The organism is Mycolicibacterium sp. XJ879, assembly GCF_053483935.1.
This window is the reverse complement of record NZ_JBEFTH010000006.1, coordinates 55,223-109,696: the sequence shown is the minus strand read 5'-3', so window position 1 is coordinate 109,696 and position 54,474 is coordinate 55,223. Positions and strand designations below refer to the sequence as shown.

57 protein-coding genes, 4 tRNA genes, 1 pseudogene and 1 riboswitch (1 of these 63 running past the window's edge) are annotated in these 54,474 nt (G+C 67.3%); of the genes and pseudogenes, 25 read left to right on the top strand and 37 right to left on the bottom strand.

Annotated features, from left to right (window positions below; all coding sequences use genetic code 11):
• Positions 1-738, bottom strand: the 5' portion of a protein-coding gene (locus ABQF13_RS15745) for an AurF N-oxygenase family protein (protein ID WP_448393697.1). 291 nt of this gene lie to the left of the window's left edge; 738 of the gene's 1,029 nt are visible here — the first part of the coding sequence; its start codon is at positions 736-738; its stop codon lies beyond the left edge, outside the window.
• A gap of 141 nt (positions 739-879) precedes the next feature.
• Positions 880-1,320, bottom strand: coding sequence for a CAP domain-containing protein (locus ABQF13_RS15740; RefSeq protein WP_448393696.1), 441 nt, complete (start codon positions 1,318-1,320; stop codon positions 880-882).
• A gap of 218 nt (positions 1,321-1,538) precedes the next feature.
• Between ABQF13_RS15740 and serC the strand changes: the two genes are divergently transcribed.
• Positions 1,539-2,651: a phosphoserine transaminase gene (gene serC / locus ABQF13_RS15735; protein WP_448393695.1), complete on the top strand. Its 1,113-nt coding sequence runs from the start codon at positions 1,539-1,541 to the stop codon at positions 2,649-2,651.
• 86 nt (positions 2,652-2,737) lie between these two features.
• Positions 2,738-3,541 carry a septation protein SepH gene (sepH, locus tag ABQF13_RS15730; RefSeq protein ID WP_448393694.1) on the top strand — a complete coding sequence of 268 codons (804 nt, stop codon included), beginning with the start codon at positions 2,738-2,740 and terminating at the stop codon, positions 3,539-3,541.
• A gap of 84 nt (positions 3,542-3,625) precedes the next feature.
• Here the strand turns inward: sepH and ABQF13_RS15725 are convergent, their stop codons facing one another.
• The gene (locus ABQF13_RS15725; protein WP_448393693.1) at positions 3,626-3,898 is read right to left on the bottom strand and encodes a DUF2537 domain-containing protein; all 273 of its coding nucleotides are present in this window, start codon (positions 3,896-3,898) and stop codon (positions 3,626-3,628) included.
• On the bottom strand, positions 3,895-4,743 hold the full coding sequence (locus ABQF13_RS15720; protein WP_448393832.1) for a TrmH family RNA methyltransferase: 849 nt from the start codon (positions 4,741-4,743) through the stop codon (positions 3,895-3,897). Before ABQF13_RS15720 ends, ABQF13_RS15725 begins: the two co-directional genes overlap by 4 nt.
• A gap of 30 nt (positions 4,744-4,773) precedes the next feature.
• On the opposite strand from ABQF13_RS15720, the gene ABQF13_RS15715 reads away from it, so the two are divergent.
• Positions 4,774-5,022, top strand: coding sequence for a DUF2530 domain-containing protein (locus tag ABQF13_RS15715; protein WP_448393692.1), 249 nt, complete (start codon positions 4,774-4,776; stop codon positions 5,020-5,022).
• A 27-nt stretch (positions 5,023-5,049) separates the two neighbouring features.
• A complete protein-coding gene (locus ABQF13_RS15710; protein ID WP_448393691.1) occupies positions 5,050-5,505 on the top strand; it encodes an SRPBCC family protein in 456 nt (151 codons plus the stop codon).
• Here the strand turns inward: ABQF13_RS15710 and ABQF13_RS15705 are convergent.
• Positions 5,502-6,272 (bottom strand): DUF3027 domain-containing protein, encoded by a 771-nt coding sequence (locus tag ABQF13_RS15705; protein ID WP_448393690.1) that lies wholly within the window; start codon positions 6,270-6,272, stop codon positions 5,502-5,504. The genes ABQF13_RS15710 and ABQF13_RS15705 overlap by 4 nt on opposite strands.
• Positions 6,273-6,360: 88 nt before the next feature.
• On the opposite strand from ABQF13_RS15705, the gene ABQF13_RS15700 reads away from it, so the two are divergent.
• Complete coding sequence (locus ABQF13_RS15700; RefSeq protein ID WP_448393689.1) at positions 6,361-8,034, top strand: MFS transporter; 1,674 nt, start codon at positions 6,361-6,363, stop codon at positions 8,032-8,034.
• Positions 8,031-8,513 (top strand): DUF2771 domain-containing protein, encoded by a 483-nt coding sequence (locus tag ABQF13_RS15695; RefSeq protein WP_448393688.1) that lies wholly within the window; start codon positions 8,031-8,033, stop codon positions 8,511-8,513. Before ABQF13_RS15700 ends, ABQF13_RS15695 begins: the two co-directional genes overlap by 4 nt.
• Before the next feature lie 5 nt (positions 8,514-8,518).
• Here ABQF13_RS15695 and ABQF13_RS15690 read toward each other — a convergent pair whose 3' ends face one another.
• Both ABQF13_RS15690 and ABQF13_RS15685 read right to left on the bottom strand, forming a co-directional pair.
• A complete protein-coding gene (locus ABQF13_RS15690) occupies positions 8,519-9,535 on the bottom strand; it encodes a glutathione S-transferase family protein (protein ID WP_448393687.1) in 1,017 nt (338 codons plus the stop codon).
• 84 nt (positions 9,536-9,619) lie between these two features.
• On the bottom strand, positions 9,620-10,030 hold the full coding sequence (locus ABQF13_RS15685; protein ID WP_448393831.1) for a cold-shock protein: 411 nt from the start codon (positions 10,028-10,030) through the stop codon (positions 9,620-9,622).
• 197 nt (positions 10,031-10,227) lie between these two features.
• On the opposite strand from ABQF13_RS15685, the gene ABQF13_RS15680 reads away from it, so the two are divergent.
• The 4 genes from ABQF13_RS15680 to ABQF13_RS15665 all read left to right on the top strand — a co-directional run bounded on the left by ABQF13_RS15680 (position 10,228) and on the right by ABQF13_RS15665 (position 13,724).
• The gene (locus ABQF13_RS15680; protein ID WP_448393686.1) at positions 10,228-10,641 is read left to right on the top strand and encodes a YccF domain-containing protein; all 414 of its coding nucleotides are present in this window, start codon (positions 10,228-10,230) and stop codon (positions 10,639-10,641) included.
• Complete coding sequence (gene moaA / locus ABQF13_RS15675) at positions 10,638-11,696, top strand: GTP 3',8-cyclase MoaA (RefSeq protein WP_448393685.1); 1,059 nt, start codon at positions 10,638-10,640, stop codon at positions 11,694-11,696. The genes ABQF13_RS15680 and moaA overlap by 4 nt, the downstream gene beginning before the upstream one ends.
• 4 nt (positions 11,697-11,700) lie before the next feature.
• A complete protein-coding gene (locus tag ABQF13_RS15670; protein WP_448393684.1) occupies positions 11,701-11,967 on the top strand; it encodes a MoaD/ThiS family protein in 267 nt (88 codons plus the stop codon).
• A gap of 240 nt (positions 11,968-12,207) precedes the next feature.
• Positions 12,208-12,398, top strand: a riboswitch (cyclic di-AMP (ydaO/yuaA leader).
• A gap of 9 nt (positions 12,399-12,407) precedes the next feature.
• Positions 12,408-13,724, top strand: a complete 1,317-nt coding sequence (locus ABQF13_RS15665) for a transglycosylase family protein (protein WP_448393683.1) — start codon at positions 12,408-12,410, stop codon at positions 13,722-13,724.
• A 14-nt stretch (positions 13,725-13,738) separates the two neighbouring features.
• Here the strand turns inward: ABQF13_RS15665 and ABQF13_RS15660 are convergent, their stop codons facing one another.
• The 4 genes from ABQF13_RS15660 to ABQF13_RS15645 form a co-directional block, all read right to left on the bottom strand.
• Positions 13,739-14,164, bottom strand: a complete 426-nt coding sequence (locus tag ABQF13_RS15660) for a molybdenum cofactor biosynthesis protein MoaE (protein WP_448393682.1) — start codon at positions 14,162-14,164, stop codon at positions 13,739-13,741.
• Positions 14,161-14,637: a MogA/MoaB family molybdenum cofactor biosynthesis protein gene (locus tag ABQF13_RS15655; RefSeq protein ID WP_448393681.1), complete on the bottom strand. Its 477-nt coding sequence runs from the start codon at positions 14,635-14,637 to the stop codon at positions 14,161-14,163. The genes ABQF13_RS15660 and ABQF13_RS15655 overlap by 4 nt, the downstream gene beginning before the upstream one ends.
• Positions 14,634-15,059, bottom strand: a complete 426-nt coding sequence (gene moaC, locus ABQF13_RS15650) for a cyclic pyranopterin monophosphate synthase MoaC (protein WP_448393830.1) — start codon at positions 15,057-15,059, stop codon at positions 14,634-14,636. Before moaC ends, ABQF13_RS15655 begins: the two co-directional genes overlap by 4 nt.
• 83 nt (positions 15,060-15,142) lie before the next feature.
• Entirely contained in the window at positions 15,143-15,337 is a 195-nt protein-coding gene (locus tag ABQF13_RS15645; protein WP_448393680.1) for a hypothetical protein, read from the bottom strand.
• A 65-nt stretch (positions 15,338-15,402) separates the two neighbouring features.
• Here ABQF13_RS15645 and ABQF13_RS15640 point away from each other — a divergent pair, with 65 nt between their 5' ends.
• Positions 15,403-17,649 (top strand): helicase-associated domain-containing protein, encoded by a 2,247-nt coding sequence (locus ABQF13_RS15640; protein ID WP_448393679.1) that lies wholly within the window; start codon positions 15,403-15,405, stop codon positions 17,647-17,649.
• A 143-nt stretch (positions 17,650-17,792) separates the two neighbouring features.
• The gene (locus ABQF13_RS15635) at positions 17,793-19,442 is read left to right on the top strand and encodes a DNA repair helicase XPB (RefSeq protein ID WP_448393678.1); all 1,650 of its coding nucleotides are present in this window, start codon (positions 17,793-17,795) and stop codon (positions 19,440-19,442) included.
• Between the two features lie 10 nt (positions 19,443-19,452).
• Here ABQF13_RS15635 and ABQF13_RS15630 read toward each other — a convergent pair whose 3' ends face one another.
• Entirely contained in the window at positions 19,453-19,797 is a 345-nt protein-coding gene (locus ABQF13_RS15630; RefSeq protein ID WP_448393677.1) for a cupin domain-containing protein, read from the bottom strand.
• 88 nt (positions 19,798-19,885) lie between these two features.
• Here ABQF13_RS15630 and ABQF13_RS15625 point away from each other — a divergent pair, with 88 nt between their 5' ends.
• Positions 19,886-20,908, top strand: a complete 1,023-nt coding sequence (locus ABQF13_RS15625; RefSeq protein WP_448393676.1) for a nitronate monooxygenase — start codon at positions 19,886-19,888, stop codon at positions 20,906-20,908.
• 9 nt (positions 20,909-20,917) lie between these two features.
• Here the strand turns inward: ABQF13_RS15625 and ABQF13_RS15620 are convergent, their stop codons facing one another.
• From ABQF13_RS15620 to ABQF13_RS15610, 3 genes are read right to left on the bottom strand one after another with little or no spacing between them, the layout of a single operon-like run.
• Positions 20,918-21,910 (bottom strand): LLM class F420-dependent oxidoreductase, encoded by a 993-nt coding sequence (locus tag ABQF13_RS15620; protein WP_448393675.1) that lies wholly within the window; start codon positions 21,908-21,910, stop codon positions 20,918-20,920.
• Between the two features lie 11 nt (positions 21,911-21,921).
• Entirely contained in the window at positions 21,922-22,560 is a 639-nt protein-coding gene (locus ABQF13_RS15615; RefSeq protein ID WP_448393829.1) for an amidase family protein, read from the bottom strand.
• Entirely contained in the window at positions 22,541-22,771 is a 231-nt protein-coding gene (locus ABQF13_RS15610) for an amidase family protein (protein ID WP_448393828.1), read from the bottom strand. The genes ABQF13_RS15615 and ABQF13_RS15610 overlap by 20 nt, the downstream gene beginning before the upstream one ends.
• Positions 22,772-22,965: 194 nt before the next feature.
• Here ABQF13_RS15610 and ABQF13_RS15605 point away from each other — a divergent pair, with 194 nt between their 5' ends.
• Together ABQF13_RS15605 and ABQF13_RS15600 are read left to right on the top strand one after the other, a co-directional pair.
• A complete protein-coding gene (locus ABQF13_RS15605; protein ID WP_448393674.1) occupies positions 22,966-23,163 on the top strand; it encodes a hypothetical protein in 198 nt (65 codons plus the stop codon).
• Positions 23,164-23,206: 43 nt separating this feature from the next.
• The gene (locus tag ABQF13_RS15600) at positions 23,207-23,632 is read left to right on the top strand and encodes a pyridoxamine 5'-phosphate oxidase family protein (protein ID WP_448393673.1); all 426 of its coding nucleotides are present in this window, start codon (positions 23,207-23,209) and stop codon (positions 23,630-23,632) included.
• Positions 23,633-23,638: 6 nt separating this feature from the next.
• On the opposite strand, the gene ABQF13_RS15595 is transcribed toward ABQF13_RS15600, so the two are convergent.
• From ABQF13_RS15595 to ABQF13_RS15585, 3 genes are all read right to left on the bottom strand, one after another.
• Positions 23,639-25,111, bottom strand: a complete 1,473-nt coding sequence (locus ABQF13_RS15595; RefSeq protein WP_448393672.1) for a class I adenylate-forming enzyme family protein — start codon at positions 25,109-25,111, stop codon at positions 23,639-23,641.
• Between the two features lie 61 nt (positions 25,112-25,172).
• Positions 25,173-27,341 carry a 3-hydroxyacyl-CoA dehydrogenase NAD-binding domain-containing protein gene (locus ABQF13_RS15590; RefSeq protein WP_448393671.1) on the bottom strand — a complete coding sequence of 723 codons (2,169 nt, stop codon included), beginning with the start codon at positions 27,339-27,341 and terminating at the stop codon, positions 25,173-25,175.
• A 5-nt stretch (positions 27,342-27,346) separates the two neighbouring features.
• Positions 27,347-28,558 (bottom strand): acetyl-CoA C-acetyltransferase, encoded by a 1,212-nt coding sequence (locus ABQF13_RS15585; RefSeq protein WP_448393670.1) that lies wholly within the window; start codon positions 28,556-28,558, stop codon positions 27,347-27,349.
• 209 nt (positions 28,559-28,767) lie between these two features.
• Here ABQF13_RS15585 and ABQF13_RS15580 point away from each other — a divergent pair, with 209 nt between their 5' ends.
• Positions 28,768-29,940 carry a pyridoxal phosphate-dependent aminotransferase gene (locus tag ABQF13_RS15580; protein ID WP_448393669.1) on the top strand — a complete coding sequence of 391 codons (1,173 nt, stop codon included), beginning with the start codon at positions 28,768-28,770 and terminating at the stop codon, positions 29,938-29,940.
• A gap of 33 nt (positions 29,941-29,973) precedes the next feature.
• On the opposite strand, the gene ABQF13_RS15575 is transcribed toward ABQF13_RS15580, so the two are convergent.
• Together ABQF13_RS15575 and ABQF13_RS15570 are read right to left on the bottom strand one after the other, a co-directional pair.
• Entirely contained in the window at positions 29,974-30,453 is a 480-nt protein-coding gene (locus ABQF13_RS15575) for an SRPBCC family protein (RefSeq protein WP_448393668.1), read from the bottom strand.
• Positions 30,454-30,511: 58 nt separating this feature from the next.
• Positions 30,512-31,591: a CaiB/BaiF CoA transferase family protein gene (locus tag ABQF13_RS15570; RefSeq protein ID WP_448393667.1), complete on the bottom strand. Its 1,080-nt coding sequence runs from the start codon at positions 31,589-31,591 to the stop codon at positions 30,512-30,514.
• 270 nt (positions 31,592-31,861) lie between these two features.
• Here ABQF13_RS15570 and ABQF13_RS15565 point away from each other — a divergent pair, with 270 nt between their 5' ends.
• On the top strand, positions 31,862-35,338 hold the full coding sequence (locus tag ABQF13_RS15565; protein ID WP_448393666.1) for a beta-propeller fold lactonase family protein: 3,477 nt from the start codon (positions 31,862-31,864) through the stop codon (positions 35,336-35,338).
• Here the strand turns inward: ABQF13_RS15565 and ABQF13_RS15560 are convergent.
• From ABQF13_RS15560 to ABQF13_RS15550, 3 genes are all read right to left on the bottom strand, one after another.
• Positions 35,335-35,796, bottom strand: coding sequence for a response regulator transcription factor (locus ABQF13_RS15560; protein ID WP_448393665.1), 462 nt, complete (start codon positions 35,794-35,796; stop codon positions 35,335-35,337). The genes ABQF13_RS15565 and ABQF13_RS15560 overlap by 4 nt on opposite strands.
• A 37-nt stretch (positions 35,797-35,833) precedes the next feature.
• Positions 35,834-37,951, bottom strand: a complete 2,118-nt coding sequence (locus ABQF13_RS15555; RefSeq protein ID WP_448393664.1) for an ATP-binding protein — start codon at positions 37,949-37,951, stop codon at positions 35,834-35,836.
• A gap of 65 nt (positions 37,952-38,016) precedes the next feature.
• Positions 38,017-38,460, bottom strand: a complete 444-nt coding sequence (locus tag ABQF13_RS15550) for an SRPBCC family protein (RefSeq protein WP_448393663.1) — start codon at positions 38,458-38,460, stop codon at positions 38,017-38,019.
• 32 nt (positions 38,461-38,492) lie between these two features.
• On the opposite strand from ABQF13_RS15550, the gene ABQF13_RS15545 reads away from it, so the two are divergent.
• Together ABQF13_RS15545 and ABQF13_RS15540 are read left to right on the top strand one after the other, a co-directional pair.
• Positions 38,493-38,936, top strand: a complete 444-nt coding sequence (locus tag ABQF13_RS15545) for a nuclear transport factor 2 family protein (RefSeq protein ID WP_448393662.1) — start codon at positions 38,493-38,495, stop codon at positions 38,934-38,936.
• A 138-nt stretch (positions 38,937-39,074) separates the two neighbouring features.
• Positions 39,075-39,239, top strand: a complete 165-nt coding sequence (locus ABQF13_RS15540) for a hypothetical protein (RefSeq protein ID WP_448393661.1) — start codon at positions 39,075-39,077, stop codon at positions 39,237-39,239.
• Here ABQF13_RS15540 and ABQF13_RS15535 read toward each other — a convergent pair.
• Genes ABQF13_RS15535 through ABQF13_RS15525 form a run of 3 tightly spaced genes read right to left on the bottom strand, consistent with a single transcriptional unit; the run spans position 39,236 to position 42,506 of the window.
• Positions 39,236-40,216 (bottom strand): NAD-dependent epimerase/dehydratase family protein, encoded by a 981-nt coding sequence (locus ABQF13_RS15535; RefSeq protein WP_448393660.1) that lies wholly within the window; start codon positions 40,214-40,216, stop codon positions 39,236-39,238. The two genes, ABQF13_RS15540 and ABQF13_RS15535, sit on opposite strands and share 4 nt — an antisense overlap.
• A 57-nt stretch (positions 40,217-40,273) precedes the next feature.
• On the bottom strand, positions 40,274-41,836 hold the full coding sequence (locus ABQF13_RS15530) for a phytoene desaturase family protein (RefSeq protein WP_448393659.1): 1,563 nt from the start codon (positions 41,834-41,836) through the stop codon (positions 40,274-40,276).
• Positions 41,837-41,891: 55 nt separating this feature from the next.
• On the bottom strand, positions 41,892-42,506 hold the full coding sequence (locus ABQF13_RS15525) for a TetR/AcrR family transcriptional regulator (RefSeq protein ID WP_448393658.1): 615 nt from the start codon (positions 42,504-42,506) through the stop codon (positions 41,892-41,894).
• Between the two features lie 72 nt (positions 42,507-42,578).
• Here ABQF13_RS15525 and ABQF13_RS15520 point away from each other — a divergent pair, with 72 nt between their 5' ends.
• The 3 genes from ABQF13_RS15520 to ABQF13_RS15510 are packed head-to-tail and all read left to right on the top strand — an operon-like array spanning position 42,579 to position 44,348.
• The gene (locus tag ABQF13_RS15520) at positions 42,579-43,067 is read left to right on the top strand and encodes a DUF2834 domain-containing protein (RefSeq protein WP_448393657.1); all 489 of its coding nucleotides are present in this window, start codon (positions 42,579-42,581) and stop codon (positions 43,065-43,067) included.
• Between the two features lie 28 nt (positions 43,068-43,095).
• On the top strand, positions 43,096-43,560 hold the full coding sequence (locus ABQF13_RS15515; protein ID WP_448393656.1) for an ester cyclase: 465 nt from the start codon (positions 43,096-43,098) through the stop codon (positions 43,558-43,560).
• Positions 43,557-44,348, top strand: coding sequence for an MBL fold metallo-hydrolase (locus ABQF13_RS15510; RefSeq protein WP_448393655.1), 792 nt, complete (start codon positions 43,557-43,559; stop codon positions 44,346-44,348). The genes ABQF13_RS15515 and ABQF13_RS15510 overlap by 4 nt, the downstream gene beginning before the upstream one ends.
• A gap of 4 nt (positions 44,349-44,352) precedes the next feature.
• On the opposite strand, the gene ABQF13_RS15505 is transcribed toward ABQF13_RS15510, so the two are convergent.
• The 5 genes from ABQF13_RS15505 to ABQF13_RS15485 all read right to left on the bottom strand — a co-directional run bounded on the left by ABQF13_RS15505 (position 44,353) and on the right by ABQF13_RS15485 (position 46,160).
• Positions 44,353-45,189 (bottom strand): SDR family NAD(P)-dependent oxidoreductase, encoded by an 837-nt coding sequence (locus ABQF13_RS15505; protein ID WP_448393654.1) that lies wholly within the window; start codon positions 45,187-45,189, stop codon positions 44,353-44,355.
• A gap of 72 nt (positions 45,190-45,261) precedes the next feature.
• Positions 45,262-45,855 (bottom strand): TetR/AcrR family transcriptional regulator, encoded by a 594-nt coding sequence (locus ABQF13_RS15500; protein ID WP_448393653.1) that lies wholly within the window; start codon positions 45,853-45,855, stop codon positions 45,262-45,264.
• 2 nt (positions 45,856-45,857) lie between these two features.
• Positions 45,858-45,934: transfer RNA gene (locus ABQF13_RS15495), tRNA-Phe, on the bottom strand.
• A gap of 41 nt (positions 45,935-45,975) precedes the next feature.
• Positions 45,976-46,052, bottom strand: a tRNA-Asp gene (locus tag ABQF13_RS15490).
• Between the two features lie 35 nt (positions 46,053-46,087).
• Positions 46,088-46,160: transfer RNA gene (locus ABQF13_RS15485), tRNA-Glu, on the bottom strand.
• Between the two features lie 143 nt (positions 46,161-46,303).
• On the opposite strand from ABQF13_RS15485, the gene ABQF13_RS15480 reads away from it, so the two are divergent.
• A complete protein-coding gene (locus ABQF13_RS15480; protein ID WP_448393652.1) occupies positions 46,304-47,737 on the top strand; it encodes an RNA-guided endonuclease InsQ/TnpB family protein in 1,434 nt (477 codons plus the stop codon).
• A 142-nt stretch (positions 47,738-47,879) separates the two neighbouring features.
• Positions 47,880-47,955: transfer RNA gene (locus ABQF13_RS15475), tRNA-Lys, on the top strand.
• 108 nt (positions 47,956-48,063) lie between these two features.
• Here ABQF13_RS15475 and nrdF read toward each other — a convergent pair.
• The 4 genes and pseudogenes from nrdF to ABQF13_RS15455 form a co-directional block, all read right to left on the bottom strand.
• Complete coding sequence (gene nrdF / locus ABQF13_RS15470; protein ID WP_448393651.1) at positions 48,064-49,032, bottom strand: class 1b ribonucleoside-diphosphate reductase subunit beta; 969 nt, start codon at positions 49,030-49,032, stop codon at positions 48,064-48,066.
• Positions 49,033-49,207: 175 nt separating this feature from the next.
• Positions 49,208-50,421: pseudogene (locus ABQF13_RS15465) on the bottom strand (RtcB family protein).
• 70 nt (positions 50,422-50,491) lie between these two features.
• Positions 50,492-51,694, bottom strand: a complete 1,203-nt coding sequence (locus tag ABQF13_RS15460) for a serine/threonine-protein kinase (protein ID WP_448393650.1) — start codon at positions 51,692-51,694, stop codon at positions 50,492-50,494.
• A gap of 46 nt (positions 51,695-51,740) precedes the next feature.
• Entirely contained in the window at positions 51,741-52,778 is a 1,038-nt protein-coding gene (locus tag ABQF13_RS15455; RefSeq protein ID WP_448393649.1) for an oxygenase MpaB family protein, read from the bottom strand.
• Between the two features lie 72 nt (positions 52,779-52,850).
• Between ABQF13_RS15455 and ABQF13_RS15450 the strand changes: the two genes are divergently transcribed.
• Positions 52,851-53,435, top strand: a complete 585-nt coding sequence (locus tag ABQF13_RS15450; protein ID WP_448393648.1) for a TetR/AcrR family transcriptional regulator — start codon at positions 52,851-52,853, stop codon at positions 53,433-53,435.
• Between the two features lie 3 nt (positions 53,436-53,438).
• On the opposite strand, the gene ABQF13_RS15445 is transcribed toward ABQF13_RS15450, so the two are convergent.
• Both ABQF13_RS15445 and ABQF13_RS15440 read right to left on the bottom strand, forming a co-directional pair.
• Positions 53,439-53,867, bottom strand: a complete 429-nt coding sequence (locus ABQF13_RS15445; RefSeq protein ID WP_448393647.1) for a PASTA domain-containing protein — start codon at positions 53,865-53,867, stop codon at positions 53,439-53,441.
• Between the two features lie 92 nt (positions 53,868-53,959).
• Positions 53,960-54,367 carry a hypothetical protein gene (locus ABQF13_RS15440; protein ID WP_448393646.1) on the bottom strand — a complete coding sequence of 136 codons (408 nt, stop codon included), beginning with the start codon at positions 54,365-54,367 and terminating at the stop codon, positions 53,960-53,962.
• Positions 54,368-54,474: the final 107 nt, after the last annotated feature.

The window sequence follows — 54,474 nt, the reverse complement described above, 5'->3', positions numbered from 1 at the left end:
GATCGACAACCCGAACCGCTTGCGGCGCGGCAGGTGCGGCAGCCGCTTGCGCAGGTACTCGTGCGCGAACGAGATGTGGCGAGCCTCCTCGGCGACGTGGATGGCCATCACCCGTTCCATGATGGGGTGCAGCTCGCGCCCTTCGCGCAGCACGTTTTTCTGCGTGTGGTCGATGGGCTCCTCGCCGGCAAGGATGCCGAACCAGAACGGGATCGGCAGCGGCCCGGCCACCAACGGGATCACCGGCTGGACCCACTTGAGCAGCCGCGGCATACCCGGCACGTCGGCGCCGGTGCGGTTCACCATCTCCTGAAACATCATGGTGTGGTTGCACTCTTCGACCGCCTCGTGCAGGCAGTAGCGGTATTCCGGCGAGCCGTTGGGCGTCCAGAACGCGTACTCCATCAGGCCGCGGATCAGGATCGACTCGAAGTGCAGGCCGACCTTGGCGACGTTGGCCTGCCGCCACATCCCGATCTCGATCTGCCGCTCGACTGGTTGCGCCTGATACCAGGGGTGCCGGCCGAACGGGTCGGTGCCCGGCAGAATCCAGCGCGGGTCGTTGTCGACGACTTCGAACTCCGGAGAGTCCCAGTCGATGTCGGTGTACGGGTTGAAATTGCGCCGTACCGAGCCCTCCGAGAGGGTGTTCAGCATTTCGGCGTAAGCCTTGTCTTCGGGGCTGTCGCCGATCTCCATGTTGCGACGCCAACGCCTGACCATGCGTGTCCGGGCCATTCGAAGCCTCCCATGAGGTTTACATCTACCGGGCAGATGTACACAGTACCGGAGGTATCGCATATTTGGTAGACCCGCTGGCCAGGATGTGGTCCAGCCACGCCAGCCCACGACTATGTGACGGGCGTCACAGAACGGAACCTACCGCTTCCCGAAGTCCCCTGCCGCCGACATCTTCATGCCGTTGCTCACCGTCGAGAAGCCGGCTTCGGTGAATCCGCAGTCGGTGATGATCGCGCGGTGGCCCGGGCTGTTCATCCACCACTTCACCGCGGCATCGGGGTTGCGGGCGGTGCCGGTGCCCCAGAAGACGACCTCGCCCACGGTGGCGTTGGGCCCATAGCCGGCGTCGCGCACCCGCTGCACGACCGACGATCCGTCCGTACCGACATGGCCCTGCGCGCCGTTGACCAGCACGTCGTGGGCGTGCCGCGCGGCGGCGGCCGCAAGCTGCGGGTTGGGCGCGACCGGGCCGCAGCCGTTGGCCGCACGGGTCGCGTTGATCAGGTTCAGCACTGCGCCGCCCTCGTCACCGCCGTTAGCCTGGGCCGGCGCGACAGCGAGCATCGACACGAAGAGCATCACGGCCGCCGTACAGGCCGGCGGGTAGGTCGAAACTTTCCCTCTAAACACGTGCCCCCCAGAACGGGCTCGATTTTTCGGTCCCCCGACCTGAGGCCAAGTATGACCGATCGGGCACCGATGGATAACGTTTCGGCCACATTTTCAGATTTTCCGGCGTTTCTGCCGGCCGACATCCCGGCCGTAGCTGCCCAACGGCGGTCATTACTCTTGGGTCCATGGCCGAACTGACGATTCCCGACGACCTCAAGCCCGGCGACGGACGGTTCGGCTGCGGGCCCTCCAAAGTTCGGCCCGCGCAACTGCGGGCGCTGGCCGACGCGGGCGATCTGTTCGGCACGTCGCACCGGCAGGCGCCGGTGAAGAACCTGGTCGGTCGCGTCCGCGACGGGTTGCGGACACTGTTCTCGCTGCCCGACGGCTACCAGGTGATCCTCGGCAACGGCGGCACCACCGCGTTCTGGGATGCCGCCGCGTTCGGCCTGATCGACAAGCGCTCGCTGCACCTGACCTACGGCGAGTTCAGCAGCAAGTTCGCCTCCGCGGTGGCCAAGAACCCGTTCGTCGGCGACCCCGTCGTCATCAAGGCCGACCCGGGCAGCGCCCCCGAACCCCAGGCCGACCCGTCCGTCGACCTGATCGGCTGGGCGCACAACGAAACCTCAACGGGCGTCGCGGTTCCCGTGCAGCGACCGGACGGTTCCGGGGACGCGTTGATCGCAATCGACGCCACCTCGGCGGCGGGCGGGCTGCCGGTGGATATCCGTGACGCCGACGCCTACTACTTCGCACCGCAGAAGAACTTCGCCAGCGACGGCGGCCTGTGGGTCGCGATCTTCTCGCCGGCCGCGCTGGCCCGCGTCGAGGCCATCGCCGCCTCGGGCCGCTGGGTGCCCGAGTTCTTGTCCCTACCGATAGCGATCGACAACAGCCTCAAGAACCAGACCTACAACACCCCGGCGATCGCCACCCTGGTCATGTTCGCCGAGCAGCTCGACTGGATGCTGGGCAACGGCGGACTGGACTGGGCGGTCAAACGCACCGCGGACTCGTCGCAGCGGCTGTACGGCTGGGCGGAGGCGTCGCAGTTCGCCACACCGTTCGTCACCGATCCGCAGCTGCGCTCGCAAGTGGTGGGCACCGTGGATCTCACCGACGACGTCGATGCGGCGGCCGTGGCCAAGACGCTTCGCGCCAACGGAATCGTCGACACCGAGCCGTACCGCAAACTCGGGCGCAACCAGCTGCGGATCGGGATGTTCCCGGCGATCGAACCCGACGACGTCAGCGCGCTGACCGCATGCGTCGACTGGGTGGTGGAACGGCTCTGAGGTCACCGCGTGTCTGCGCGGTAACGGGGAGATAACGCAGTAGGGTCCGGTTGATCGGGCTTGGCGCTAGCCCTGAGGAGGTCGGCATGCGAGAACTCAAGGTCGTTGGTCTTGACGTCGACGGCAAACACATCGTCTGCGAGGCCGACGGCTCTTCGGAGAAGTTCATTCTGCGCTCAGATGAGCGGTTGCGGGCGGCTGTGCGTGGCGACAGAAGCGGCTCGAGTCAAACACGAAGCGATGTCGAGGTCTCAAACGTGCTGCGTCCCAAAGAAATTCAAGCCCGGATCCGCGCGGGTGCGTCCGTCGAACAGGTTGCGTCCGCTGCAGGCGTCGACGTGGAACGCGTCGAACGCTTCGCCCACCCGGTGTTGCTGGAACGCTCACGCGCCGCAGAACTGGCGACCGCGGCGCATCCGGTGCTCGCCGACGGCCCGGCGGTGCTGACCCTGCTGGAGACGGTGACCACGGCCCTGATCGCGCGCGGCTTGAACCCCGACGCGACCACCTGGGACGCCTGGCGCAACGAGGACGGCCGCTGGACCGTGCAGCTGGCGTGGAAGGCTGGCAAGTCCGATCTGCAGGCGCACTTCCGGTTCACCCCCGGTGCCCACGGCGGCACGGTGACCGCGTTCGACGACGCGGCCTGCGAGCTGATCGACCCGAACTTCGCGCGGCCACTGCGGCCCGTCGCCCCGGTCGCCGATCTCGACGACGACGAACGGCCGATGCTGCCCGATACGGCACCGACCGCCCAGGCCGCAGCCGAGCCGGAACCCCGAACCGAGCCGCCCGCCGAGCCGAAGCCGGCGCGGGCCCGCAAAGGTAAGCCGCCGGTGCCGGCGTGGGAGGACGTGCTGCTGGGCGTGCGCTCCAGCGGCCAGCGCTAACTTTTCTACCGCCGAGCAGACGCGAACTCGCATCAGAACCGCGTGTTGCGTGCGAGTTTGCGTCTGCTCGGCGGTAGAACGCGGTCACCCGCCGACGGCGATGGCTGCCACCGCGATCCAGGCCCCGGCCACCCCGACGCCGGCCCCCAGCACGAACCACCGCCAGACCGGCAGCTGGCGCCAACCCCACACGGTCGGCGCCAGCCCGCCGACGGCAACGAGGTTGAGACCGAGCGCCAACAGCGGATGCACGCGCATCAGCCCGAGGCTGAGCACCACGATTGCCGCCGCGATGACAGCCGCGACGAACGCCGCGACCGTCAGACCCATGGCCCACGGCGTCGAGTCGTCGGTCACGAATCCAACCTAGTCCGTTCGTAGAACGCCAGCGCGGCAGCCGTCGCGACGTTGAGCGAGTCGGTAGCCCGCGACATCGGGATCCGCACCCGCAGATCGCTGGCTCGCATCACGCGTTCGGTGAGGCCGGGACCTTCGGCGCCGACGAGGATGGCGACCTTGCGGTCTGCGAGGGCAGGCATCACGTCGGCCAGCGTGTCCGCCGCGGGATCAGGGGTCATCGCCAGCAGCGTAAACCCGTTGTCGCGCAACACCTGCAGATCTTTGGGCCAGTCACTCGCCCACGCGTAGGGCACCAGCAGCGCATGACCCATCGACACCCGCACGGCGCGCCGGTAGAGCGGGTCGGCGCAGCCCGCGCCGAACACCACCGCGTCGACGTCGAGCCCCGCGGCGTTGCGGAAGATCGAGCCGAGGTTCTCATGGTCGTTGACACCCTCGAGCACCGCGACGGTACGGGCGCACCTGCCCGATGTCGCCGGCCCCCCGGCTCCGGCGAGCACCGCCGGGAGCGACAACTCTCCCGGACGCGACGCCGACGCCAGCACGCCGCGGTTGAGATGAAAACCGACCACCTCGGCCATCACGTCGGGCGCCACGCGGTAGTACGGCGCGTCGACCCCGTCGAGGTCCGCGGCCAACTCGGCGAGGCGGCGGTCGTTGCCCATCACCGCGCGCGGGGTGAACCGCGAGGCCAGCATCCGCTGGACCACCAGCACACCCTCGGCGATCACCAGGCCCTTGCCGCTGGGCAGGTCGGGACGGCGGTCCACGCTGTTGAGATCTCGAAAGTCGTCTAGCCGCGGGTCGGCGGGGTCAGCGACGTCAACGACGTTCACGTGCAGAAGGGTAGCGATCGGCTACGTTGATCAGCGATGTCAGCCAACGACCCGGTGCCCCCTTCGCTGCCGCCGGCGCTGCTCAACCCGTGGCCGGTTATTGTGGTGATCGTCGCAGGTTGGGTGGTCGCCGCGGTGCTGTCGTTCACCGTGTCGGGGTTGGCGGAGTGGAGGCCCTACACGGTGGCCGGACTCGGCGTCGGCGCCCTTGGCACGGTCATCTTCCTGTGGCAACGCTCCGCAGTGCGCCGCGGCGCCCGAGGCGCACAGAGCGGGCTGGACTGAATTCGGCGACCAGACAAGGGGATCACCATGGCAGCTCCGTTGCTGCAGGCACAGATCGATATCAACGCACCGGTCTCGAAAGTCTGGGAGCTGGTTTCGGATCTGCGCAAGATGCCGCAGTGGAGCCCGCAGTGCCGACGGATGATCCCGCTGGGCGGGCCACCGCGCCAAGGCAGCCGGACCATCAACATCAACCGTCGCAACATGCTGTTCTGGCCCACCACGAGCCGCATCACGGAGTTCGTTCCGGAAAAGAAGCTGGCGTTCCGGGTCAACGAGAACGGATCGGTGTGGACCTTCGAGCTCGAACCGACCGACACCGGCACCCGGTTGATGCAAGCCCGGCACGCCGAACACGGCGTCAAACCCATCTCCACCAAGCTCACGAACACGTTCTTCGGCGGCGTGGAGAGTTTCGAACATGAACTCGTCGACGGGATGAACCAGACGCTGGCCCGGATCAAGGCCGCCGCCGAAAACTAGTCGGTCGGCTCGGCCAGATCCAGCACGCTGTCGTCATACGGCGCGTATTGCGGGGATCCGCTGCCCGGCGGCTGCGGGGTATCCGAGTGCGCACCGCAGCCGTACTCGGAGTCCACGACGTGCCCGTCGGCGGAGAACTCGTTGGCGCACACCCCGAACATCACACCGAGGGATCCGGACAGCGGAACGTAGAAACCGCAATCACGACACACCCGTTTGGTCGAGCGGGCCATCGGCGAATGCGGACCGAAGTCACCGTCGTGCCAGCGTTGCGCGGCCCCGTCGCGCCCCCACGGCCCGAGCACCTGCCGCCGGCCCAGGCCGATATCGGCGGCGACCTCGTCGATCTGCGTGTCACCGCTGGCCATGTAGCCAGGCACCAGTCGGGGATCGTCGACCGGCGGGGCCAGCAGATCACCGGGGCTCAGGTCGCCCGGTTTGATGCGCTCCTCCCACGGCACCCACTTGGGCGCCAGCAACGCCGTCGGCCCCGGAACCAGGACGACCTCGCTGATCGTGGCCTGCTCGGCGCCCGGGCAGGCCGCGACGACGACGGCCCATTGCCAGCCGCGGTACCCGGGCATGTCCGCCAGGAACCGGTGGGTCGCCGCGGTGGGGTCCTCGAAGCTGGCGCCGAGGTACTCGCCGACAGTTTCCGCACCGCTGTGCTCGACGATCGCCGCGCGCGCTTCATCGACGGCGCTCATGAGCACCGTCTCCAAGTCCGGCGCTGCGCCTTGCTCGGCAGATTCGGTCATGCTGTCCATCGCCATTAATACTGCCCGACCGGCGCACTACTAGCCACACCGGTCGGCTACCCGCCCGCTGTCGCACCGATGGTGGAGAATCGACTTCGTGACCGGACCGCGGCGTGATCCTCGCTATTACCCGCCGCGTCCACCCGCGCAGTCCGACGGGGACGCTGCGGAACACCCCGGGATGGCCAATTACCCCAGCGACGGTGGCTACCGCCGGCCACGGCGCGACCCCGGGGGCGCCCCCAGCGCCAACCGGTGGCTGCCGCCGTTGGACGAATCAGCGCGCCAGTACCGCTACTCGACCCCGCCGCCGGGGGCGGGTGCCGCGGCCGGCGAGAAGGTCACGGTGACGCGGGCCGCCGCGCAGCGCAGCCGCGAGGTCGGGTCAAAGATGTACGGCCTGGTGCACCGCGCCGCGACGGCCGACGGCGCCGACAAGTCCGGGCTGACCGCGCTGACCTGGCCGGTGGTCGCGAACTTCGCCGTCGACGCCGCGATGGCCGTCGCGCTGGCCAACACCCTGTTCTTCGCCGCGGCCACCGCCGAGAGCAAGAGCAAGGTCGCGCTCTACCTTCTGATCACGATCGCGCCGTTCGCGGTCATCGCACCGCTGATCGGCCCGGCGCTCGACCGGTTGCAACACGGCCGCCGGATCGCGCTCGCGATGTCGTTTCTGCTGCGCACCGTGCTGGCCGTGCTGCTGATCGCGAACTACGACGGGGCGACGGGCAGCTTCCCGTCCTGGGTGCTCTACCCGTGCGCGCTGGGAATGATGGTGCTGTCCAAGTCATTCAGCGTGCTGCGCGGCGCCGTCGCACCCCGGGTGCTGCCCCCCACGATCGACCTGGTCCGGGTGAACTCGCGGCTGACCATCTTCGGCCTGCTCGGCGGAACCATGGCCGGCGGTGCGATCGCCGCGGGCGCCGAATATTTGTTCAACTTGTTCGAGGTGCCCGGCGCGCTGTACGTCGTGGTCGCGGCGACGGTGGCCGGTGCGGTGCTGGCGATGCGGATACCGAAGTGGGTCGAGGTGACCGCGGGCGAGGTGCCCGCGACGCTGAGCTACCACGGCGGCGACGACGAGCTGCGCCGCGGACCCGCGCAGCAGCCAGCCCGTGGTGTGGCGCGGCAACCGTTGGGCCGCAACACGATCACCGCGCTGTGGGGTAACTGCACGGTCAAGGTGATGGTCGGGTTCCTGTTCCTGTATCCGGCGTTCGTGGCCAAGTCGCACGACGCCAGCGGGTGGGAGCAGCTCAAGATTCTCGGCCTGATCGGGGCGGCCGCAGCGGTCGGCAACTTCGCGGGCAACTTCATCGCCGCGCGGCTCCAACTCGGCCACCCAGCACAGTTGGTGGTGCGCTGCGCGACCGCGGTCACCGTCGGCGCGCTGCTCACCGCGGTCAGCGGCGACCTGTTGGTGGCCGCGCTCGCGACGCTGATCACCTCCGGGGCCAGCGCCATCGCCAAGGCCTCGCTGGACGCGTCACTGCAAGACGACCTACCCGAGCGGTCGCGCGCGTCGGCGTTCGGCCGCTCGGAGTCGTTGCTGCAGTTGGCCTGGGTCGCCGGCGGAGCCATCGGCGTGCTGATCTACACCGAACTGTGGGCCGGGTTCACCGCGATCACCGCGTTGCTGATTCTCGGCCTGGCCCAGACGGTGGTCAGCTACCGCGGCGACTCGTTGATCCCGGGCTTCGGCGGCAACCGCCCTGTGCTCGCCGAGCAGGAAGGCGGCCGGGTCGATCCCGAGGCGGTGAAGCGTCGGTGAAACGCGTCGTCGGCTCCCTGGCGGCCGTGGCGCTCCTCGCCTCGATCGGCACCGGGGTGCTGATCTGGCGGCTGACCCAGGACCCGCCGCCCCGACATCCCCAGATCAGCGCATACACCGACGGCCAACTCGCCAGGGTGGACCCGTATCGGTACTGCCGGGTGCTCGACCCGACCGATTGCGAAACTCCGCGCGCCGCAGGTGAACTCCACGTCGACGCCGAGCACGCCGTGCAACTGTCGGTGCCGCCGGCCATCTCCCGCGCGCCGTGGGTACTGGTGCGCACCTATGAGGGTGACGACGTCGTCGAGGAGTTCCGGCCCGACGCCAGGAACGCGGTCACCATCCCCACCGTCGACGCGCACCGCGGCAAGCTGTTCGGCTTCGCCGTGCAACTCCCGACGCTGGTGCGCGACGAAGACGGCAACGAGTTCCCGGTGCCGCACGCCGAGTGGTCGGTGCGCACGGTCTGGCCGTAAACGCGCTAAGCCGCGCCGTGGCCCGGCAGCACCCGCTCACCCTCCACCGGCGGGCCCGGCGGTGTACCGTCGCCGAACGGCCTGCCACCCAACGCTTCTCGCTCGTGCGGGGTGAGCCAACTGGACAACTCGGGGCCCTTCGGAACGACCTGGGTCGGGTTGATGTCGGTGTGCACGATGTAGTAGTGCTGCTTGATCTGCGCGAAGTCGATGGTGTCGCCGAAACCGGGCGTCTGGAACAGGTCACGCGCGTACGCCCACAGCACCGGCAGCTCAGAAAGCTTCTGCCGGTTGCACTTGAAGTGCCCGTGATACACCGGATCGAAGCGGGCCAGCGTGGTGAACAGCCGCACGTCGGCCTCGGTGATGGTGTCGCCGACCAGATACCGCTGCTCGGCCAGCCGGTCCTCGAGCCAGTCGAGCGCGGCGAACAATCGGTCATAGGCCTTGTCGTAGGCCTGCTGTGAACCGGCGAACCCGCAGCGGTACACGCCGTTGTTGATCTCGGTGTAGATGCGCTGGGCGACTTCGTCGATCTCGTCGCGTAGTGGCTCGGGATACAGCTGCGGCGCGCCGTCGCGGTGATACTCGGTCCACTCGGTGGAGAAGTCCAGCGTCATCTGCGGGTAATCGTTGGTGACCACCTCGCCGCTGCGCACGTCGACGATCGCGGGCACCGTGATGCCCTTGGGGTAGTCGGGGAACCTCTTGAAATATGCCTCCTGCAGGCGTGGGATTTTGAGCACCGGGTCCACCCCGCCGGGGTCGAGGTCGAAGGTCCAGCTGCGTTCGTCGTGGGTGGGCCCGCAAAAACCAATGGACAGCGCGTCTTCCAGGCCCAGCAGCCTGCGGACGATGATGGTGCGGTTGGCCCACGGGCAGGCCCGCGCCACGATCAGCCGGTAGCGACCCGGCTGCACCGGGTACCCGTCGCGGCCGTCGGCCGTGATGCGGGTCGTGATGTAGTCGGTGTCACGGTTGAACTCGCCAGCTGACTTGGCCTTGTCGGCGACATAGCTCACGCTCTTGGTTCTACCCGAACTGCCGCCACCGTAAGCAGGATCAGTTCAGCCTCATCGTGCAACCGGGGACGGCGCGAAAAAGGCTCAGGCGTCCAGTTCTCGCGCGACGGCGCGCACCACCTCGGACACCCGGCGCGCGGTCTTGCGGTCCGGGTAGCGACCTTTGCGGAGGTCCGGCTGCACGGCGCTTTCCAGCAGCGTGATCATGTCCTCGATCATCCCGTGCAGTTCGTCCGGGCTGTGCTTGCGCTCGGCGGCGGCGGCCTCGCGGCGGGTACGGGTCAGGCTGGGCGGCGGGTCGAGGACCGTCACGCTCAGCGCCTGCGGCCCGCGACGTCCGGAGGCGATGCCGAACTCCACGCGCTGGCCGGCCTTGAGGGTCTCGACGCCCGCGGGCAATGCCGAGGACCGGACATACACGTCCTCGCCGTCCTCTTGCGACAAGAACCCGAAACCCTTCTCGGCGTCGTACCACTTCACCCGGCCGGTCGGCACTGGTCTCACCTACTGTCTTTGGAAGCTCTCACATGACGAACGCGTCCCGCTTGCGCCGGGACGCGATGGGCTGATCCTACTCGGCCACCACGGACGCCAGCATCCTGATTACCCAGGATTGTCCGACAGCGACCCGCCCCTATCGACGGCGACCGCACGCCCCACTGGGTAGGCTGAAACGACCGCTGGAGGTGAGAATGCGCCTGATCCTGAACGTCATTTGGTTGATCTTCGGTGGTCTGTGGCTGGCTCTGGGCTACCTGCTGGCCGCCCTCATCTGCTTCGTCCTGATCATCACGATCCCGTTCGGGTTCGCCGCGCTGCGCATCGCCTCCTATGCGCTGTGGCCGTTCGGCCGCACCATCGTGGAAAAACCGGGCACCCGGCCAGGCGCGCTGATCGGCAACGTCATCTGGGTGCTGTTGTGCGGAATCTGGTTGGCCATCGGCCACGTCGTCAGCGCGGTGGCGATGGCGGTGACGATCATCGGTATCCCGCTGGCGCTGGCCAACCTCAAGATGATCCCGGTGTCGCTGGTGCCACTCGGTAAGGAAATCGTGCCCGTGGACCGGGTGGGCCCGGCCTTCGACTCAACGCGAGCCGCCGCATGACCCTCGTCGACCTCGGTGTGCCGTCGCTGGGACCGGCTCGGCCCGCCCCGATGTCCGGTCCGCTGATCGACACCTTCGGCCGGATCGCCACCGACCTGCGGGTGTCGCTGACCGACAGGTGCAACCTGCGCTGTACCTACTGCATGCCCGCCGAGGGGATGGACTGGCTGGCCGATGACGCGCTGCTGCGCCACGACGAGCTGATCCGACTGCTGCGTATCGCCGTCACCCGGTTGGGCATCACCAGCGTGCGCTTCACCGGCGGTGAGCCGCTGGTGTCGCGACGTCTCGAGGACGTCGTCGCCGCGACGGCTGCGCTGCGGCCCCGCCCGGAAATCACGTTGACCACTAACGGAATCGGGCTCGCCAAGCGGGCGGCGAAGTTGGTGCAGGCCGGGCTGGACCGGATCAACGTGTCGCTGGACACCCTCGACGCCGCGCGCTTTGCCCGGATCACCCGGCGCGACCGCCTGCGCGACGTGCTGGCCGGCCTGGCGGCCGCCAAGGCCGCGGGGCTCGACCCGGTCAAGGTCAACGCGGTGCTCGACCCGGAAACCGGCCTCGACGACGCCGTCGCGCTGCTGCGCTACTGCCTTGAGCACGGCTACCAGCTGCGGATCATCGAGCAGATGCCGCTGGACGCCGGCCACGCATGGCAGCGCAACCGGACCATCAGCGCCGACGAAGTGCTGGACACGCTTGGTCACCATTTCCAGCTGGCCCCTGATACCGCGCCGCGCGGATCAGCGCCGGCCGAACTGTGGCAGGTCAGCGACGAGTCCGGTCTGGCCGGCAAGGTCGGTGTCATTGCCTCGGTGTCGCACGCGTTCTGTTCGGCGTGCGACCGCACCCGGCTCACCGCCGACGGCCAGGTCCGCAACTGCTTGTTCGCACGCGAAGAAAGCGACCTGCGCCGGCTGATCCGCACCGGCGCCGACGACGACGCGCTGGAGGCCGCGTGGCGGGCCGCGATGTGGACCAAGGCCGCCGGCCACGGCATCAACGATCCCGGGTTCGTCCAGCCGGACCGGCCGATGAGCGCGATCGGCGGATAGCCCGATGACGTCGACCACGACGGTGCAGGTGACCGTCCGCTATTTCGCCGCCGCGCGGGCGGCCGCCGGTAACGATGCGGAGACGATTCGGATCGAACCGGGCACGACGGTCGCCGATCTGGTCGATCAGCTCAGCGCTCGGGACGCGAAGCTGGCGAAAGTCCTGATGCGCTGCACTTTTCTGTGCGACAGCATCGCCGTGCGGGACACCGCCACGGTGTTGCGCCAAGGCCAAACCATCGATGTCCTGCCGCCCTTTGCCGGCGGTTAACCGTGATTTGCATCACATAACGAAATGGTCACGGGCTGGCTACAGCGCGATGTATCGCCGGACAGTCCTGCGAAAACGCGTTACTTTGCTGGGCCTTTAGAGCTCTTTTAGAATTTGCCGCGCGCCGAAACGCCGTTACTGGCAAAAGATGACGGGTCCCCGGAGAGCCGATACGGTTCTGCCAAGCCATCGACCTCTAATCGATCGGCCCGCCGTGCCCAGCCGCGCCGAGCTCCATCCGCTGACGCACGGCCCCACCAGAAACAATTTGGATGGAGGCGGGGGACCCAACCGGTCCGCCGAAAAGCTAGCGGACCCGGAGTCTTTGGATTCCTTGGGGTGAAGCTGTCATTGTCGCCGACGATGACGGCCGGGCAACCTCTCCAGCCCGAACCCGACAGCTGACCTCGCAGGCGCCGACGAGAGGACCTAGCGCACGCATGAGTGGACGACACCGTAAGAAGCCCACTACATCGGCCGTAAACGTCGCCAAGTTCGCCTTCACCGGCGCTGTCATCGGTGGCGGAAGCATCGTGTTGGCCGGGACCGCAAACGCCGCCACCGACCACGAATGGGATCAGGTCGCCAAGTGTGAATCCGGCGGCAACTGGGCGATCAACACCGGCAACGGGTATCAAGGCGGGCTGCAGTTCGCGCCGAGCACGTGGAGCGGACACGGCGGCAGTGAGTTCGCGCCCGCCGCGCATCTGGCCACCAAGGAAGAGCAGATCGCGGTCGCCGAGCGCGTGCTGGCAAGCCAGGGCAAGGGCGCCTGGCCGTCGTGTGGTGGTCCGCTTTCCGGTCACACCCCGCGCAATGTCGTCGACGAGCCACAGCCGCTCGACGCCCCGGCCGTCAACGGCGTGCTGCCGCCTCCGCCGCCGCTTGACCCGTTCGCTCCGCCTCCGCCGGTCGACGCGCTCGCCGCGCCGCTGCCCGAAGCACCTCCGCCGCCGCCACCGCCGGCCCCGCCTGCTCCGGGTCAGGTCGACATGCTTTCCGCGCCGCTACCCGAGGCTCCCCCGCCGCCGCCGCCACCACCTCCGGCGCCCCCCGCGCCGCCGCTTGACCCGTTCGCTCCGCCTCCGCCGGTCGACGCGCTGGCGGCACCACTGCCCGAAGCCCCCTTGCCGCCGCCACCTCCGGCGCCCCCGGCCCCACCCGCGCCGGCCCCCGTCGACGCGCTGGCGGCACCACTGCCCGAAGCCCCGCCCCCACCCGTCGACCCGTTCGCACCATCGCCACCCCCGGCACCGGCCCCGCCGATCGAGGAGACCGTCACGCAGTCCGTCGGGGACTGGGACGTCGCCGTCGACGGCGTGGTTCCTGGCGAGCAGCCGCAGCTGTGGTCGCTGAACGCCGGCGCACCGCTGCAACCGGCTCCCCCGGCCCCGCCCGCGCCGGCTCCGGTCGACCCGGCGGCTGCGCTGAACGCTGTGGACATCCCCATGCCCGCGATGAACGCGGCCAACCAGGTGGTCAGCGGCGAGATTCCGTTGCCGCCAGAGGGCGTGCCGCACCTGGCAAGCCCGCAGAACCTGCCGCCCGGCACGACGACCGATCGCTCCCAGGCTCCGACGCAGAGGCCGAATGTCGGCTACCTCAAGGAGATCTGGCACGCGATCCAGACCCAGGAGATCAGCGGCACCGATGCGCTGCTGGCGCTGACCCAGCGTCCGCTGACCACTCCGGACAACCCGGGCGGTCCGGCGCCCAACCTTCCGGTTGAGCCGGCGGCACCGCCGCCTCCGGCCTGACCGCACAGCAGGCGTTACGCCGAGCCGACCCACTCCTCGGAGCCGTCGGCGAAGAACTGGTGCTTCCAGACCGGCAGTCGCTCCTTGACGGTGTCGACGAGCCGCGCGCACGTCTCGAACGCCGCCGCGCGGTGGTCGGCTGAAACAGCGGCGACCAACGCCGCGTCGCCGATCCGCAGGGCGCCGATGCGATGGCTGACCGCTATCGCCCGCACCCCAGAACAGTCCGCGGCGATCTCAGCGGCCACCTCGGCTATGGTCTGCGCCGCGGTCGGGTGCGCGGAGTACTCGAGTCGCGTCACCGTGCGTCCGTCGTCGTGGTCCCGCACCACGCCGGCGAACCCGACGACCGCGCCGGCCGCCTCGTGGGCCACCAGCGCCTCGTGCTCGGCCAGCTCGATCACGTGCTCGCTCACGTCCGCGCGCAGTACCTCGGTCATCGTGGATGGTCTCCGCCCGCCAGTTGATCCAGGGCGTGCTCGAGGACGTCGCCGAGCACGCCGAGCCCGTCCTTCACCCCGCCGGGCGAGCCCGGCAGGTTCACGATCAAGGTGCGGCCCCGCACGCCGCACACCCCACGCGACAGAATCGCCGTCGGCACCTTCGGCAGACCGGAACGCCGGATCGCATCGGCCAGCCCGGGGATCTGGTAGTCGACGATGTCGGCGGTGGCGTCTGCGGTGCGGTCGGTGGGTGAGACACCGGTGCCGCCGGACGTGATCACCACGTCGGCGCGGTCGTCGACCGCGCCGAGCAGCGCGTCGGCGACCCCCGGCCCGTCGGCGACCACCACGGGCGGCGGGGTGACGATGCCGCGCGCGTTGAGCCAGTCGACGACGATCGGCCCGCAGCGGTCCTCGTACACGCCGGTGGCCGCCCGTGTCGAAGCGATCAAGACCCGCCCGGATCTCATCGGGACCACGTCCCGGTCTTGCCGCCTTCTTTGCGCAGCACCCGCACGTTCTCGATGCGGGCGGCGGGGTCGACGGCCTTGATCATGTCGTAGAGCGTCAGCGCGGAAAGGCTGACCGCGGTCAACGCCTCCATTTCGACGCCGGTGCGGTCGGTGCTGCGCACGGTGGCCGTGATGGCCACCTCGGCGTCGCCGACCTCGAAGTCGACGTCGACGCCGGTGAGGGACAACTGGTGGCAGAGCGGGATGAGGTCGCTGGTGCGTTTGGCGGCCTGGATCCCTGCGATACGCGCGGTGGCCAGCGCGTCACCTTTGGGCAGGCCACCCGATGCGATCAACGCGATGACGTCGGCCCTGGTGACCAGGGTGCCCGCCGCGACGGCGGTGCGCTTGGTGGCGTCCTTCGCGGTCACGTCCACCATGTGGGCCGCACCCGATTCGTCGACGTGGGACAGGCGACGCCGGGCCGAGCCGGACGGATCACCCTGCGCGCCGTTGGACACCGTTATCTGTTGACGACGGTGACCGGGTGTAGGTAGGGCAGGTCCTCGGAGGGGAGCGGAAACGCGAGGTCCCCGAAGGGCGACAGCGCGCCGGTGCGGTCCGCGGCGAGCTCGCTCACCGGGTGGTCGTCCTCACCGTCAACCGCCGGCCAGCCTGGGTCGACGTACTGCTTCTTCTGCCGCTTGTTGTCTGCCACGCCCACATTGTGGCAAATGCGGTGGCCAGAGGCGACACCGGCGTGCTGGCTTACCCTGGTCGACGATGTCCGAGAACCCTCCAGTCGTTCCACTGGGCGCCTGGCTGGCCGACCTTCCCGACGAGCGGCTCATCCGATTGCTGGAGGTGCGACCCGACCTCACCCAACCGCCGCCGGGCACGATCGCCGCCCTGGCCGCCCGCGCCCAGGCCCGCCAGTCGGTCAAAGCCGCCACCGATGACCTCGACTACCTGCAGTTGGCGGTGCTCGACGGCTTGCTGGTACTGCACGGCGACACCACAGCCGTACCGCTGACCAAACTGCTGGAGCTGTTCGGCGACCGGGCACCGCAAGTCACCGTCGTCGCCGCCGTCGACGCGCTGCGGGAGCGCGCGCTGGTGTGGGGTGACACCGCGCTGCGGGTGGTCGCCGAGGCCGCCGCCGGGCTGCCCTGGTTTCCCGGACAGGCCACGGTCGAAGACACCGACCCCACCGACCTGCCCGACCGGCTGGCCGCGCTGGACGAGGCGCAGAGCGAGCTGCTGCACAAGCTGCTGGAAGGCTCACCGGTGGGCCGTACCCGCGACGCCGCGCCGGGCACCCCGCCGGACCGCCCGGTGCAGCGGCTGCTGGCGGCCGGGTTGCTGCGCCAGCTGGATTCCGAGACGGTGATCCTGCCGCGGCTGGTCGGCCAGGTGCTGCGCGGCGACGTCCCCGGCCCGGTCACGCTGACCCCGCCCGACCCGGTGGTGTCGACAACCACCGCAGCCGACGTCAACGCGGTCGCCGCGGGAGCGGTGATCGACCTGCTGCGCGAGGTCGAGGTGGTGCTCGACACGCTCAGCGCAGCCCCGGTTCCCGAGCTGCGCAGCGGCGGGCTCGGGGTGCGCGACCTCAAGCGGCTGGCGAAGAGCACCGGCATCGAGGACGGCCGGCTGGGCCTGCTCCTCGAGGTGGCTGCGGCGGCCGGGCTGATCGCCGCCGGGATGCCCGAACCGGTGCCGCCCGACGACGCAGGCCCGTATTGGACGCCCACCGTGGCCGCTGACCGGTTCGTGGAATCGGCGACGGCGGCCAAGTGGCACCTGCTGGCGTCGACCTGGCTCGACCTACCGGCACGACCCGGCCTTGCCGGTAACCGCGGCCCGGACGGCAAACCCTATGCGGCACTTTCTGATTCGTTGTATTCGACCGCCGCACCGCTGGATCGGCGGCTGCTTCTCGAGATGCTGGCGGACCTGCCGGCCGGTGCGGGCGTCGCGGCGCAGGAGGCGTCGCAGGCGATGATCTGGCGCAGGCCACGCTGGGCGGTGCGGCTGCAGCCGGGACCGGTGGGCGACCTGCTGACCGAAGCGCACGCGCTCGGGGCGACCGGGCGCGGGGCGATCACCACACCGATGCGGGCATTGCTGGCCGGCGACGCCCCCGACGACGTCGTCAAGGCAATGAACAAGGTGCTGCCCAAGCCCATCGACCACTTTCTGCTGCAGGCCGACCTCACGGTCGTCGTCCCCGGTCCGCTGGAACGCAACCTGGCTGAGCAGTTGGCGACGGTGGCCGACGTCGAGTCGGCGGGGGCGGCGATGGTCTACCGCATCAGCGAAGCCTCGATCCGGCGCGCGCTCGACACCGGCCGCACCGCGAGCGAACTACACTCGCTGTTCGCCCATCACTCCAAAACCCCTGTACCGCAGGGGTTGACGTACCTCATCGACGATGTGGCCCGGCGGCACGGTCAGCTGCGGGTCGGCATGGCCGCTTCGTTCGTGCGGTGCGAGGACGCCGCCCTGCTGGCGCAGGCGGTTGCCGCACCGGCGACCGACGCGGTGGAACTGCGGTCACTGGCGCCGACGGTCGCAGTATCCCAGGCGCCGATCGCCGAGGTGCTCGCCGCGCTGCGGGCGGCCGGGTTCGCGCCCGCCGCCGAGGACTCCACCGGCGCGATCGTCGACATCCGGGTGCGCGGTGCCCGCGTGCCGGCGCCTCCCGGCCGACGGCGCGCCTACCGGCCGCCGACGCCTACCGCCCAGACGCTCGGTGCCATCGTCGCGGTGTTGCGCAAGGTCGCGGCCATGCCGTCGGCGTACCAGCGGCTCGACCCGGCCGTCGCGATCACTCAGTTGCAGGACGCGGCCCTCGCGCAGGAGTCGGTGGTGATCGGCTACGTCGACCCCGCGGGGGTGGCGACCCAGCGGGTGGTGGCGCCGGTCAACGTGCGCGGCGGCCAGCTGACCGCGTACGACCCCGCCACCGGGCGGATGCGCGAGTTCGCCATCCACCGGGTCACCTCGGTGGTCTCGGCCGCTGATTGAGGTTCCCCGCTGCGCGAGCGTGCGCGTTTGAGGGCGACACGCCGAGACAGAAGCGCAGTTCGCGCATGCTCGGCAGCGGGTGTCGGCGTCATCCGGATAATGGACGGAATGACCAGCCAGCGAGAAGCGAAGCGGGATCGCGCATGACCGACGGCCCCTTGATCGTGCAGTCCGACAAAACCGTGCTGCTCGAAGTCGACCACGCCCAGGCGGGTGAGGCGCGCGCGGCCATCGCGCCGTTCGCCGAGCTGGAACGCGCGCCCGAACACATCCACACCTACCGCATCACGCCGCTCGCGCTGTGGAACGCGCGCGCGGCCGGCCACGACGCCGAACAGGTGGTCGACGCGCTCGTGACCTTCTCGCGCTACGCGGTGCCGCAGCCGCTGCTCGTCGACATCGTCGACACCATGGCCCGCTACGGGCGGCTGCAGCTGGTCAAGCATCCCGCCCACGGGCTCACGCTGGTCAGCCTGGACCGCGCGGTGCTCGAGGAGGTGCTGCGCAACAAGAAGATCGCCCCGATGCTGGGCGCGCGCATCGACGACGACACCGTCGCCGTGCACAACAGTGAACGTGGCCGGGTCAAGCAGATGCTGCTCAAAATCGGCTGGCCGGCCGAGGATCTGGCCGGCTACGTCGACGGCGAGAAGCACCCGATCAGCCTGGCCCAGAACGGTTGGCATCTGCGTGACTACCAGGAGATGGCCACCGAGTCGTTCTGGGAGGGCGGCTCCGGTGTCGTGGTCCTGCCGTGCGGCGCGGGTAAGACGTTGGTGGGCGCGGCGGCGATGGCCAAGGCCGGCGCTACCACCCTGATCCTGGTGACCAACACCGTCGCGGGCCGCCAATGGAAGCGTGAGCTGATCAACCGCACGTCGCTCACCGAAGACGAGATCGGCGAGTACTCCGGTGAGCGCAAGGAGATCCGGCCGGTCACCATCGCCACCTACCAGGTCATCACCCGCCGCACCAAGGGCGAGTACCGCCACCTGGAGCTGTTCGACAGCCGCGACTGGGGGCTGATCATCTACGACGAGGTGCATCTGTTGCCCGCGCCGGTGTTCCGAATGACCGCCGACCTGCAGTCGCGGCGCCGGCTGGGTCTGACCGCGACGCTGATCCGCGAGGACGGCCGTGAGGGCGATGTGTTCAGCCTGATCGGCCCGAAGCGCTACGACGCGCCGTGGAAGGACATCGAGGCCCAGGGCTGGATCGCGCCGGCCGAATGCATCGAGGTGCGCGTGACGATGACCGACAACGAGCGCATGCTCTACGCGGTCGCCGAACCCGACGAGCGCTACAAGCTGTGCTCGACGGTGCACACCAAAATCGCGGTGGTGAAGTCGATTCTGGACAAACACCAGGGCGAACAGACGTTGGTGATCGGCGCCTACCTCGACCAGCTCGAAGAGCTCGGCGCGGAGTTGGATGCCCCGATAATCCAGGGCTCGACGAAGACCGCGGAGCGCGAGGCGCTGTTCGACGCGTTTCGTCGCGGTGAGATCAGCACGCTGGTGGTGTCGAAGGTGGCCAACTTTTCGATCGACCTACCCGAAGCCAGTGTGGCGGTTCAGGTTTCGGGAACCTTCGGATCGCGTCAAGAGGAGGCGCAGCGGCTGGGCCGGCTGCTGCGGCCCAAGGCCGACGGCGGCGGCGCGATCTTCTATTCGGTGGTGTCGCGTGACAGCCTCGACGCCGAATACGCCGCACACCGGCAACGCTTTCTCGCCGAGCAGGGCTACGGATATGTCATCAAGGACGCCGACGACCTCCTCGGCCCGGCGATTTGAGCCAGCAAAATCAGGTGTGCCGCCCAACGTCTTTCGCGACGGTCAGCAGCACCACCGAGTCCTCGATGGCATCCAGCCCGTGGCGGGTGCGCGGGATCACGATCTGATCGCCCGTGGAACCCTCCCAGTGGTTCTGCGGATCGGTCACCTTGACGCGGCCCTGAACCACATACAGCGTGGCTTCACCGGGGCTGTCGTGCTCGTCGAGGCGGACACCCGCCGTCAGCGCGATCAGCGTTTGACGCAGCGTGTGCTCATGACCGCCATAGACGGTGTGCGCGGCGCGCCCACTCTTGGCAGCACGCGCCTTGTCGAGCTGCTCGCGAGCGAGGGCGACGAGTGAGATCTTCTCCATAGCCTGAATCCTGCCACCTCGCATACCGGAAGTCCCGCCGGGTCGCTGATGGAAGTATTCGGCGCAGACGCCTTACGGAAGGGATGCTATGACATCACCGCTGAGTGGCCTTGGGCTGACCATCCCCGTTCTCGCTGCGCCGATGGCGGGCGGACCGACCACCGCGGCGATGGTCGTCGGCGCCACCCGTGCAGGCGGCCTGGGGTTCGTGGCGGCCGGTTACAAGACCCCGGATGCCGTCGCCGCCGAAATATCGGCAGTCCGCGCCGCGAGTGTTCCGTTCGGCGTCAACCTCTTTGCCCCCAACTCGATTCCGGTCGATGCCGACGCCTACCCGCGGTACGCGGATGCGTTGGCCCCGGTGGCGCACCGGTTCGGTATCACGCTGCCGCGCGAGCCGGTCGAGGACGACGATCAGTTCAGCGCGAAGATCGACCTCTTGCTCACCGAGCCGGTGCCCCTCGCCAGCTTCACGTTCGGAATTCCGGATGCGGGCGTCATACGGAAGCTGCAACGTGCGGGCACCGTCGTGCTGCAGACCGTCACGTCGGTGGAGGAGGCGTGCGCCGCTGCGGCTGCGGGAGTCGACATGCTGGTCGTCCAATCACATGCTGCCGGTGGTCATTCCGCGACCCTGAACCCCCAGCGGGCGACCGAAACGCTCGCCGTCGCCGACCTGGTGCGTGCGGTCACCGACGCCGTGGGCCTTCCGGTGGTCGCGGCGGGCGGGTTGTCGACGCGGGCTGACGTAGCGGGTGTCGTTGGTGCCGGGGCGACGGCGGCGATGGTGGGCACAGCTCTGTTGCTGGCCGAGGAAAGCGGGGCGTCGTCCACCCATCAGCGGGCGCTCACCGATCCGGCCCGCACCGAAACGGTCGTCACCCGTGCGTTCACCGGCCGGCCAGCCCGCGGCTTGCGCAACAACTTCATCGATACCTATGAAGCGCAGGCGCCGCTGGGTTACCCGGCGATCCATCATTTGACCAGCCCGTTGCGCAAGGCGGCGGCAGCGGCCGATGAGCCTGAGCTGCTTCATCTTTGGGCGGGCACCGGTTACCGCGATACGCGGCGAGCGTCGACCGAGCAGATCCTCACCAAGCTGACCCCGTAGTCGTTCGGGCTAGCTCAGCGCCGGGATGACCTCGCGTTCGAACATCTCGATGCCCGTGCGGTCGTAGGCGGCCTCGGGGAAGTAGAGGATCGCGTACTCGCAGCCGAGCTCACGCATGCGATCGAGCTTCTCGACGACCTGTTCCGGTGTGCCACTTGTGGATTCGGGTGAGGTTACCGAGCTCAGCATGGCGTCGACCGCTGCTTCGTCGGCCACGGCGACCTGCCGGGCGCGAAGCCGCTCGACCCGAGCCTTGACGTCGGCTTCCGAGTCGCCGATCACCGCGTTGAAGTTGGCCGACCGCACGATCGCGTCGTAGTCGGTGCCGACCGCGCGGCAATGCTCGGCCAGCACCTGCGACTTGTGCGTGAACCCCTCGGGTTCGGAGGTGAAGTTCGTGTACTGCGCATACTTGGCGGCGATGCGCAGCGTCACCTTTTCCCCGCCGCCGGCGATCCACAGCGGAATACCGCCTTGCTGGAGCGGCTTTGGCGCCACGATCGCACCGTCAACCTGATAGTGCTTACCGTGGAAGCTGACCTGCCCGTCGCGCCAGGCGTCGCGCATGATCTGCACGCCCTCGTCGAGGCGGCCGAGACGTTCGCCCGCGGAGGGAAACCCGTATCCGTAGGCGCGCCATTCGTGTTCGTACCATCCGCCGCCGATGCCCATCTGAACCCGGCCGCCGGAGATGATGTCGGTGGTGGCGGCGACCTTGGCCAGATACGCCGGGTTGCGGTAGCTCATCGCCGTGCACATCTGGCCCAGCTTGATACGTGACGTCGTCGCCGCGTAGGCGGCCATCAACGTCCAGGCCTCGTGGGTGGCTTCGGGAGTGGGGACCGGCACGGTGTGGAAGTGGTCGTAGACCCACAGCGAGTCCCAGGAGGAGCTGTCGTCGGCGTATTCGGCGAGGCCGCGCATCACCGGCCAGTGCTCTTCGGTGGGGATATCCACCAGATCCAGTCGCCAGCCCTGCGGGATGAACAGTCCGAAGCGCATGGCATCCGACTCTAGGCGACCGGGCCTGCCATCGGCGGGGAACGCCACCCTCCGAACACCTTCTCCAGGTGGCCCGCCACCGCGAGCGCTGTGGCGTCCTGCCACGGCCTGGCGACGACCTGCACTCCGATGGGCAACCCGTGCTTCGAGGTGCCGCACCGTATGACGGCGGCCGGCCAGCCGGTCAGGTTGTGGACCATCAGGTGGGAGAAGTCGGAGATCTCAACCAGGCGGTGATGATGGGGCTTGGCCGCGGTCGGCATCGCGGGCCCGACGATGACGTCGTAATCAGCCATGAACGTGAGCATCTCGACGCGGTACGCATCGACATCGGCCAGACGCCTTCTGGCGACGTCGTCGTCGGGTCGCGAAATGCCGTCGTCCAGGTAGGTGGCGACCCGCAGGTTCGTCACATCGACGTCGTCCGGGTTCCCCAGTGGGGCGGGCACGGCGTAGGGGTCACGCAGATCGGGGCCGTTCATGATCGACAACGCGAGATACAGGTCTCGGACCGACCGTGCGAGCGGGCCGTAGCAGTTGAACTGGCCGAAGATCCCCCACGCGTCACCAAAGACGCTGCCGGTCCTCGGGATTCGGCCATGGGTCGGCTTGAGGCCCGCAAGCCCGGTGTTATGGCACGGCTGGCGGATGCTGCCGCCGCCGCACGATCGCGCCCTCGTCGCGCAGCCTGGCCACCACCGTCGCGTCGTCGCCGGCGCGACCGCGCAGCGCCGGGGTGCCGCCGGAACAGTCGAGCCCGGCCACCAACATGACGTCCTTGACGACCACCGGTAACCCGTGCGCCCGGCCCAACCGAACACCGCGCGCGGCCCGGTCATCGGCGTCTGCCGCGGCCTGCAGGCAGTCCTCCGGATCAGCCGCCTGGACCAGCGCATTGAGGGCGGGGTTGACCGCGTCTGACTCATCTCGGTTCGATTACGTAGGTCGCGGTTTCCATCACGACGACCACGGATGGCCTTCTGATCGCCACAAAGGTGGTATATGGTGTGCATCACATGAAAGCTGTCGTGTGAAATCTGTCACATAGGAGTGTCGTGGGCCGGGAGTTCGAGATGCATCCCGTACGTGCTGGCGAGTCCGTCGGCGTGCGCTGGTTTTATGTCCTTCTTCTCGTCGTGATCGCCATCGCGGCCGCCGCGGGCATCGTGAGCACCGTCGCGATGGGTCAGACACAGGTCGCCATCATCATCGGCCTGGTCACCATGGCATTCTTCTCGCGGGTGGCGGCCTGACGCTTTACCCGTAGCTGTCGGGGGCTGCAGTTAGCCTGGTGCGATGGCCCTTTCCAAGGAAGAACGCGAGGCGTTTCTGGCAGAACCGCACATCGCCGCGCTGTCGGTGAGCGCTGGCGACAAGCGCGGTCCGCTGACCGTGCCGATCTGGTATCAGTACAGCCCGGGCGGTGAGCCGTGGGTGATCACCGGGGCCGGCTCACGCAAACATCGGCTCATCGAGGCGCAGGGTGAGTTCACGCTCATGGCGCAGCGCCTGGAACCGTCGGTGCGCTACGTGGCGGTCGACGGTCCGGTCAGCCGCATCGAGCCGGGCACTGACGAGCAACTGGTCGAGATGACCAAGCGCTATCTGCCGCCCGAGAGGGTCGATGCGTATCTCGCGGTCGCTCGCCGCGAGCACGGCGAGAGCGTGGCGATCTTCCTGACGCCGCAGCACTGGTTGTCGTCGGACCTCGGATCGATCTGAGCGATTTCAGCGAGGCCGGTAAAGCTGAGCGACGGCGGGCAGGCTGACCTTCAGCGCCGGGTTGCGCGGCAACTCGTCGACGACAGTGAACGCCACCGGCACGTTGTAGACGGGCAGCTGCGCACGTACCAAGGCGGCAAGCTCCGCCTCGGAGGGAGCAGTAGCTCCGTCGGCAACTTCGATCGCCGCGAACGGCACCTCCCCGAGCCGTGCGTCGGGCACCCCGACGACGCAGGCGTCACGCACGGCGGGATGCGAGATCAGCACGTGCCGAACCGTTTCCGGCTGCACCTTGAATCCGCCCCTATTGATCGCGCCGTCGGCTCTCCCGTGCAGGGTCACGAAACCGTCGACGTCGATCGAGGCGATGTCGGTGGTACGGATCCAGTCGGGTCCGATCGGGGCGACCTTGGCCTCCAGCAGCCCCTGCTCACCCGGTGCCAGCTCGAAGCCGGTTTCGGGGTCGACGACGCGTAGTTGGGTGTCCGGCAGCGCCCTGCCGACGCTGTGGCGTTTGGATGCGCCGAACTCGGCTTGCATATCGGGCGTCCACGCGCACAGCGACCCTGCGAATTCCGTTGCACCGTAAGCCAACACGATAGGAATGCCGTACCGCGCCTCGAACTCGTCGCGTATCTCGGGGTCCAACGGACCTGATGCGCTGATCAGGACTTCCAGCGACGCCAGGTCCTCCTTGGCGACGTCGGCGTCGAGCAGCATGCGGATCACCGCCGGTTGCACACCCGAACGTGTGATGCGGTGCTCCTTGACCGCGGCGACGAAACCGTCGACACTGAACCGCTCCAGCAGCACGATCCGCCTGCCGTTGTGGATGCCTGCGACCAGTTGGCACACCCCGATGCCGCCGAACTGCCAGTAGGCAAGTTCGGGTGGCGCGTCGGTTGGGGCGTTCTCTCCGCTGGTGACGCTGAATACGGTGCGCTGCAGCACGGGTGTTCTGATCGACTGTCGTTTCGGCGGCCCGGTGGTGCCGCTGGTCAGGATCTGCAGCGCCACATCGGGTTCGGCCTCGGCGTGCGCGCAGCCTTCGTCGCGACGGCTGAGGCCGGCGACGGTCGGTGGCTGCAGGGAGATCGCGACTGCGGCGCTGCCGGCCCGCTCGGCGGCGGCGATGACCGGGTCGGTCCAGTCCTCGATGTCGGCGACGACGGCGGACAAGCGCAGCGCTTCGATGTCACGGCCGATGGCTTCGGGCGACTGAAACGAGTAGATCATCGACACCGGCCGGCCCGCGGCGAGGAAGCCGATGATCGCCGCGGCGTGCGGCAGCCGGTTGCGCACCACCAACCCGACCGGGGCACCGTCGGCCACCCGCGCATCGCGCAACGCGTCGGCGATCGCGCGCATGTAGGCGGTGATCTCGTCACCGGAGTACCAGCTGCCGTCGTATTGGATGCAGGGTTGGTCGCCGTAACTCGCCAGCCCGGCCGCGAAGGTTTCGGTGAAGCTTTCGGACACGACCAACAATTTAGCGGGGTTCACGCCCCGACAGCCGACGAGCGCTCGGCCCGTCTCTTGGCTACGTCAGCGAGTCCGGCGGGCTGAACCGCTCGCCGTAGCGGGCGGCCAACTCCTTGGCCCGTGCGACGAACGCCTCCTTGCCGACACCGCCCGGGCCTTCGTAGCCGGCGATGAACTGCGCGCTACCACCGGTCCACGGCGGGAAGCCGATGCCCATGATGGAGCCGATGTTCGCGTCGGCCGTCGACGTGAGAACGCCCTCGTCGAGGCACTTCTGGGTCTCCAGCGCCTCGGCGAACAGCATGCGGTCGATCATGTCCTGCAGCGGAATATCGGCGCTGCCGGAGTTGAACGTCTCCCGCAGTCCCGGCCACAGACCGGTGCGCTTACCGTCGACGTACTCGTAGAAGCCGGCGCCCTTCAAGCGGCTGGGCCGCCCGATCTCGATCATCTTGTTGACGACAGCTTCGGCCGGGTGCGGCTCGTAGCTGCCGCCGGCGGCCTCGGTGCTCTTGCGGGTCTCGGTCGCGATCTTCTGCATCAGCTCGAGGTTGAGCTCGTCGGACAACTGCAGCGGCGGCGCCGGGTAGCCGGCCTGCGAACCCGCGGCCTCGATGCTGGCCGCCTCGACACCCTCGCCGAGCATGGCCAGCGCCTCGTTGACGAAGGTGCCGATGACGCGGCTGGTGAAAAAGCCACGGCTGTCGTTGACGACGATCGGCGTCTTGCCGATGGCCAGCGTGTAGTCGAACACCCGGGCCAGGGCTTCATCAGATGTCTTCTCGCCCTTGATGATTTCCACCAGCGGCATCTTGTCCACCGGCGAGAAGAAGTGGATGCCGATGAAGTCCTCCTGTCGCTTGACCCCGGTGGCCAGCCCGGTGATCGGCAGCGTGGAGGTGTTCGAGCCGAGCAGCGCGTTGGGCTCGACGATGTCCTCGATCTCCTGGAACACCTTGTGCTTGAGTTCCTGGTTCTCGAAGACGGCCTCGATGACGAAGTCGACGCCCTTCAGGTCGGCAGGATCGCCGGTCGGGGTGATGCGGTCGAGCAGCGCCTTGGATTTCTCTTCGGTGGTCTTGCCCCGCTCGAGCGCCTTTGCTTCCAGCTTTTCGCTGTAGCCCTTGCCCTTCTGTGCGGCCTCCAGGGACACGTCCTTGAGCACGACGTCGAAGCCGGCCTTGGCCGACACGTAGGCGATGCCGGCGCCCATCATCCCGGCGCCGAGCACACCGATCTTGGTCGGCAGCGTCTTGTCGATCCCGTCGGGTCGCGATCCGCCGCCGTTGATGGTCTGCAGATCGAAGAAGAACGCCTGGATCATGTTCTTGGCGACCTGGCCGGTCACCAGCGACGTGAAGTAGCGGCTCTCGATGCGTGATGCGGTGTCGAAGTCGACCTGCGCGCCCTCGACCGCGGCGTTGAGGATCGCCCGCGGCGCCGGCATCGGCGCGCCCTTGAGCTGCTTTTTCAGCAGCGCTGGGAACGACGGCAGGATGCTGGCCAGGCCCGGGCTGCTCGGCGTGCCGCCGGGCATCTTGTAACCTTTGGCGTCCCACGGCTGGGATGTGCCATCGGGGTGCTCAGAGATTTCAGCCTTGATCCAGGCCCTGGCCGCGGGCACCAATTCCTCGACGCTGTCGACCAATTCGTCGATCAGTCCGATGTCCTTGGCCTTGGCCGGCTTGAACCTGGTGCCCTGGCTCAGCACCTCCATGAACGCCTTCTGGATGCCGAACATCCGCACGGTGCGGACGACGCCGCCACCGCCGGGCAGCAGGCCGAGGGTGACCTCGGGCAGGCCGATCACCAAACCCTTGACGTCTGCGGCGATGCGGTGATGACACGCCAGCGCGATCTCCAGTCCGCCGCCGAGCGCGGCGCCGTTGATGGCGGCGACGACGGGCTTGCCCAGCGTCTCCAGCTTGCGCAGGTCGGCCTTGATGAACTCGACCTCTTCGAACGCGTCGGCGGCGTTGTCCGGGCCGACGTTCATCATGCCCTTGAGGTCACCGCCGGCGAAGAAGGTCTTCTTGGCGCTGGTGATGACGACACCGGTGATCGAAGCGGGGTCGTCTGCGACAAGCCGTGCCAATTTTTCAACGGCCTCATGCATCGAAGCCTTGTAGTGCTCGTTCATCACGTTGGCCGAGCCGGTCGGGTCGTCCAACGTCAGGGTGACGATGCCGTCGGCATCCTTGTCCCACTGAATGGTGTTCTCTGCCATTGCTGTTAAACCCTCTCGATGATGGTGGCCACGCCCATGCCGCCGCCCACGCACAACGTGATCAGCGCGCGTCGCGCACCGCGGCGCTCGAGCTCGTCGACCATGGTTCCGGTGATCATGGCGCCGGTGGCGCCCAGCGGGTGACCCATCGCGATGGCGCCACCGTTGACGTTGAGCTTCTCGTCGGGGATGCCCAGGTCCTTCTGGAATTTCAGCACCACCGATGCGAACGCCTCGTTGAGCTCGAACAGGTCGATGTCGTCGACGGTCAGACCCGCGCGGTCGAGCACCCTCTGGGTCGCCGGCGTCGGGCCCGTCAGCATGATGACCGGGTCGGCGCCGCTGGTGGCGGTGGCCACCACGCGGGCCCGCGGCGTGAGATTTTGAGCCTTTCCTGCGCTCTCCGAGCCGATCAGCACCAGAGCGGCGCCGTCGACGATGCCCGAGCTGTTACCGCCGGTGTGCACGTGGTTGATCTTCTCCACGAAGTGGTACTTCTGCAGCGCCACGTCGTCGAAGCCGCCCATCGCGCCGATGCCGTCGAACGCGGTCTTGAGCTTGGCGAGCCCTTCCATGGTGGTGTCGGGGCGCATGTGCTCGTCGTGGTCGAGGATGACCAGGCCGTTGCGGTCCTTGACCGGCACCACCGACTTGGCGAAGTAACCACCCGACCAGGCCGCCGCGGCCTTTTCCTGGCTGCGCAGCGCGAACCGGTCGACGTCCTCGCGGGAGAAGCCCTCGATGGTGGCGATCAGGTCGGCGCCGATGCCCTGCGGCACGAAGCCCACGGTGTAGTTGGTATCCGGGTCGGTGGCCCAGGCGCCGCCGTCGGAGCCCATCGGGACGCGGCTCATCGACTCCACACCGCCGGCGAGCACCAGGTCGTCCCAGCCGGAGCGCACCTTCTGCGCCGCCATGTTGACCGCTTCCAGCCCGGAGGCGCAGAAGCGGTTGAGCTGCACGCCGCCGGTGGTCTCCGGCAGACCGGCGGCCAGCACCGCGGTGCGGGCGATGTCGCCGCCCTGGTCGCCGACCGGGGAGACGACGCCGAGGATGACGTCGCTGATCAGCGTCTCGTCCAGGTCGGGATAGCGCCGCCGCATCTCGTCGATCAGACCCGTGACCAGGTCGATCGGCTTGACCTCGTTGAGCGCGCCGTTCTTGTTCTTGCCGCGGGGTGTGCGGATGGCCTCGTAGATGAAGGCTTCTTCAGACATGAAGATATTTCCTGTTCAGGTTGGCGTACGGGATGCCCTGTCCAACGGACGGTAGTCCTGCTACCCGCAGCCTAACAGTTTCGGCCAACCTGTTGGTTGGGCAGCCTAAGCAGCCCGCATCCGGCCGAACGTGGGTTACCGGCACACAAATCGCGGCGCGAATCGCGTGTCGGTAACCCCCGTTCGCCACAGCGCTACGCTCGACAACCGTGACGGTTCGTCGGCTACAGCCTTACGCGGTGACGGTGTTCGCCGAGATGTCGGCGCTGGCCGCGCGCATCGACGCAGTGAACCTGGGCCAGGGCTTTCCCGACGAGGATGGCCCGCCGGCGATGCTCGAGGTCGCGAAGGACGCGATCGCCGATGGCGTCAACCAGTACCCGCCCGGTCTTGGTATCCCGTCGCTGCGTGAGGCGATCACCGCGCAACGACGGCGGCGCTTCGGCACCGAATACGATTCGGACACCGAGGTACTCGTGACGGTCGGTGCCACGGAGGCGATCGCCGCCGCGGTGCTGGGGCTGGTGGAACCCGGCTCCGAAGTGTTATTGATCGAACCGTTCTACGACTCCTACTCCCCCGTCATCGCGATGGCCGGTTGCCAGCGGCGCGCGGTATCTCTGCTGCAAGACGGCGGCACCTTCCGCATCGACATCGACGGCCTGTGTCGCGCAATCACCCCGAAAACCAAGGCGCTGATTGTCAATTCGCCGCACAACCCGACGGGCATGGTCGCCGGCGACGACGAACTGCGGGCGCTGGCCCAGCTTGCCGTCGACGCGGACCTGTTGGTGATCACCGACGAGGTCTACGAGCATCTGGTGTTCGACGGCCGAGAGCACCTGCCGCTGGCCAACTATCCGGGAATGGCCGACCGCACCGTGACGATCTCCAGCGCTGCCAAGATGTTCAACGTCACCGGCTGGAAAATTGGTTGGGCTTGTGGCCCGGCTGATCTCATCGCTGGCGTGCGCGCGGCCAAACAGTACCTGTCCTATGTCAGCGGCGCACCGTTTCAACCCGCGGTGGCCCATGCGCTCAACACCGAGGATGCCTGGGTCGCTGCACTGCGGGACTCCTTGCAGGCCAAACGAAACCGGTTGGGCGCTGCATTGACCGATATCGGTTTCGCGGTGCACGACAGCTTCGGCACCTACTTCCTGTGCGCCGATCCGCGTCCGCTCGGCTACCACGACAGCACCGAGTTCTGCGCGCAGCTGCCGCATAGAGCCGGCGTCGCGGCCATCCCGATGTCGGCGTTCTGCGACCCGGGCGCCGAGCACGCCGGCGCGTGGAACCATCTGGTCCGCTTCGCTTTCTGCAAACGCGACGACACGCTCGACGAAGCGATCCGCCGGCTAGAAGTGCTGCGCCCGCATTAGGCCGTGGTGCCGACACCGGCGTTTTGGCGCGATCTACTCGTACTTTCCCGCCCGGTTGTCCCTTTGGGCACTTTTGGCCCTTTGGGCGCTGACTCGCTCGCGCAGGTTCTCGGTGGCGACGTCGAGCACCATCTTCTTCGCCCGGCGCAGCAGAAACTCGGGAATGGGTGCGGCCAGGTCGATCACGATGTCGAATCGCACCCGCGTGCGGTCCTCCCCGACCGGGGTGAGGTTGTACTCTCCGTGCTGACCGCGCTGCTGCAACGTGGCCTTGGCGTCCCAGACCACCCAGTCATCGCCCCAGTGGTACTCGAGCAGTTCCTTGTCGGTGATCCCCATGATCTTGAACGTCGCCTTGACGTGGTGCGGACGTCCGTCGGGGTGCCGGTCGAGCACCTCGACGTACTTGTGCACCGACGACCACGACGGCACCGCTTCGATGTCGGCGAGCGCATCGAGAATCGCGCCTTTGGGCGCTTCAAAGACGACTTCTCGCGACGCGCGGACCGCCATGGCGCAAATCGTAGCTAACACCACGTGCTTGCGTACCGCGTTTGACAGCTAATTGACGCTACCAGCGAATCTCATCGATGGGGGTGGTCGACTGGGGCGGTGCGCCGATCGGCGGCGCCGGTGTGCGGGAGAATCGCGGCGCCGGTGCCGCCTGGTCGACGCCGTTGGCGGCCACCATGGTTGACCGCGCGCGCAGATGCTCGTTCTGCGCGGCTTCGGACCAAGTGAGCACAGGTGTGACGCATGCGTCGGTACCGGCGAAGACTTCGGTCCACTCCTCGCGGGTCTTGCTCGCAAACCGTTCGGCGAAGAGGTTGTGCACGTCGGGAAACGCCTCCCTGTCCATCTGTGGAGGAAGTTCATCGGCACTCAGCCCGAGTCCGGCCAACAGTTGCGCGTAGAACTGCGGTTCGATCGCCCCGACAGCCATGTACTTGCCGTCGGCGGTTTCGTAGGTGCGGTAGAACGGTGCGCCGCCGTCGAGCAGGAACGACTCGCGTTCGTCCCGCAGCGTGCCCGTCGACTTCATCGTCCACGCCATCTGGGTCAGAATCGAGACACCGTCGACCATGGCGGCGTCGATCACCTGCCCCTTACCGGAACGCTCCCGCTCATACAGCGCCGATACGATGCCGAGCAGCACCAGCATCGACCCGCCACCGAAATCGGCCACCAGGTTCAGCGGCGCGACGGGCGGGCGGTCACGAAACCCGATGGCCGACAGCGCCCCGGTCTGCGACAGGTAGTTGATGTCGTGGCCGGCGGCGTGCGCCAGCGGTCCGTGCTGCCCCCACCCGGTGATGCGGGCGAAGATGAGCCGCGGGTTGACGGCCGCGCAGTCATCGGGCCCGATGCCCAGGCGCTCGCAGGTGCCCGGGCGGAACGCGTCGATGAGCACGTCGGCCTTGGCGGCGAGGTTCAGCAGCGCCGCCGGATCCTGCTTCACGTCGAGGTCGACGACGCGCTTGCCGCGGTGCAGCAGATCGACGTTTTCCGCCGGCATCTGCAGTCCCCCGGGTCGACGCACCCGCACGACGTCGGCGCCCAAGTCCGCCAGCACCATCGCGGCGTGCGGTCCAGGCCCGATGCCGCCGAGTTCGATGACCTTTACCCCGGCCAGGGGTCCGCTGTTCGTCACCGAAGCAACGTAGCGCGACCTGCCAAATGTGGTCACTTCCCCGCTCTCGAGGTCTTCGGCGCACTGTGCGAGTGCTAGCGCGCGATGGCCGAATCGCTCGGCTTTGAACACCGGATCGCCCGGCCCGAGGGGTTGGCCGACACCGGTATCTAGCCATGTCCCCTACGTGGTCGGTGGCCGAAGCCCGCGAATTTGCAGTGGTGCGCTACTGAGACCGTCGCGTCCAAGCGGAGCCACGATCTCCCACAGGCGCGAACCGGGGAGGTTGTCATGAAGTCATCGCATGTCATCGGACGTGTCGGCGGTTTGGCGGTGGCGCTCGGGGTCGGCGCCGCGGTTTCGCTCGGGTCTGCCGCGGCGGCATGGGCGGACGACACCGGGTCTGCAGCTTCGGGCGAGGCAGCTACCAGCGCGGCGGGCACCAGCCAGACCGACGACACTGCTGGAGCGCAAGACGCCTCTGCCATCACCACCACGACTACCACGACTACCACGGACGACGATCCGACCGCATCGACCGACGCTGACGGAGATGGTTCGGCCGACCGCGCCGGACATGACTTCTCGGCGCCGATGGGCGAGCTGGTGCGGCGGGTGCCGCGGGGTCTGGCCATCTCCACCGGTGGTGCGCACACCTCAAAGTCGGGCACTAAGGGCGCGGCACTCGACGACGCCACTGAGGAATCGGCCACGGCGACGAGGGAACCGGTGGGCCGATCGAACACGCGGCAAAAAAGGCTCGAGGTGGTGGGTACGCAGGACGAGGACGCGGACGTGACCGCGGTGGTGCGGCCGGCTCAACGTTCGTGGCAGGAAATCTCACCACCACAGCCCGACACGGTCGCTGACGACGCGGACACCGCTGTTGTCGAGAAGGAGCCGGTGGCATTTGAGACCACCACGCTTCCCGTAGCGCCCGTCAAGGTTGTGACGCAAACCATTTCGGCCGCCGACACCGCGCCGTCCGATCCGCCCAGCCCTTTGAGCACGGTTGTCCTGGCCGCGTTGGCGAGAACGGGCTGGGCTCCGCTGACGCCCAACAGTCCAGCGGCGCCGAGGAACTCGCCGTTGGAAATGGCGCTGCTGGCCCTCGGTGCCCGGCCACGCCCATTCGGTTCGTCGCCCAACGGCCAAATCGCCGACGAAGTACAGACTTCGGCTGCCGCGGCGGCGCCGCGGTTTGTGACCAAGCCGTCGATACCGGTCGGCGTCAACCCCTCCGGTGTGGTGATCGGTCCAGACGGCCGGATGTTCGTGGCCAACACCGGCAGCGGCACCGTGTCGGTCATCAACACCGCGACCGGTCAACGAATCGATGCCAGTCCGACTTCATCCTCGATGGACATCCGGGTGGGGGCGGCACCAAGCGCGTTGGCGCTCAGCCCCGATGGCAAACGGTTGTATGTGGCGAACACCGCCAGCGGCACCGTGTCGGTGGTCGACACCGTCACCTATATGCGCGTCGACGCCAACCCGAGCGCCTTATCGATGGACATCAAGGTCGGAGCCGCCCCCATCGCACTGGCCTTCGGCTCCGACGGCCGGCTGCATGTGGCCAACCGCGGCAGCAAGAGCGTGTCGGTGATCAACACCACCACCAACACGCTGGTCGACACCAACCCGAACGCAGCAGGGGTTCAGTCAATTTCGGTGGGTTCCTCACCAAGCGCGCTGGCGGCCAGTCCTGATGGCCGACTGTATGTCGCCAACCGCGCCAGCAACACGGTATCGGTGATCAACACGGCAAACTTCAGCGTCACCGCTACCGTCGCCGTCGGAAAGCAGCCGTCCAGCGTCGCGCTCGGCGCCGACGGCAAGGTGTATGTCGCCAACACCGGCAGTAACACGGTGTCGGTGATCAATGCCGCTGGAGTGAAACATATTTCCGTCGGGCCCGCGCCGAGTTCGGCGGCGTTGAGCCCAGACGGCGCGTTCGCCTATGTCGCCAATGCCAACGGCACCGTGTCGGTGATCGACACCACCACCTCCACTCTGCTCAGCACCGTGGCGATCGACACCGACCGAACCGGTGGGCACGTCGTCGCCGTCGGCGCCGACGGCACCGTCTACATCGCCGACGCCGCCGACCGCACCGTGCGTGTACTGGTCCGCCAGGGTAACGCCGCGCCCCAGAGCGGCACACCGACCGTCGGCACGCCCGACACCGCCACCGGCGCGGTCAGCGGAGCACTCAACTTCACCGACGCCGACGGAGACACCCTGTCCTACAGCGTGACCCAGCCCTCCAGCGGCACCGTCACCATCATTTCGACCGGCACCTACACGTACACACCGACCCAAGCGGCACGAGAACAGGCCACGCAAACCCCGGGCCGGGAATCCGCCACGTTCGTCGTCAACGCCAACGACGGCGAAGCCACCGCAACCGTCACCGTCACCGTGCCCGTCGCACCGCTCAGTGCCGACCCGGGTGGGCCCCCCATCGACGTCTCCTTGCCCGGCACACCGTCAGGTATCTTCGCGAACACCGACCGCACCCACGCTGTCATCACCTCGTATGCCATCGAAGGGGACGGCAGCGAAACCACCTGGGCCGCCGTGGTCAACCTCGTCACCGGAGACCAGATCGGCAACACGATCACCTTGCCGGGGTTTCAGGCGGGCACAGTCGTGACCAACGATGGCACCCGGGCTTTGATCGTCACCTACGACGCCGATGCGACACGGGGCGTGGTGATCGATCTGGCCACAGGAACCCAGACAAGCCCCACGATCATGCTGGCCGGCGGGCCCACCTCCGTCCAGTTGAGTGATGACGGCGGCCACGCTCTACTGAGTGGCTACACCCGAGACGAGAACACCGGGGTCTACACCACCCACATCGCGGTCATCAATCTCGCGACCGGCACGCAGAAGGGATCCACCCTCACCTTCACCGGCGAATCATCCACCGTTCTTCCGGTGACCGCCAACGCAGACCATGTTCTGCTCAGCCTCAACTCATACGATGGGCGAACAAGCACGAACACGATGCGGGTCCGCGTGATCAACACCGCCACCGGCGCCCAGATCGGCAACGGCTTGGTCCTGACCGGCCACCAGGCACTAGGCGGGGCTCTGGTGAGCCCCGACGGCAGCCGCGCCGTGTTCTCCACAAGCCATACCACCAGCACAACCAACACCACTTCGGTCGCGGTAATCAACACCGCCACCGGCAATCAAGTCGGCAACACGCTGACGTTCAGCGGCTACGGCTATATGCAAATGAGCGACGATGGCAGCCGCGTCGTCGTCGCGACCACCGGGAAGGACGGCAACACTCAAGTGGCGGTTGTGAACACGGCTGCCGGCAGCGCCGTGCGCACCACCCTTCCCGGCGGGGTGTGGCGAGAACCGGCGTTCAGCGCCGATGGCACCCGCGTATTGGTCAACACCGTCGTCTACAGACTGTTCGGTAACAGTTACACGACCCGGCTCACGGTTTTCAATACCGGCACCGGTAAGCCGGTTGGCCTGGCCGTCGCCGTGGCGGGCCGCCCGATCTCGACGGTATCGACCCCGGATGGCACCCGGGCCGTCATCGTGACCGCGACAGTTGTGAACGTCTTTACATCCACCTATCGGGTGGTGGCTATCAACACCACCACCGGCAGGCAGGTCGGCACCACCCTCACCTTCTCCGGGGCCCAGCCGCCCACGGTCGAATTGAGCGCCGACGGCAGCAAGGCCCTGATCACAACCTTCACCAACGGCGTCCCCGAGGTGACAGTGATGCGGATTGTCTAGCGGCCGTTGCGGTTGCGCCGCGGCAGTATATTGGCCAGTTCATCACGACTTGCGGTGTCGGTCTTCGTCATGGCCCGGTAGATATGGCTCTCGACAGTCCGGACGGACAGCGTCAGCCGTTCGGCGATCGCCCGATTGGACAGTCCCTCACCGAGGAGCATCACGATCTCTGCTTCGCGGTCGGTCAGCGGCAGCTTTTCGGACGCCTGACGAAGCGCAGGAGTGCTGATGCCACATTGGGCCGCCAAAGCTTCCGCTCGCGCCGAGCATCCCAATGCCGACCCGCGTCTGTCTTGGCGTCGGTACGCGAGAGTAGCGTGGGCGGCCGCGTCGACCGCGGCGACGCGGTCGCCCATGTCCTCGAATTCCTCTGAGAGCGACGCGAGTTGCCCCGGATCGCCGACGCGCAGCGCAGCGGCGAACCGCGCCGCCAGACCCACCCGCGGGCCGTCGACCATCGACTCGAGTTGGTGCAACCGCGGCGCGCAGGTACGGTCACCGAACTGGGTCGCGGTTTGCAGACAGAGCACCTCTGACCCGAACTGTCCTTTGACCGAACATCTTTCGGCAGCCGCCAACACGTCGGCGATCCCCTCGCTGACGGCGCCCATGACCGGCGGCCAACCACGCCCGCGCGAGGCTCCGCTCGAAGTCCAACGACCGAAACCGGCGTTGCACCCTTTCGGCCAAGGCCAGCGCGTCGGCTGCCTCGGTTGTCGACCCGCAAAGCGCCAGCGTCGTCGCGTGAGGTAGGCGGTAGCGGTAGCCCCAACCCAGCGGATGCGACGTCGACAGCCCGTCGACCGCATACTCCAGCAGCGCGCTGGCGGTCTGCAGATCCCCGGCCCCGAGCGCGGCTCGACCTGCGATGGCCGCGCCGAGCAGTGAGGCCGCCCCCGGCAGATCTGCTGCCTGCTGACGGGTGCGCTCAGCCACCTCGAGCGCCCGGTTGACGTGCCCGGCCAGCAGCAACGCGCTCACTTCGGCGTCGGCAATGTTGAACCTCATGTGCGGGGCGTCAAGGGTTCGGGCGGCGACGGCATATCCGGCCTCGGCGCTGGAAACGGCCTCGGCCGAGCGCCCGGCATCTGCCGAGATCTGCACAAGAACCCAGGACACCTCCGTTCCGACGACAGGAAGGTCCTTCAGCGCAAGGTGTTTGGATACCTCGGCCGCCCGGTCGGGGTGATCCGTGGCGAACCAGTAGACGGTGAGGAACGCGTCGACGTAAGCGCGAGCTTCCAACGTTGTGCGGCGCGCTGCCTCGTCGATGATCCCTTTGGCTCTGCCGGGTTTGCCGAGCGCCCACAGCATGTTGCTGGACCGCAGAAACGCCAACTTGGCACGGTCGCGGTCGGTCAGTTGGTCGGCACAGATGCCGGCGAGCACATTCTCCGCGTCTTCGCCACGGCCCAGCCACGACAACGCGTGCGCGCGGACGAAATTGGGTTCAGGTTCCGCACCGGCCTTGCGCGCCGCTTCGGCGATGCGATCGGCGAGCGTCAGTTCCCCCAGCCACACCGCGCCGTGCGCCGCCTTGGTGAGCAGGTCCGGGTCCGGGGTGAGGTCAGATTCGGTGCTCAACGCCGCGCGGCGCACGACGCCTCGGATGTCGTCGGGATGAGCCGAGGCCGCGAGTTCCGTTGCGATCAGGCCACGAAGCCGTCGCAGCCGACTTTGCGGTGCGCGCCTGCGACGCACTTCGCCGTACAACGGATGGGCCACCCGCGCTTCGATACCGTCCCCCGCTGCCTCCAGGGTGATAAGGCCGCGGGTTTCGGCCTCCTCAACGGCGGCCGCGTCGGTGATCCGGGCCAGGGCAGCGAGGTCGATCGGTTCCCCGACGGCTACGACGTCGACCACATCGCCAACCGCCGCCGGCAGGTTTCCGATGCGGGACTCGACCAACTCGACCAACCCCGGCGGCATGACGGGATCACCGATCCAGCACCAACGCATGTTCTCCCGGACCAGTCGGCCGCCTGCGACCTCCTGCTCGACGATATTCTGCAGATACAACACGTTGCCGCGCGTCAGCCGCCACAACCGTCGCGCGGCCTCGGCATCCACCCGCCCCTTCAGCGTCGCCGATAGCAATGCGGTCGTTTCGTCCAGGGACAGTGGTTCGAGGTCGATGCGGTCGAACCGGCTCTTTGTCCATATCTGCTGTATCGCAGGCGGAATCGGCTCACCGTCGCGAACGGTGAGGATGACCTTTGCCGCGCCCCGCACCACGATCTGATGCAGGACGAAGGTCGAAAGATCATCGAGCAGGTACACGTCGTCGACGCCGAGAACCACCGTAGCCGTCGTCGACGTGGCGGTCAGCGAATCGATCACCCCGTGCAGCAACGCGAAGGTGTCGGTGACGTCGCGCGTGGCCCACGCCGTGAAGGCGCCAAGCGGAATCGAGCGCGCCGACGCCGCCCCTGCCGTCCAGCGCGTCTCATAGACGGTCGGCGGAAGGGTCGACAGCGCCTCGCGGGCGATGCGCGTCTTTCCCGCGCCCTGCGCACCGCAGATGAGCACTCCGCAGGCATCCGGGGCCGAGATGGCGGCCTCGATGGTCCGCATCTGTTCGGTGCGGCCGATGAACGGCCACCTCAACCCCACCCACAGAGCCTAGAAGCGGCGCAACCGCTTCGCGCGGCATTCCCCGACTTCAGCCTCAGCGCTGTCTAGCGGCCCTTCTTGACCTTGAGCACCTGTTTGCGCAGACCGTCGGTGGCCGCTTCGAGACCGCCCTTCATCGCGCGCTTGAGCACGAAACCCGGGATCGGCACCGCCGGGTCGACGGTGATCTCGAAGCGCACCTTGGTCTTGTCACCGTCGGCAGTGAGGGTGTACGACGCGCTCTGCGTTCTGAGCTGGCTGGATTCGAGCAGCGTCCAACTCGCGCTGTTGTCGGTCCAGGAGTACTGCACGACCTGTTCGTCGGAGATGCCCATGGTCTTCAACTTCAGGCGTACCCGGCCCGGCCGGCCGTCGGCGTCGCGGTCGAGCACCTCCGCGCCCTGGTGTTGTGACGACCAGTCCGGCGCGGACTCCACGTCGGCGATGACGTCGAGGATTTCGGCGGGGCTCGCCTCGATCACGACCTCGCGGGAATCCTTGGTGGCCATGTCCAGACCCTATCCCGGTTACGGTTGGCGGCATGGAGCTTTGGGATTTGGCAGCCCGCGAACGCATCAGAGACACGCTGGCGCGGTACAACTGGTCCGGTGATGCGATGCGACTCGACGACCTCGCTGGCGCGTTCTGTGAGGACGGCGAACTGGAGGTGCGGGGCTCCGAACCGGTGAGCGGCCGTCGCGCGATCGTCGACTTTCTCGGCGGTGCCGTCGCAGCCCCGAGCGCGGCAGCGGAGACGTCGAGCGTCAAACGCATCGTGCGGCACAACGTGGCGAACATCAGCTTCACCGAAGTGACACCGCAACAGGCGCGCGTGGCATGTTATTTCACCGTTTTCACCGAGATCGGCATCGACCATTTCGGCCGCTACCGCGACGTTTTCGTGCCCGTCGACGGCGACTGGCTGATCCGTCATCGCTTTGTCTCCACCGACTGGAGCGCACCGAATTCGACGATGGCGCGCTGATGCTGCGCCTCGCGAGGTGTACATGAGGGCTGTGGTCCGGGCATCGATCACGACCCTGGTGTGCAGTTCGCGAGATCAGAGTCGCGTCGCGGCGGCGTGCCGGGAGTCGCGGACGCTGAATCTGGGTATTCGGCGCTCATGAAGAAGGACAACCCCGACACCGTCGAAACCAATGCCGGCCCGCCCGACACCGACGACGACGTGCTGAGCGACCCCGGGCTGGGCAACGAGGACCGCGCCGACTGGTCCGACGAAGGCGGCGCGACTCCGAGCGGACCCGCCGAGGACACCGACGACGGCTAGAGCGAGTCCGCCAAGGCCGACAGTGTATCGGCGGCAGTGTGTTTCGGCGTCCACCCGAGCCGTGACTTCGCCTTGGCGGTGTCCATCACCACCGACGTCCGCCCGATGTGCAGCCACTCCAGCGCCGACGGCACGAACGGCAGCCGGGCGACCACCTCCGACGCGGCCGTCACAGTGACATGGGGAACCCGCACCGGCCGGGCTCCCAGCGCCGACGCCATCTGCGACACGGATAACACGCCGTCACCGGCGATGTTGTAGGCACCCGGTGGCGCAGACGTGGTGGCGGCCAGTGTGATTGCGCTCGCGACGTCATCGTGGTGGACCAGCTGCAGCGGCGTTCCGGGATCCGGAAACGGGGGCTTCAACAGCGGCAGGGCCTGCGGAATCCGCCTGATCGGCCCGGGTAACTGGTTCCACGGCATCGCGTCGGCCAGCGCCGGCGCCTTCGGGCCCGCGACGATGCAGGGCCGCAGCACGTAAACCTCGAGATCGGAGCCCGCGGTGACCTCCGCCAGCGTGGCCTCACACGCTGCCTTCTGCGCGGAGTAGTAGTGCTCAGGTGACCCCCGCGCAGGCACGTCCTCGGTGATGGGCACCGGGTTGTCGGAGTGATAGCCGTAGGCGGCGACTGACGAGGTGTACACCAGCCGTCGCGGCCGCTGCGCTGCCACAGTCGCCTCGAACACGTTGCGGGTGCCTTGGAGGTTGACGCGGGCGCTTTCCTCCCGCGAACCCATGATGATGAACGCCAGGTGCACAACCACGTCGGCGCCGGCAACCAGGGCGTCAACGGCATCGCGGTCCAAGATATCGCCTTGCTGATAGCGCGCCTTGGTCCATCCGTGTGCCGCCGGATCGAAGGGGCGGCGCGCCATCCCGATGATCTGTTCGACGTCGGGATGGGCTTCCAGCGCCTCGACCGCCGAGAGCCCGATCTCCCCGGTCGGTCCGGTGACGGCCACTGTCAGTGCCATGCGGGAAGACGTTCCCCGTCGAGACGCATCCGAAACGGCCGCCGCGGCGCCTGTGCGTCAGAGCGCGTCGGCCAGCGCCGCCAGCGCCGCGTTGTAGCCGGGAATGAACGTGATACCGGGCCCGCCGTGGCATCCGGCACTACCCAGGTACAGCCCGTCGATGGGAATGGGTTGGTCCACATAGCCTTTCGGGCCGGGCCGGTTGGGGCCGATCTGGTCTGGGTGGATCAGCCCGTGGCAGTAGTCCCCGCCGGGTGCGCCGAACATGGTGCCCATGTGTCTGGGTGTGAACGTGGTGTGCCGGGTGATGAGGCTTTCGAAGTTCGGCGCCAACCGGGTGATCTTCTCGATGACGCGTCGGCCCATCTCGACCTTCATGTCGCCGTAGCTGGCCTGCGCTTCTTCGATGGGGAACCACAGCGAGAACGCCGAGGCCGCGTGTTTACCCGGAGGGGCCAACCCCGGGTCGTTGACCGACGGGATCTGCAGCGCGATGGCGGGATCGGCCGGCACGATGCCACGGCGGCAGTCCTCCCACTGCTGTTGCAACTCCTCGGGCGTGCTGAAGATACCGATGTTCGATTGCATCGTCGGGTCGTTGAGCAGTTCGTATGGCGCCGCGAACTTCGGGATGCCGTCGAGCGCGAAGTGCATCTGCAGGTAGCTGCCGCGGTGGTCGATGCGAGAGAACCGTTGGCGCACATCGTCGGGCACGGCGGCCGGGGTGATCAGTTCGGTGAGCGTGAAGTCCGGTGCGATGGCGGAGACGACGACGGGTGCGGTGATGGTCGAGCCGTCCTCGAGGCGCACGCCGCTGACCCGGCCGTCGACGACGGTGATCTCCTCGACCTTGCTGCGCAGCCGCAACTCGCCGCCGTTGGTGGTGAAGACCCCGCACAGATGTTGGGTGAGCGCGCCGATGCCGCCGCGCACTTTCTTGACCAGCAGTGCGTTCTCGTCCGGCACGGCGAACCCGTACGCCAGGGCCGCGGCGGTGCCGGGTGTGGCAGGTCCGCGGTAGGTGGTGTTGCACGCCAGCAATGCGAGCATGCCGCGCAACGCGCCGTGCTTCTCGCGGTCGGGCAGATACCGGTCGACGACGTCGGTGACCGACCCGAACAGCATGTCGGTGATCGCCGACCGCTCGAATTCGTTTGTGGCGCAGGTATACATCTCGTCCAGCGTCTTGGGCTGCTGGCCGGCATCAAAGCGGCCCAACGCCCGCGTCGGCGCCTGGCACCACGCCATCAGCCCGGCCATTCCGTTGACGGCTTCCGCGCCGTGCACCTCGTTCACGTGGCCCATCAGCTGGATTGGGTCGGTGTAGTAGACGAACGGCTCGTCGCCGACGCCGCGCAGCGACACCGACATCACATCCAGGTCGACGGTCGGTAGTTCGTCCAGCCCCAGTTCCCGGCTCACCGTCGCCGACGTCGGGATCTGCACCGAGCCGGCGATCTCGAACTGGAACCCGTCGAACAGCTCGACAGTGGACGCCATGCCCCCGGCGTAGAGCTTGGCGTCCAGGCATAGCGTGCGCCGGCCGGCCTTCTGCAGCAGGGTTGCCGCAGTCAATCCGTTGTGACCTGCGCCGATGACGATCGCGTCGAAGTCGGTCATGGGCTGAGGTTGGCACGCAACCCGATGTTTTGTCAATATTGACAAAACTTGCTCGTCAGATGGCGTCGCCGATACCGGACCGCAGCGTTTCCAGCGCCTCCCGGCACAGCCGCGCCAGTTCGGGCAGCGAGTTCTCACGGCCGCTGTAACCGACCATCCAGACCTCCATCGCGCCGAACACCGCGGCCGCGATGCACCGGGCGGTGACGGTGATGCGCATGCGCTGGTCGGTGCCGGGTGCCGGCGCGTCGTCCCGAATGAGGTGGTCCTCGATGGCGTCGGCGAACTCGGTCTCGACTTGCCGCATGTGCCGGACGATGCGATCGGAGTCGAGTTCTTGGGCACGCAGGGCCGCGGTGCGCACCACCGCCCAGTCGTCGTACGGCGACGCCATAATCGCCGCGAGCACGGATTCGATGAGCGGCTCGTCGGGTGCGCGTGCCGCCAGCGCGGCCCGAAACCACTGCAGCCCTGCGTCATAGTCGGCGAAAAGCAGGTCGTGCTTGGAGGCGAAGTGGCGGTAGAAGGTGCGCAGCGAAACCCCGGCGTCAGCGGCGATCTGCTCTGCGGAGGTGTCCTCGACGCCCTGGGCGAGAAACCGGACGAGGGCGGCCTTGCGCAGCGCTTCACGGGTGCGCTCACTGCGCGCGGTCTGGGCTGGCCGGGCCATCTGGGTAAGCTACCGCAGACCAACTATGTCAATATTGACAAAACTTCGGCGTTTGGTGGGAGACTCCCCGTCATGGTTTCGCTCCTTGTGCACGCGGTGCTGGGTATCGCTGTCGTCTGGTTCATCATCGCCTCCAACCCCAAGATCTTCGGTCGCCCGCCTGACGGGCCGCGGTTCTCCGCCGTCGAAATCGTCTTCTGGGCAGTCGGTCTCGTGTCGATTCCGCTGTTGTGGTACCACAACATTCAGTTCGTCAACGAGTACGCGACCGCGGGGTCCAACCCGATTTGGGGCCCGGGGAGCTGGCAGGAGTTCATCGCGCTCGGCTACACGAACCCGGCGGCCAGTTCGGCCAGCGCGGACTACACGATCATCAACGTGATCCTGCTGCCGCTGTTCACGATCATCGACGGACGGCGCCGCGGGATCCGCCATCCGTGGTTGTTCTTCGTCTCGAGCCTGTTCACCAGCTGTGTCTTCGCCTACGCGTTCTACTTCGCCACGATGGAGCGCCAGCGTCGTCACCAGTTGGCCGCTGCGGAGCTCAGTTCGCCTGCCTGACCGCTGCGGCGGCCGTAGGGTGCGACCTATGACCGAAGACCTGCGGCAGCGCCGTCTCGAGGTGATCCGCGAGCACATGGACACCGAGGTGACCAAGGAATTCGACCGGACGTTGGCGACGTTCAGATCCGGTTCCGAAGGGCATCCGCACTACGAGATCATGGCCACCGGACAGGTTTTCGACGGTGACGACGAGGTCATGGGCTACTACCGGACCACCCGCACCGCATTTCCCGACCAGCGCCACGACAATGTGCGCTATCACGTCGCCGACGACACCGTGATTGTCGAGTTCGACTTGCTGGGAACCAATCTCGGCGAGTTCTACGGTCTGCCGCCGACCGGTAAGGCGTTTCGGGTGCCGATCGCCGCGGTCTTCTTCTTCGACGGTGACCGCATCGTCAACGAGCGGATCTACTTCGACTCGGCGAGCTTGGTCTCCCAGATCGGTCGGGCCGAACTGCTGTCGCTGGTCGGGACTGACCAACTGTGAGGGTTCACCACCTCAACTGCGGGACCATGCATCCGCCAGGCTGCCCTGAACTGGTCTGCCATGTGCTGCTGGTGGAGACCGACAACGGTCTGGTGCTTGTCGACAGCGGATACGGGTTGGCCGACTGCGACGATCCGCGCCGCCGCATCGGCCCGATCCGCCATCTCATCAGACCGGTGTTCGACCCCGGAGAAAGCGCCGTCCGCCAGATTCAGCGGCTGGGCTTTGCGCGCGACGACGTGCGCCACATCGTCTTGACACACCTCGACATCGACCACATCGGCGGCATCGCCGATTTCCCGCAGGCCATGATCCATTGCACCGCAGCAGAAGCGCTCGGAGCGATACACCGGCCTTCGCTGCGTGAGCGGATGCGCTTCCGGCCGGTGCAACGCAGTCACGGCGCCACCATCGTGGAGCACGAACCCGACGGGGAGGGCTGGCGCGGTTTCGCTGCGGCCAAGCCGCTGACGGACATCTCGGCGGGGATCGTGTTGGTCTCGATGCCCGGGCACACCCGCGGTCACGCCTGCGTCGCTGTTGATGCCGGCAACCGCTGGCTGTTGCACTGCGGTGACGCCTTCTTTCACCGCGGCACCGTCGACGGCAGCACGCACGGCCCGCGCGCGCTTCTCACCTTCGAGAAGGCGGTCGCATACGAACGTAAGCGCCTGCGCGACAACCACGCTCGGCTGGCCGAGCTCTACCGGCGCGGCGAGCAGGACCTGGTGCTGGTCTGTGCACACGACACGGAGATGTTCGAACACGCGCGAGCCACCGCGACGTGATGTCTTACGAGGCTTTGCGTCGACGCTGCATCCACTTCAGCGCGTCGTAGTAACGGGTCGGCGCCAGCCGCCCAAGCAGGTCGAACATCTGGGCGTCGGGCCCGACGAGGATCCGCGCCTTACCCGCCTCCACCCCGCGATGGATGGCTTCGGCGGCGCCGTCGGGTTTGGTCATCGTGATGGCGGCGAAGTCCTCTGCCATCTGCTCCTGGGTACGACCGCGGCCCTCGGGATCCTTGCGGTAACGGGCGTTGCGCACGATGTTGGTGTCGACGCCGCCCGGATGCACGGTGACCGCGCTGACCCCGGTGCCGCGCAACTCCTGGCGCAGCGCTTCGGTGAACCCGCGCACCGCGAATTTCGCTGAGCAGTATGCGCTTTGGCCCGGCATACCGACGAGACCGAAGACGCTGGACGTGTTGACGATCACGCCTTGGTCCTGCTCGACGAGGATCGGCAGGAACGCTCGCGTGCCGTTGACCACACCGCCAAAGTTGATGTCCCAGAGCCACTGATCGTCCTCGGGCACCGCGTCGAGCACGGTCGAGTTCACCGACACACCGGCGTTGTTGAACACCGCGCCGATCGGTTGTGGCGCCCATTGCCGAACCTGGTCGGCGAAGTCGCGTTGGGCCGCCGCATCACGCACGTCGAGCACCCGCAGCAGTGTGGGCCCGCTCAACGAGGCCTCGGTCTCCTTCAGGCCTTGTTCGTCGACGTCGGCGATCGCCACCGGACAGCCGTGCGCGGATAACCGCTGCGCCAGCGCGCGGCCGATGCCCGAGGCGGCGCCGGTGATGACCGCGGTACGACCGCTGATCGTGATGCGACGTTTGCCCATATCTCCCCCTGCGTGCAGTCTCCCAGGTAGCGCAAAGGTACGTGTTAGTACCGACGTTGACAAGGCGACGGCTCAGTTGGTCTGTGCGGCGGGCGCGAGAAGCGCGATCGATGCCTGGACGGCCTCGTCGGCGATGTCGATCATCCGACCGCCCTCTTCCACGGTGATGGCGACCAACTCGCGCAGCCCGCCGAGCAGCATAATGCTCCGCTGGCGTGACACGGGTCCGATGCCCGCGGCGCGAAACTCACCGGTGTCGCCAAGAGTGTGAATCATCGCGATGAAGTTCTCCATCGCTTCACGTTGCAGGGCGCGCGCAGCGCTGCCGAGCGAGGGTACGTCGCGTATCCAGCTGAGCGTCAGCGCGGCCCGGGACTCCCCGGAGGCGATCCAGGCTTCGATGGCCTGGCGCACCTGGGTGCGCCACGGAGCCCCGGGGTCGACCGCGGCGGCGATCTGGGACACCTGGTCGGCGTTGGCTTCCGTCAACAGCGCGACCAAGCAGGCGTCCCTACTCTCGAAATGCTCGTAGAAGGTGCGCCGCGACGTCTTGGCGCGGCGCACGATGTCGGCCACGGTGGTCTTGGGGTAGCCCTCGTCGGCGATGCACTCTTCGAGGGCGTCGAGCAATCGCTGCCGGAAATCGGCGGTCGTCACGCTACCCATTCTGGTGGCCAGGGCCGGGATCGAACCGGCGACCTTCCGCTTTTCAGGCGGACGCTCGTACCAACTGAGCTACCTGGCCGGATGGCACCGGTCGGCGAAAAACCGATATGCCCGCCGTTCTGGCGACCCTGACGGGACTCGAACCCGCGACCTCCGCCGTGACAGGGCGGCGCGCTAACCAACTGCGCCACAGGGCCTTACTCTGCGACTCCCATCGTACGTAGGTCGCGTGTACCCCCTACGGGATTCGAACCCGCGCTACCGCCTTGAAAGGGCGGCGTCCTAGGCCGCTAGACGAAGGGGGCCAGCCGAATCTCTCCGGGGTACTCACAACGCCATGTCGTTGGGAGCCTCGATAGCTTAGGGTACCTGCACCCCAATCCTCAAACTGTTGAGGCTGCTCTCAACGCCACGGAGACTTGTCGGTCGGTAGTGCGATCCTCATCACATGTCCCGGCACACCGCATTCCGTTTCTGTCTCGACCCATCGGTCGAGCAGAGCGAAGTGTTGGCCCGGCATGCCGGAGCGGCCCGCTTCGCGTTCAATCAGTGTCTAGCGATGGTGAAGACCGCGATCAACCAACGCAGGACGAGTACCAGCGTCGATGTGCCGTGGACAGGCTTCGATCTGATCAACGCGTTCAACGCGTGGAAGATGACCGAAGACGCTGGCAGGGTCATCGCAGTCGGCAGAGATGGCGAGGCAGAGGTGGCGGTGACCGGACTGCTCTGGCGACGTGAAGTATGTCAGGAGGTATTCGAAGCAGCGGCAGTCGACCTCGGGAAGGCACTGAAAGCCTGGTCCGACTCACGGTCAGGCAGGCGAAAAGGCAGACGAGTCGGATTTCCGAAGTTCAAGAAGAAGGCCAGCGGGACGGCGTCGTTCCGGGTGCGTAACAGGCACCGCGAAGGCCGTGCGCCGGCGATCCGAGTCGGCGACAATGGCCGACACCGTTCGGTCACCCTGCCAGGCATCGGGCAGATCAGCGTGCATGACGACACCCGCCGCTTACGGCGCATGCTTTCCAAAGACCGCGCCAAGATCGTGTTCGCCACCGTCAGCCGGCGCGGTGGCCGCTGGTGGGTGTCGTTGAGCGTGGCGGCCGCCCATCTCCACCCCACCGCCACGCACCCGGCCCGTGACCCAGACGACGACGCCGGATATGTCGGTGTCGATCTGGGCTTGTCAGTATTCATGGTCGCCGCGACCACCGAAGGAAAGGAAGTTGCCCGAATCGCCGATGCCCCCAAAGCACTCGTCGCCGGGCTGGTACGGCAACGACGGTTGGCGAAAGCGTTGTCACGCAAGCAGAAGGGGTCACGGAACCATCACGAGGCCGCCGCCAAGTTGGCGCGGCATCACCAACATGTCGCGAACGTACGCCGACATTTTTTGCATCAGGTTTCCAACGCGCTGGTCAAGACACACGATCGGCTCGTCATCGAAGACCTGAACGTACGAGGAATGCTGGGCAACCACCGGCTGGCCCGCGCCATCGCCGACGCAGGTTGGGCCGAATTCGCCCGGCTGGTGCAGTACAAACAGGCCTGGCGGGGCGGCACCGTTGCCGTCGCCGACCGCTGGTATCCATCCAGTCGGCTATGTCCGGCATGCGGGCGCATCCGGAGCGATCTCACGCTTGCCGATCGAGTGTTCACCTGTGATTGCGGGCACTCCGCCGACCGCGACTGCAACGCCGCGGCGAATTTGGCTCGCTGGGGTCAGGCTCACCATGGCTCTCATCGATCCCCGGACCCCCAAGCAGGAGGCCGGGCTATCAACGCCCGCCGACGGGCCCGCGCCGACCGGCACTCCACGCGTGCCGTTAGAGCGAGGCCGAATGACGCGGGAACCGACGTTCAGCCAGCCCTCCTGGCCTGAACCGACGACGCCCGAGAAGGGCGATGCCAACACAGAAGTAGATGTTGAGCATGCTTCATAGCTCAGTGGTAGCCGCTGCGACTCGTCTTTATTGAGCCAGGGCGTGCGCAACCATGGCAATACCTCCGCTAGAGTGGCTCGCGCCCCCGTAGCTCACTCGGAAGAGCAGCGGACTTTTAATCCGCGGGTACGGAGATCGAAACTCCGCGGGGGCACCATTCGCTCGACACCCGAACCGGTGCCCGGGAGGTAAGAAACAAGAGCACACGGTTCTTGCTACTGAGGCCGACAAGCTCATGGCTTACCTCGGCCTCACTGACTGAGCGTCACCAGGTCCAGTCCTCGTCGGCGGTTTCCTCAGTGCGGCCGATGACGTAGGCGCTACCGCTGCCCGAGAAGAAGTCGTGCGTTTCCAGGCTGCCGGGATCGAGCTGGGCCATGATTTCGGGCGCCACCTCGCAATCGTCGGCCGGGAACAGCGGGTCGTAGCCGAGGTTGCGCAGCGCCTTGTTCGCGTTGTAGCGCATGAACGCCTTGACGGCCTCGGTGACGCCCATCTGGTCGTAGAGATCCTGGGCGTAGTCGACCTCGTTGTCGTAGAGATCCATCAGCAGCGAATAGGCGTACTCATGCAGTTCCGCACGACGCTCGGGCGATTCGTGTTCGATGGCGCGCTTGAACTTGTAGCCGATGTAATACCCGTGGACCGCTTCGTCGCGGATGATGAGCCGGATGATGTCGGCGGTGTTGGTCAGCTTTGCCCGCGCCGCCCAGTACAGCGGCAGGTAGAACCCCGAATAGAACAAGAAGCTCTCGAGCATGACCGAGACGATCTTCTTCTTGAGCGGGTCGTCGCCCCGGTAGTAGTCCACGAGCAGCTGCGCCTTGCGCTGTAGGTGCGGGTTCTCTTCCGACCAGCGAAACGCCTCGTCAATCTCCCTGGTAGAACACAGCGTTGAGAAAATCGAGCTGTAGCTCTTGGCGTGCACGGCCTCCATGAAGATGAAGTTGCCCAGCACCGCCTCTTCGTGCGGGGTGACGGCGTCCTCGATCATCTCGACATCGCCGACGGTGCCTTGAATCGTGTCGAGCAGCGTCAGCCCGGTGAACACTCGGATGACCACCTGCTGCTCGTTCGGCGTCAGCGTGTTCCACGCCGGAACGTCGTTGGACAGCGGAATCTTTTCGGGCAGCCAGAAGTTGGTGGTGACACGGTTCCAGACGTGAAGGTCGCCTTCATCCTGGATGTCGTTCCAGTTGACAGCGCGTACGCGGTCAATCACTTTGGTGCTCAATACATTTCCTCCTAGCCCACACGAAGCGATGATGCGGCCCCGAGCCCGCGCCGCGTCCAACTGTATCCGCTCCGCCGCGGCGTCGTCGGCAGATCGTAGCCGTGTCTGCTGATCTGACCTATGGGGCTATACGCCCGAAATCCGATGGTTTTCTTCGGATTTCCTGATCGTCTGCTTACTTACCCTTGACGTTGAGAATCTGTCGAAGCTCGGCGTCGATGGTCACCATCGACTCGGCGTCGCGCATCACGACGTCGATCGGCTTGTAGGCGTCGGGGATCTCGTCGACCCAATCGGCGCCGGGCCGGTACTCGATACCCTTCATCCGCTTGTCGAGGTCTGCGGCGGTGAACAGCTTGCGCGCCTTGGTACGCGAGTAGCGCCGCCCCGCGCCGTGGGGTGCGCTGCACAGCGCTTCGGGGTTGCCCTTGCCGGTCACGACATACGACCGGGTGCCCATCGAGCCCGGGATCAGGCCGCGCACGCCCCCGCGCGCGTCGATGGCGCCCTTGCGGGTCAGCCAGACCTCGCGGCCGCCGTGGACCTCGCGCTGGGTGTAGTTGTGGTGCGTGTTTATGCGCTCCACCTCGAAGTCGGCGTACCACCGCGCCATCGGGTCAGCGGCGCCGGCGATGTCGTTGCGGGTCCAGCGGGCGAAGGCCTGAGCGAAACGGTCCATCATTTCGCCGCGGTTCAACAGCGCGAAGTGCTGCGCCCAGCGCAGCTCGCGGATGTATTCGTCGAACGCTGCGGTGCCTTCAGTCAGGTACGCCAGGTCACGATGCGGCAGCGCGACAGAGTGTTTCGCGCAGATCTCTTGCGCCTTGCGAATGTGCTTCTGGGCGATCCGGTTGCCGACACCACGCGAGCCGCTGTGCAGGAACGCCACACCTGATCAGAATCGTCGAGGCACAGCTCGATGAAATGGTTGCCGCCGCCGAGGCTGCCGAGCTGCTCACGCCACTTCGGCGAGTGCGACAGGTCGACGTCCTCGCGCCGGGCCTTCTCCTCGAGCTCGCTGATGCGCTGCTGCGTGAACTTGTACCGGCCGAGGCGGCGGTTGTACTTGCCAGCGCTCATCGGGATCGCCGATTCAAGCGAGCTTCGCAACATGGCCGGGTTCAGCCCGGCGATACGCTTGGCGTCAAACGTGGTGCGCGCAGCGATCATCCCGCAGCCGATGTCGACGCCGACGGCGGCGGGGATCACCGCGCCGTCGGTCGGGATGACCGTGCCGACGCTGCTGCCCTTGCCGAAGTGCGCATCGGGCATCAGCGCGACGTGCGGGTAGACGAACGGCATCGAGGCCGTCTGCTTGGCCTGCTCGATGGTCTGGTCATCCACCTCGCTGGCAAAGTTGACGAGCCGGTCGGTAACCGTCGCTGTCATAAAATCCTCCTGGTGCTGGCGTAGCGCCATGCGGCCAATGTCGCGGATGTGATCGTCGCCTCCAGCGACTTCAGTCGTCGTCGCCGCCCCTCGGCCCCCTCGACCCGTCCGGACCCTTTGGCCCCCTTGGTCCTTTGGGACCTCGCCCGTTCTCGCCGCGGTCATTCCAGGGAGGTCCCTGCTCGACTTGCGCTGGTACGGGCGACGGCGGTGGCGGCAGCACCGACGGCGACGGGGTGGTGGGCACGGTCGTGCTGGTGCTGGCCGGGGTCGGTGTCGGCGGGCGCGACGCCGACTCGGCGATCACCGCGGCCAACGTGACCACCACGGCGACCAGCGCCGCGGCCACCCCGAGAAGCACCCCGGTGCGGTTTCGCGCAGCGGGCGGGCGCACCGCCATCGTCGTCGGCGGAGGCAGCGGCGCGGCCAGGACCTTGGTGGGTGGACGCTTTCCCGCGGGCGGCTCGAACCGGCCCGCCAGGCCCGCGCGCATCGACGGCGCGCTGGTGAACCGCCACCCCGGGTCAGGCGCCATCGCCCGCTCCACGACCGCTGCCAGCACGGGTTGCACGTCCGGGCGCAGCGCCGCGAGCGGTACCGGTGCGCTCTCCGCGATGGCGCGCGCCAACTCCGCGAAGTTCTCCTGGGGGAAGGCCCTGCGGCCGGTCAACGCCTCGTAGCCGACGACACCCAGCGCGTAGAGGTCGTCACACGCCGTCGCGGACGCACCGTTGATCCGCTGCGGGCTGAGATAGGCCATGGTGCCGACGATCTGACCGGTCATCGTGTCGGGGGTCGCGGCGCTCTTGGCGATGCCGAAATCGGCGACCTTGGTATGGCCGGATTCGGTGAACAGGATGTTGGCCGGTTTGATGTCGCGGTGCACGATTCCGGCGGCGTGCGCCGCGGTCAGGGCCGACAACACGTCGTCGAGGACGGACTGCACCTGCGGCTGTGCAAGCGGCCCGCGGGCGATCATGTCCGCCAGCGTGTGCCCCGACAGCCGCTCCATCACGATGTAGGGGGTGCCGTCCTGCTCGCCGCTGTCGTGCACGGCGACGATGTGCGGATGGCTGAGCGCTGCGGCTGCTCGGGCCTCGTGTTGGAAGCGCTCGCGGTTGACCGGGTCGGCCAGGAACACCGGGTGCAGCAGCTTTATGGCGACCGGTCGGTCGAGGCGACTGTCCCAACCGTCGTGCACTTCCGACATGCCGCCCCGACCCAGGACGCTGCGCAGTTCGTACCGGCCGCCAAGAACTTCTGGCGCCTGCATACCGGTAAAGCTAGCCATCCAACGGCTGGCGCAAACCTTCGGGTGGTCAGACCTTGGGGCTGTAGTAGTGCGGGTTGTCGCGGTACTCGACCGGCGGCAGGTTGCGCGCCGGCGTCTCCACCAGCGGCGCATCTGCAGGCAGCCGCCCGTGTGCGCGGTCCCAGGCAGTTCGTTTACGGGGGTGCATCAACACGCGCTTGGGCAGCAGCTTGCTGATCCGGTAAACCATGTTGCCGAACTGCCGGTGTAGCCACGCTTGGCGCGGCGACCAGGTGTAGCCCATCAACTCGCGCACCGGCGGGTCATACAGCCCCACGGCGAAGAAAGTCAGGACCCGCTGCATGACCTTCAGGTTGAGCCGCCACGCCCAATCGGGCACCCATTGCAGCGAGGGGTGCTTGGGCATCGTGGACAAATCCATGACTTCTCTTGCCGCCCAGTTGTTTTCTAGAACGTTGTGACACATGTGGTCCCAGTACTCCTGGAATTCCTCCCAGGTTTTGGGCACCGGCCGCATGCTCATCCCGTACATCCGGTACCACTGGACGTGCTCATCGAACAGCTGCCGCTTCTGGTCTTCGGTGAGCCCGCCGCCGAGCCATTCGGCGGCCAACAGCGTCGACTTGAAGAACGTGGCGTGCGCCCAGTAGAAGACGTCGGGGTTCAGCGCGTTGTAGCGACGCCCCTGGTCGTCGACGCCCTTGATGCCGATGTGGTAGTCGCGCACCTGCGCCCCGGTGCGCGGTGCGCGGTCGCCGTCGAACACCACACCGCCGATCGGGTAGACCGACCGAAACAGCCGCGGCATCCGCTCCCGAAAGAAGATCGAGTGCTGTTCCACGGCCGCGCCCAACTGCGGGTGCATATTTTGCATCGAACCCGCCCAGGGCCCCTGCAGCATGCCGGTCCACTGCCCGAAGTACTTCCACGTCAGCGAATCGGGCCCCAGCGGCTCCGGCAGGGAGTCATATCCCCCGCTGGTCACCGGGCAGCCAGCCGCCAGCTCTGCTGACTCGTCCCCCTGCCCTGTGTGCGGGTGGTGTCCCCAGGACACCGGGCGTGCATCGGACGTATCTTGAGTCACTGAAGAGCTTCCCATCCAGTCAGAGAGTAAATTCTGACTACAGGCGTTGTCAGCGACGAGCTTAGGAGGGATGTGGCCTCGGGTCAACGACGCGGTCGATGGTCCGGCGTTCCGCTGCGGGACCGTCAAGCGCTGCGCCGCGACGAACTCATCTCCGCCGGGTCGGCTCTGCTGGGCAGCGCGGACGGCCCGGCGCTCACCGTGCGCGCGGTCTGCCGGGCCGCTGGGCTGACCGAACGCTACTTCTACGAGAGCTTCGCCGATCGTGACGAGTTCGTTCGTGCGGTCTACGACGATGTGTGCGCGCGGGCGATGTCCACGCTGACGACCGCCGAGACCCCTCGCGAGGCGGTCGAGCGCTTCGTCGAGTTGATGGTCGACGATCCGGCGGGCGGGCGCGTGCTGCTGCTGGCACCGGAAGTGGAGCCGGTGCTGGTCCGCTCCGGCGCCGAATGGATGCCAAACTTCATCGAGCTGCTGCAGCAAAAGCTCACCCGTATCACCGAACCCGCGCTGGCGGCCATGGTCGCCACCGGGCTGATCGGTGCGCTCACCGCGCTTTTCACCGCGTACCTCGACGGTCGGCTGACCGCGACCCGCGAACAGTTCATCGACTACTGCGTCGGAATGCTGGTCGGCCGGGTACCGAGCTACTGACCGCTACTCGTCGGGCGTGACGACCGCCGCGAGTTCCTGCTCTTCGGTGTCGGCGGCTTCCTCCTCGGCGTCGGACTTGGCCGCCCGGCCCAACGGATGTTGCACCGATGCACCGGGATTCGTCTCCGATGCGTACGCGCCGGCGCAGTTCAACGCCACCATCATCTCGCCATCGGAGTGCTCGAAGTTGTCTCCGACTCCACGGAGGAACGACGGTGCCCATGCGGCGGTGACGATGCAGTCGTCCTCCTCCAGCTGGTCGCCGACACGCGTGGCGATGATCGGCTCCAGACCGGCCTCATCCATCGCGTCGGATGCGTCCGCGTAGCTCTGACCCACGTAATCTGCTGCGGCAGTGGGTGTTCCGAGCAGCACGAGCGTTCCCACCGCGCAGGCCGCAGCACCGACACCCAGCACACGTTTCGTCCTCATGCCGCCACATTCGCCCGGCGACATGAACGGGATAGAACGCCCGGATAAAGCGCGTGTGAATTCCGTTGCGTTTACGTAACGCTCAGCGGTTACTAGCTCTGCGCGGCCGACCTGGCGGCGGCGGCCTTCTCGGCTTTGGCGTCAGCCTCGGCTTTGGCCTCCCGGCCCAGCGGATGCTGAATCGAGGTGCCCGGGTTTGTCGCCGTCGCATAGTCGCCGTTGCAGTTCAACGACACCATGACCTCGCCGCGGTCCGAGCGCCCGTTGCGCACGAAGGACGCATCCCAGGCGTTGGTGACGATGCAGCCGCTCTGCGACAGGCGGTCACCCACTCTGGAGGCGACCACCGCGGTGCCCCCGCTGCTTTTGATCTCCTTCGTCGCATCCGAGTATTTCTTGCCCACCACATCGGGGTCGTCTTCGGCGGTTGCGATGCCCGCGCCCGACAAGATGGCCGCCGCGAACACGGGTCCGGTCCCGAAAACCATGAGTTTGTCCATGTCTTCCGACCTCCAACTTCCAGGCGAAAATCGCCGAAGTCATATATCGGAAAGCCTATGGCGCGCAGGCCTCGGCCGCCACCCCAGCGGGCCGTCTATCAGCAGAT

What these genes read in the sequence shown, in the direction of transcription:
- ABQF13_RS15740 (WP_448393696.1), bottom strand. Translation starts at nt 1,320, where the DNA reads ATGCTCTTCGTGTCGATGCTCGCTGTCGCGCCGGCCCAGGCTAACGGC.
- serC (WP_448393695.1), top strand. Translation starts at nt 1,539, where the DNA reads ATGGCCGAACTGACGATTCCCGACGACCTCAAGCCCGGCGACGGACGG.
- sepH (WP_448393694.1), top strand. Translation starts at nt 2,738, where the DNA reads ATGCGAGAACTCAAGGTCGTTGGTCTTGACGTCGACGGCAAACACATC.
- ABQF13_RS15715 (WP_448393692.1), top strand. Translation starts at nt 4,774, where the DNA reads ATGTCAGCCAACGACCCGGTGCCCCCTTCGCTGCCGCCGGCGCTGCTC.
- ABQF13_RS15710 (WP_448393691.1), top strand. Translation starts at nt 5,050, where the DNA reads ATGGCAGCTCCGTTGCTGCAGGCACAGATCGATATCAACGCACCGGTC.
- ABQF13_RS15705 (WP_448393690.1), bottom strand. Translation starts at nt 6,272, where the DNA reads ATGGACAGCATGACCGAATCTGCCGAGCAAGGCGCAGCGCCGGACTTG.
- ABQF13_RS15680 (WP_448393686.1), top strand. Translation starts at nt 10,228, where the DNA reads ATGCGCCTGATCCTGAACGTCATTTGGTTGATCTTCGGTGGTCTGTGG.
- moaA (WP_448393685.1), top strand. Translation starts at nt 10,638, where the DNA reads ATGACCCTCGTCGACCTCGGTGTGCCGTCGCTGGGACCGGCTCGGCCC.
- ABQF13_RS15670 (WP_448393684.1), top strand. Translation starts at nt 11,701, where the DNA reads ATGACGTCGACCACGACGGTGCAGGTGACCGTCCGCTATTTCGCCGCC.
- ABQF13_RS15665 (WP_448393683.1), top strand. Translation starts at nt 12,408, where the DNA reads ATGAGTGGACGACACCGTAAGAAGCCCACTACATCGGCCGTAAACGTC.
- ABQF13_RS15660 (WP_448393682.1), bottom strand. Translation starts at nt 14,164, where the DNA reads ATGACCGAGGTACTGCGCGCGGACGTGAGCGAGCACGTGATCGAGCTG.
- ABQF13_RS15655 (WP_448393681.1), bottom strand. Translation starts at nt 14,637, where the DNA reads ATGAGATCCGGGCGGGTCTTGATCGCTTCGACACGGGCGGCCACCGGC.
- moaC (WP_448393830.1), bottom strand. Translation starts at nt 15,059, where the DNA reads ATGGTGGACGTGACCGCGAAGGACGCCACCAAGCGCACCGCCGTCGCG.
- ABQF13_RS15640 (WP_448393679.1), top strand. Translation starts at nt 15,403, where the DNA reads ATGTCCGAGAACCCTCCAGTCGTTCCACTGGGCGCCTGGCTGGCCGAC.
- ABQF13_RS15635 (WP_448393678.1), top strand. Translation starts at nt 17,793, where the DNA reads ATGACCGACGGCCCCTTGATCGTGCAGTCCGACAAAACCGTGCTGCTC.
- ABQF13_RS15630 (WP_448393677.1), bottom strand. Translation starts at nt 19,797, where the DNA reads ATGGAGAAGATCTCACTCGTCGCCCTCGCTCGCGAGCAGCTCGACAAG.
- ABQF13_RS15625 (WP_448393676.1), top strand. Translation starts at nt 19,886, where the DNA reads ATGACATCACCGCTGAGTGGCCTTGGGCTGACCATCCCCGTTCTCGCT.
- ABQF13_RS15620 (WP_448393675.1), bottom strand. Translation starts at nt 21,910, where the DNA reads ATGCGCTTCGGACTGTTCATCCCGCAGGGCTGGCGACTGGATCTGGTG.
- ABQF13_RS15600 (WP_448393673.1), top strand. Translation starts at nt 23,207, where the DNA reads ATGGCCCTTTCCAAGGAAGAACGCGAGGCGTTTCTGGCAGAACCGCAC.
- ABQF13_RS15590 (WP_448393671.1), bottom strand. Translation starts at nt 27,341, where the DNA reads ATGGCAGAGAACACCATTCAGTGGGACAAGGATGCCGACGGCATCGTC.
- ABQF13_RS15585 (WP_448393670.1), bottom strand. Translation starts at nt 28,558, where the DNA reads ATGTCTGAAGAAGCCTTCATCTACGAGGCCATCCGCACACCCCGCGGC.
- ABQF13_RS15575 (WP_448393668.1), bottom strand. Translation starts at nt 30,453, where the DNA reads ATGGCGGTCCGCGCGTCGCGAGAAGTCGTCTTTGAAGCGCCCAAAGGC.
- ABQF13_RS15565 (WP_448393666.1), top strand. Translation starts at nt 31,862, where the DNA reads ATGAAGTCATCGCATGTCATCGGACGTGTCGGCGGTTTGGCGGTGGCG.
- ABQF13_RS15560 (WP_448393665.1), bottom strand. Translation starts at nt 35,796, where the DNA reads ATGGTCGACGGCCCGCGGGTGGGTCTGGCGGCGCGGTTCGCCGCTGCG.
- ABQF13_RS15550 (WP_448393663.1), bottom strand. Translation starts at nt 38,460, where the DNA reads ATGGCCACCAAGGATTCCCGCGAGGTCGTGATCGAGGCGAGCCCCGCC.
- ABQF13_RS15545 (WP_448393662.1), top strand. Translation starts at nt 38,493, where the DNA reads ATGGAGCTTTGGGATTTGGCAGCCCGCGAACGCATCAGAGACACGCTG.
- ABQF13_RS15540 (WP_448393661.1), top strand. Translation starts at nt 39,075, where the DNA reads ATGAAGAAGGACAACCCCGACACCGTCGAAACCAATGCCGGCCCGCCC.
- ABQF13_RS15535 (WP_448393660.1), bottom strand. Translation starts at nt 40,216, where the DNA reads ATGGCACTGACAGTGGCCGTCACCGGACCGACCGGGGAGATCGGGCTC.
- ABQF13_RS15530 (WP_448393659.1), bottom strand. Translation starts at nt 41,836, where the DNA reads ATGACCGACTTCGACGCGATCGTCATCGGCGCAGGTCACAACGGATTG.
- ABQF13_RS15525 (WP_448393658.1), bottom strand. Translation starts at nt 42,506, where the DNA reads ATGGCCCGGCCAGCCCAGACCGCGCGCAGTGAGCGCACCCGTGAAGCG.
- ABQF13_RS15520 (WP_448393657.1), top strand. Translation starts at nt 42,579, where the DNA reads ATGGTTTCGCTCCTTGTGCACGCGGTGCTGGGTATCGCTGTCGTCTGG.
- ABQF13_RS15515 (WP_448393656.1), top strand. Translation starts at nt 43,096, where the DNA reads ATGACCGAAGACCTGCGGCAGCGCCGTCTCGAGGTGATCCGCGAGCAC.
- ABQF13_RS15505 (WP_448393654.1), bottom strand. Translation starts at nt 45,189, where the DNA reads ATGGGCAAACGTCGCATCACGATCAGCGGTCGTACCGCGGTCATCACC.
- ABQF13_RS15500 (WP_448393653.1), bottom strand. Translation starts at nt 45,855, where the DNA reads ATGGGTAGCGTGACGACCGCCGATTTCCGGCAGCGATTGCTCGACGCC.
- ABQF13_RS15480 (WP_448393652.1), top strand. Translation starts at nt 46,304, where the DNA reads ATGTCCCGGCACACCGCATTCCGTTTCTGTCTCGACCCATCGGTCGAG.
- ABQF13_RS15460 (WP_448393650.1), bottom strand. Translation starts at nt 51,694, where the DNA reads ATGCAGGCGCCAGAAGTTCTTGGCGGCCGGTACGAACTGCGCAGCGTC.
- ABQF13_RS15445 (WP_448393647.1), bottom strand. Translation starts at nt 53,867, where the DNA reads ATGAGGACGAAACGTGTGCTGGGTGTCGGTGCTGCGGCCTGCGCGGTG.
- ABQF13_RS15440 (WP_448393646.1), bottom strand. Translation starts at nt 54,367, where the DNA reads ATGGACAAACTCATGGTTTTCGGGACCGGACCCGTGTTCGCGGCGGCC.